Here is a 50463-nt window from a genome sequence, read left to right on the forward strand (position 1 = left end):
ACACCGGCAAGCACTTCGGGGTCCGGCCTGTGCAGGAGGATCTGCAGCGCACCATCGCCTTGTTCCCTTCCCTTGACACCGAAGGCGCGACACGGGTTTTGTACCGATTGCCCGGGCCATTGGCCGAGTGCGGAGCACAGTTGTCACGCTGGGAAAATGAGCTCGGCGTTCTGAATCTCGAACTCAGCCAATGGATCAACCAGGCCGCCGTGACTACCGCCGAATCGGGAGAACGTCTGCCGCTCGAGACGCAGACCCGCGAACTGGATGCCAGGCGAGACTTTGCGCAACAGATCGAACAATTCTGGCGCAGCCCGCCCACGTACCCGCGCCTTGAAGAACTCAGGGCAACGGCGGCCTTCAGTGGCGATATGCCGATACTCAGCACCGGTCTGGAGCGCGTTACCCGGTTGAACCTCGTTGGCAACGCCAATATCACCGCCGCCCTGCGCTTCGTGGAGTGCTTGCCCAACCTTGCCAAGCTGAAAATGAGCGGCTTCGAACTGGAACCGCTGGCGCTTGGCGAAGCAAAACTGCCTCGGCTGACCGATCTGGAGCTGAAGAATTGTGGCGTGGTCATGACCCCGGAAAACCAGGCTGCGCTGCTGTCACTCACCGCCCTGGATACGCTGGACCTGAGCAACAATCCGCTGGGAACGTTCCCCGACCTGAACCTGTTGCCGGAATTGTTCCATCTCGACCTGTCCAACTGCGGGTTGACCGTCGTTCCCGAAGGACTGAGCAGCCATCCGGGGTTACGAATCGCAGCCCTCTCGGGCAACCGCATCACGCAATTGCCGGAGGCGCTGTTCGACCTCCCCGCCGAGCGCAGTGACGGCATTGACCTTGCCGACAATCCGCTATCGGCAGCAACGCGCGATCAGATCAAAAACTACTTCCGCATCCATCGAAACGACTTTGACGTCCTGGCGCCTGAGCAGGATGTCAGCCTCGCCCGGCAGCTGTTTCCCGGTTTGAACAAGCAGGAGGCCAGCGAGATGATCTACGACTTGCCCGGCAATCTGGGCGACAGCCGCAAACAGCTCCTTGGCTGGAAAGCGGAGCAGCAACAGATGCGCGATGACCTGACCCGCTGGGCCTCGGCAATTCCGTCCGCGCACCCGGTCACAGGCCAGGCCTTGAGCGTAAGCGAGCATCTGGCGCAACGATCCGCACGCTCGGACTTCAAGCAATTGCTGGAGGATTTCTGGAGCGAAAGATCGATGGGAAGCGGCAAGCGCAGCGCATTGTTTGCGGCAGACCTGAAGTTTCTCGGCGAAATGCCGCGCCTGAGTGTCAACTTCGATCACGTGACCAGCCTCAAGCTCACCGGCAACGTGACGACCGCCGGACTGGAGCCGTTCGCTGCCTTGTTCCCGAATCTTCAGACGCTGAAATTGAAAGCCTTCACGCTCTATGACATACCCTCATTCGTCGGCCGCCTGCAGTATCTCAAAGAGCTCAAACTGAATGACTGCGCGCTGACACTGTCACCTGCCGGGCAGCAACTACTCGGCACCCTGCCCGAGTTGCGGCTGCTCGATCTGAGCCACAACCCACTGTCAAACGCGCCCGATCTGACCACCCTGCCCAAGGTCACCAACTTTTTACTTGGCCATACCGATCTGACCAGCGTGCCGAAGGGCATCGCCGAGCATCCGCTGCTGCGAGAGCTCTCGCTTGCCAACAACCAGATTACCGAGCTGCCGGACGCTATCTTCAGCCTGAAGCCCGATAAGGCCGACGGCATCTATCTGAACGACAACCCTCTGTCGATAAATGCCCGCGAGCGCGTCAAGTTCTACTACGCGGCACACGGGCGCAACTTCCGGATCAAGCCGCCATCGGCTGACATTGCCATGGCGCAGAGACTGTTCCCGCGACTTGGGGAAAACGCTGCGATCAACATGATTTATCGCCTGCCCGGGACATTACAGACCGGCACGGCGCAACTGATCAGGTGGGAGAGCGAAATCGCCCGCATGATTGGCGATCTCAACGCATGGCGTGAGCGTCTGCCAGTCAACAATCCATCGACAGAACGGCCATGGACTGCGCAGGAAAAAGCCGCAGAACTGACCGAGAGACAAAAATTCAGCGAAAGCCTCGAACAACTGTGGCGCGGCAGGCGCACCGACAATTCAGCACTACGGTTCAACACCTTCAATGCCAATGCGGCATTTACCGGTGAGTTACCGCAATTGGCTGCCGACTTCAGTCACATCTCCCATCTCAGTCTGCAGGGCAATCCGGCACTGAAGGTTTCCGACGGCTTTCTCACCAGCTTCAGCGGATTGCAGGGCCTGGAATTGCAGGATTTTTCCCTGGGCCAGATGCCGCAAGCGCTGCAAAGCCTGCCGTCGCTGGAAACGTTGATGCTGAGCAAGTGCCAGATCACACTGGATCCTGAAGGACAAGCGGTCTTGTCCACGCTGACCCGCTTGAAATCTCTGGACTTGTATAGCAATCCGCTGCAGATCACGCCCGATGTGTCGGCACTGCAGAACCTGACGTTCATCGATCTGACCAGCACCGGAATCGATAGCGTCCCTGCCGGCCTGGAACAGCTGCCGCAGCTGGAAGTTGCGTTGCTGAGCGACAACAACATCATCGAAGTGCCGACGGAGCTGACGCGTTATTCCGGTCGCGGCGTTGAACTGGGCGCCAACCCGTTGTCGGTTGCTTCCAGAGAACGTGTCAAAGCCGCTTTCCAGGCCAAAGCCGACAATTTCGGTGTCTGGGTCCAACAGGACGACATCGATCTGGCGCAAAGCCTTTACCCGTCGCTGTCCGGCTTCGATGCCAACGATCTGGTCTACAAGCTGGCGGGTACGCTGGCCGATGGACGTCTTGAGCTGATGCGCCGCAAAACCGGCCTCACCAGCCTGCTCGAACGCCTGGATCGCTGGGCAAACGAGATCCCCAACGATCCTGGCACGCAGATGCCACTGGCGAACGACGCGGCAGCCAGGGAAACACGCAATCGCCAACATTTCAGGCGAGATCTGGAAACCGACCTGCGCCGGGCGCCCACGTACATCATGGACCCAAGAGTTACCTGCGACATTTCGTTCACCGGCGAGCTGCCGGCGCTGGCCGCAAGCTTCGACCATATCGAAGAGTTGCGACTGACAAGCGGAGCGTCCGCGCCGCCCAGGGTCGATCAATTGTTGGCGCTTTTTCCCAAACTCAAAAGCATCACCATCCGCAAATATCCGTTGCGCGAGGTTCCCCCCAGAATCTTCGGAATGGACAGATTGCACAGCCTGTATCTGCCTGGCTGTGAAATCACGCTGACTGCGCAGACCGCAGAAGCCTTCAGAATGCTGAGAAACCTGAGATCCGTGGACCTGAGCGACAATCCGCTCAACATGGCTCCGGATCTGAGTCATTTCCCGCAGATGACCGATGTGCGTCTGGGCAATTGCGCCTTGAGCAAGGTGCCTGACGGTCTGCTCGAACTGCCTCGATTGATGTACGCGGACTTGTCCGGGAACGCGATTACCGAGTTGCCGGTCGGGTTTCCTTTACAGCCCGGCGAGGTGCTGACCGAATATGCCTTCGGCGACAACCCGCTGACCGCAGAAAGCCAGCAGCGCCTGCAGCGTTATGAGGCGGCGTATCAACTGCGCCTGGCGGAGCGACAGGCGAGCAACGCCACCGTGTATCAGTCGTTTGAGGACTTCCATGATTTTTCCAGCAGCATCGACACCGATTGAACTCGGCCCGCGCTCAGCCACGCTCCGGCGGCACTGACGACAATTCGAACGGGCTGCTGCTGCGTCGCTGGTTGCGATCTTCCCGCGGCGTGGCACCGAAGAAATTGCGATAGGCGCTGGAGAAGTGCGGCCCCGAGGAGAAGCCACAGGACAGGCCGATCTGGATGATCGACTTGCTGGTCTGCATCAACATCTGCCGGGCCTTGTTCAGGCGCAGTTCCAGGTAGTACTGGCTCGGCACGCGGTTGAGGTATTGCTTGAAGATGCGCTCCAACTGCCGACGGGATACGCACACATGCTGGGCGATTTCGTCGGTAGTCAGCGGCTCTTCGATGTTGGCTTCCATCAGCAACACCGCCTGGGTGAGCTTCGGATGGCTGGAGCCGAGGCGATTCTGCAACGGAATGCGCTGACGCTCACCGCCCTCGCGGATGCGCTCGACCACCAGTTCTTCCGACACCGCACCGGCCAGTTCCGCACCGTGATCGCGGGCCAGCACCGCCAGCAACAGGTCGAGCACCGACATGCCACCGCAGGCGGTCAGGCGGTCGCGGTCCCAGTCGAACAGATGGCTAGTGGCGATGACTTTCGGGAAGCGCTCAGCGAAATCGTCCTGCCAGCGCCAGTGCACGGCGGCGCGATAACCGTCGAGCAAACCGAGCTGGGCCAGCGGATAGACACCGGCCGACAGACCACCGATCACGCAACCGGCACGCACCAGTTGCTTGAGCGCACTGCTCAGCGCCGGCGCCAGGGTGGTCGGCGGCTCGTCAGCGAGCAGGAACAGTTTCTGGAAATTCTCAAGCTTGCCGGCCCAGGGTTCGCCGGGCAATTGCCAGGCCCCTTCGCTCTGCGGCTCGGCCTGCAAGAACGACAGTTCGTAAACCACGTCCGGGTGCACCCGCTGCGCAACACGCAAGGCCTCCTCCGCCAGCGCCAGCGTCAACGCTTTAGTGCTGGGCCAAATCAGGAAACCAATTCGATGGGCAGTCATGGGCGGGCAATCCGAAACGAACAACGGTGATGAAGGCATGGGCCAATGCTAGCCCGGAAATGAACACAAATCCTGAAACCGGTGAAGATCAGAATGTGGGAGCGAGCCTGCTCGCGAAGGCGGTGTACCAGTCAACATAATTGCTGGCTGTTCTACCGCTTTCGCGAGCAGGCTCGCTCCCACAGGGGATCTGAGCCAGCCAGAAGATCGCGAAGCATGACCTAATCTGGTGCACAACGGCAGCCCTGATTTATTTCAGGCTGCCCGACAGGAACTGCTGCAAGCGTTCCGACTGCGGGTTGACCAGCACTTCGCGCGAGTTGCCGCTTTCTTCGACGACGCCTTTGTGCAGGAACACCAACTGGTTCGACACTTCACGGGCGAAGCCCATTTCGTGGGTCACCACGACCATGGTGCGGCCTTCCTGCGCCAGCGCCTGCATGACTTTCAGCACGTCGCCGACCAGTTCAGGATCGAGGGCCGAGGTCGGTTCGTCGAACAGCATCACTTCCGGTTCCATCGCCAGCGCCCGGGCGATCGCCACGCGCTGCTGCTCGCCGCCGGACATGTGCCCCGGGAACGCGTCTTTGCGATGGGCCACGCCAACCTTGTTCAGGTAGTACTCGGCTTTCTCCCGGGCTTCGTACTTGGGTACGCCGAGCACGTGCACCGGTGCTTCCATGATGTTTTCAATCGCGGTCATGTGCGACCACAGGTTGAAATGCTGGAACACCATCGACAGGCGCGAACGCATGCGTTGCAGCTGCTTCGGATCAGCGGCTTTCAGCGCGCCGTCCTTGTTCGCCACCAGTTTCAGCTCTTCGTTGTTGAGCAGGATCTTGCCGGCGTGCGGCTGCTCGAGCAGGTTGATGCAACGCAGGAAAGTACTTTTGCCGGAGCCACTGGAGCCGATGATGCTGATCACATCGCCGGCGGCGGCTTTCAGGGACACGCCCTTGAGCACTTCGTGACTGCCATAGCGTTTATGCAGGTCTTGGACTTCAAGTTTGTACATGCGGTCGGTTCTCACAAAAACAGTCAGTCAGTCGTTGAGCAAGCGCCCGTGACGCAGCGCTTCGCGCCCCGCCACCTTGGCCAGCCAGAAACCGGGTTGGGCATAGCGCAGCCGTTCAATGGCAAACAGCACCCCGGACGTACCAGCACATACCGTGCTGACCCGATCGGACACAGGGTCGATCACTTGAAAAATCTCATCGCCCGCCTCGACCCATTCGCCGGGCCTGCGGGAAAAACTCACCACACCGGGGTGTGGCGCAAACAGCAATTCGGTGCCTTCGAACGGCATGCCTTCGCACGGTTCGAAGGCCGGGTCCGGCCACTCGCCGGTGATCAGGCCTTGCTCGGCAAGGAACGCCAGAATGCCTTCGGCATAAGCCTCGGCTTCGACGCGGCCAGTGTCGGCCTGCCCGCCCAGCTCGATGGTCGTCGCCAGACACGCCAGCGGAATCTGCGCCTCGGGAAACTGCCGCGACAGGCGCAGCCACGGCAACGAGCAGGCTTCATCGAACGAGCTGCCGCCGGAATCTTCCGCGAGCAAACCAACCTTGACGTTCAGGTGCGCCGACAGCGAACGCCACTGCGGCCAGTGCTGCGGCAGCGCGTACATGTGCAGCGCGGCTTCGGCATCGCAGTGCAGATCCAGCACCACATCGGCGGTGCAGGCGTGACTGAGCAGCACACGCTGCATGCCCTGCAACTGGCTGCTCGCTTCAGGCAATCCGGCCAAGTGGTCGGCCATTGCCTGGCGGATCAGGCGCACGTTGGCATGGGGATCATCACCGAGCTTGTCGCCCAGTGCCGCCGCGACCGGCGCGCTGAGCTCGACGAAATCACGGTTGAAATTCTTGCCGCTGCCCGCCTCGAAACGACCCTGGAAATTGCCTTGCAGCAATTGCCCGAGACCGATCGGATTGGCCACCGGCACCAGCTCGATCACGCCGTTGAGCAAGCCTTGGGCTTCGAGTTCGCCGAGGCGCTTTTTCAGCTCCCAGGCGGTGCGCATGCCCGGCAGTTCATCGGCGTGCAGGCTGGCCTGGATGTAGGCCTTGCGCTCGCCGCTGCCGAAACGGAAAACCGAAACCTTGCGCTCGCTGCCCAGGTGGCTCCACGGCAATACGTGGTCGATGCGTTGCATATCAGTGCTTCCGTGGCGCGAGGTAGCTCAACCAGCGACGCTCAGCCAGTTTGAACAGCTTGACCAGAATGAAGGTCAGGCACAGGTAGAACACGCCAGCGGTGATGTACGCCTCGAACGGCAGGTAGAACTGCGCGTTGACGGTACGTGCCGCGCCAGTGATGTCGATCAAGGTCACGATCGACGCCAGACTGGTGGTCTGCAGCATCATGATCACTTCGTTGCTGTACTGCGGCAGCGCGCGGCGCAGGGCCGACGGCAGCAGAATGCGCTTGTACAGTTTGAAGCGCGACATGCCCATGGCCTTGGCCGCTTCGATCTCACCGTTCGGCGTGGCCTTGAGGCTGCCGGCAATGATTTCTGCGGTGTAGGCGCTGGTGTTCACGGCAAAAGCCAGACAGGCACAGAACGTTGCGCTGGACAGCCACGGCCACAGGAAGCTTTCGCGTACCGCTTCGAACTGGGCCAGACCGTAGTAGATCAGGAACAGCTGCACCAGCATCGGCGTGCCGCGAATCACGTAGGTGTACAGCCACGCGGCCCCGTTGACGAACGGGTTTTTCGAGACGCGCATCAGCCCCAGCGGCAACGCCGCGAGCAAACCGAAGAACAGCGACAGCGCGAGCAGTTTGAGGGTGGTCAGCAGGCCGCTGAAGTACAGCGGCAGTGCCTCCCAGATGACGTTGTAGTCGAAGATCATAGATCAGCCGCCCTTACGCCTACCGAGTAGCGCTTCTCAAGGTGACGCAATGCCAGCAACGAAACACTGGTGATCACCAGGTACATCGCCGCCACTGCGAGGAAGAAGGTGAAAGGCTCGCGCGTGGCATCCGCCGCCTGCTTGGCCTTGAACATCATGTCTTGCAGACCGACCACGGAAATCAGCGCGGTGGCCTTGGTCAGTACCAGCCAGTTGTTGGTGAAGCCGGGAATCGCCAGACGAATCATCTGCGGCACCATCACCCGGAAGAACACCTGAAAACTGCTCATGCCGTAGGCCATGCCTGCTTCGGCCTGGCCCTTGGGGATCGCCATGAACGCGCCACGGAAGGTTTCCGAGAGGTACGCACCGAAGATGAAACCGAGGGTGCCGATACCGGCGGCCAGCGGGTTCAGGTCAATGTAGTCGTCATAGCCGAGCATCGGCGCGACGCGGTTGAGCAAGTCCTGACCGCCGTAGAAGATCAGCAGGATCAGCACCAGATCGGGAATGCCGCGGATCACCGTCGAATACAGGTCGCCCAGCCACGCCAGCCAGCGCACCGGCGACAGGCGCAACGCGACACCGATCAGCCCGAGAACGATGGCCAGAGCCATGGACGACAAGGCGAGCTGAAGCGTCAGCCATGCGCCATCGAGGATGACAGCCCCGTAGCCTTTCAACATGATTCAGGTCCTCGAAAGTTGGGATGAAAAAATGGCGCAAACCGCAGAGATTCTGTTGCTTGCGCCATTTCGGACTTGTCGCAGAGACGTCTTACTTGCCGTAGATGTCGAAGGCGAAGTACTTGTCCTGGATTGCTTTGTATTTGCCGTTTTCGCGGATGGCCGCGATGGCAGTGTTGATCTTGTCTTTCAGGGCGTCGCCCTTGCGCACTGCGATACCTACGCCGTCGCCGAAGTATTTGACGTCGGTGAAGGCCGGGCCAACGAACGCGAAGCCTTTGCCGGCGTCGGTTTTCAGGAAACCATCGTCCAGCAGGGTGGCGTCAGCCACGGTACCGTCGAGGCGACCGGCAGCCACGTCGAGGTAGATTTCGTTCTGCGAGCCGTACGGCTTGATCTCGGCGCCCAATGGAGCCAGAACTTCGCGGGCGAAACGCTCGTGGATCGAACCACGCTGTACGCCGATGTTCTTGCCTTTCAGCTCAGCCAGACCTTCGCTGACCTGAGTGCCGGCCTTCATGACCAGACGCGCCGGAGTGTTGTAGTACTTGTTGGTGAAGTCGACCGACTTCTTGCGATCTTCGGTGATCGACATCGACGACAGGATGGCGTCGATCTTGCGTACTTTGAGAGCCGGGATCAGACCGTCGAACTCTTGCTCGACCCACACACACTTGACCTTCATCTCTTCGCACAGCGCGTTGCCGATGTCGTAGTCGAAACCGACGATGCTGCCGTCCGGTGCTTTCGAAGCGAATGGAGGGTAAGCCGCTTCGATGCCGATCTTCACAGGTTTTTCGTCAGCGACGGCATTCAGCGACAGCACGGACAGTGCCAGGGCGCCAAGCAGCACAAGTTTCTTCATCTTGGGACTCCATCGGTAAAGGGCAAAAACGGCAGAGTGAGCGACAGCCCAATATGCGAATGGGTGAATCGGAAATCGGTTGCGCATCGGCGGAAATTTCCCGTTGAAACCGCAGGCGATTTCAACGTCAGCCACGATGAGCGAGTGATCGGCATTCTAACGACAGGCCCGAAGCCGATATTTCTTCAATGCGACAACTAATTACAGATGCACCGAGAAAGCGGTTTGAGCTCATTGACAGCCCTGCAAATTCATGCAAGAGCGAAAGACAGTGAACCGATACATATTGCAAGTTGCGGGCCCATTATTCGCAAACCCTTCTAATCCGGCAAGCGCAGCGTAATGTCTTATTTTTCCGCGGGGCTTTGGAGGCTCTAAAACGGCGCACCGCGTTTCCCTTCGCCCCGGTTTGGCGCGGGCGGTTACACATTGGGTTGTGGCGGGTAACAGCGGGAAAGGTCTGACGGTGCAGATCGATAATTATTGGTTGAGTCGCTGATCGTTCCCACGCTCCGCGTGGGAACGCCTCCCTCGACGCTCTGCGTCGGCTTCTGGGACGCAGAGCGTCCCTTGCTGCATTCCCACGCAGAGCGTGGGAACGATCAAAAATGCGCCCGTTTCCTTGTGGGAGCGAGCCTGCTCGCGAAGAAGCCCTCCCAGCCACCACAAACCTCACAGCCATAAAAAAGCCCCGCCCGGCATCACCGGACAGGGCTCCTATGTTTCTAACGTTTAAGCAACATTCATGGTCTTGTGCGTATCAATCAAATGCTGCACCACACCCGGATCCGCCAGGGTCGAGATATCGCCTAAGCCATCGTATTCCGCCGTGGCGATCTTGCGCAGGATGCGGCGCATGATCTTGCCCGAACGGGTCTTCGGCAGCCCCGGCGCCCACTGGATCACGTCCGGCGAAGCAATCGGGCCGATCTCCTTGCGCACCCAGTTCTTCAGCTCCAGACGCAGTTGCTCGGTCGGCTCCTCGCCGTTCTTCAAGGTCACATAGACATAGATGCCCTGCCCCTTGATGTCATGCGGCACGCCCACCACCGCAGCTTCGGCCACCTTCGGATGGGCGACCATCGCGCTCTCGATCTCGGCGGTGCCCATGCGGTGGCCGGAGACGTTGAGCACGTCGTCCACGCGCCCGGTGATCCAGTAGTAACCGTCGGCATCGCGACGCGCGCCGTCACCGGTGAAGTACATGCCACGGAAGGTCTTGAAGTAGGTATCGACGAAACGATCGTGATCGCCGTACAACGTACGCGCCTGACCCGGCCACGAATCGAGAATCACCAGATTGCCCTCGGCCTCGCCCTCGATGATGTTGCCGAGGTTGTCGACCAGCGCCGGCACCACACCGAAGAACGGACGCGCCGCCGAACCCGGCTTCAGCGCGTGGGCGCCCGGCAGCGGGCTCATCATGTTGCCGCCGGTTTCGGTCTGCCACCAAGTATCGACGATCGGGCAACGCGACTTGCCGACATTCTTGTAGTACCAGTCCCAGGCTTCCGGGTTGATCGGCTCGCCGACCGAACCGAGCAGGCGCAGGCTGCTGCCATCGGCGCCTTCAACCGCCGCCTGACCCGAGGCCATCATCGCGCGGATCGCGGTCGGCGCGGTGTAGAGGATGTTGACCTTGTGCTTGTCGATGATCTTCGCCACCCGGGTGATATCCGGGTAGTTCGGCACACCTTCGAACAGCACGGTGGTCGCGCCGTTGGCCAGCGGGCCGTAGACGATGTAACTGTGGCCGGTGACCCAGCCGACGTCGGCGGTGCACCAGTAGATTTCGCCCGGACGGTAGTCGAACACGCGTTCGTGGGTCATTGCCGCATACAGCAAATAACCGCCGGTGGTGTGCTGCACGCCCTTCGGCTTGCCAGTGGAGCCGGAGGTATAAAGGATGAACAACGCTTCTTCGGCGCCCATCTCTTTCGGCGCGCAAACAGTGCCCGCGACCTTCATCAGGTCTTCGTACCAGATGTCGCGATGCTGGTTCCACTTGATGTCGCCACCGGTGCGCTTGCACACGATGACCTTCTGGATGCTGCTGGTTTCCGGGTTGGTCAGGGCGTCGTCGACGTTGGCCTTGAGGGAAATCTTCTTGCCGGCACGGATGCCTTCGTCAGCGGTGATCACCACTTTCGAGCGGCAGTCGATGATGCGACCGGCCAGGGCTTCCGGCGAGAAACCGCCGAACACCACCGAGTGAATCGCGCCGATCCGGGTGCAGGCCAGCATGGCGACCACGGCTTCGGGGATCATCGGCATGTAAATGGTCACCACGTCGCCACGGTGCACGTCCTGACCACGCAGGGCGTTGGCCAGTTTGCACACTTGCTCGTGCAGTTCGCGGTAGGTGATGTTGCGGCTTTCGGAAGGATCGTCGCCTTCCCAGATGATTGCGACTTGGTCGCCGCGCTCGGCCAGATGACGGTCGAGGCAGTTATAGGAAACGTTCAGGGTGCCGTCGGCAAACCACTTGATGTCGACATGGTGATCGTCGAACGACGTCTGTTTCACCGTGGTGAAAGGCTTGATCCAGTCCAGACGCTTGGCTTGCTCGCGCCAGAAGCCGTCAGGGTTGACGACCGACTGCTGGTACATGGCTTTGTAGGTCGCCTCGTCAGTCAGCGTGTTTGCCAGAACCTCGGGACGAACGGGATACAGAGAAGCCGCACTCATCTTTCCTACCTCGGTGTAATAGTTGTTTTTGTATGACCCCGTTGTAGCCGGGTGGGGGCCATAGAACCATTCGACGATGGTAGTAACAAGCCCCTACAAAATGTCCGCATTCCATGTGGGAGCTGGCTTGCCAGCGATGCAGTCAACGCGGTGCGTCAGGCAAATCCCATCCGGCCAGACACCAAGACCTGAATCGATTGTTACCAAATCTATCAAAAGTGTTTATCAAAACCGCCCCTGTTTACCGACACCCCACCGCCCTAAAATTCACCTCGCCAACAAGGCAACCGCGATTAACAACGTTACAGCCCCCACGAAGGCCGTTAATCCAGCTCTCCAAGTAACGCATCAAATACTCAAGCTCCACACGCAACCCTAAAAAGGTTGCGTGACCCCACTCGACCTCAAAAAGGTGAATTAGAAATGAAAGCTTTATTGGTTCTGGCCCTCAGCAGTCTGTGCGCAACCGCCATAGCAGACGAGGTCCCGACTGATGTCGCACAGCAACAACCGGTCATCGAGGAATACACTTACTCCACACATCTGGACATCGCCAAAGTTGTATCGATGAGCGAAATTCCAAATGTCTGCGAAGTTGTACCGGCAAAAATGGAATACGACGACTCCAAAGGCCAACGCCACATCCTGCGCTACAGCATCATGGGCAACGGCTGCACGAACTGAATCAGACTGCACCGAATCGGATCGCTCAGCGCTACATTGAGGGTCTATTCCAGCCCGGCTTCGGTCGGGCTCAGTTGTGTCTGGAGCCGCGAAAAAGGCTTGCAAAACACTAGATATAGTGAAAAACCCGCTTTTCTGGCTATTTTTTAAACAAAAAAACACCTGCCAAAAAATTAACGAAAAAAAATCTGCTCGGGTCGATTCCGCGCAAAGCCCTGTAATCCCTCGGTCGGACCGAAATCCACCCCCTCCTCGGCCTCGCCATGAGCCGATTCGCCGCACCACGCCGGTAAAAATTTCCCTATAATGCCGCCCTATACGGGTCAGCAATATTCCCTTACAGGGAGCAAAAGCCATTCTGAAGCCCCGCAACAGTGCCAGACGCTGATTGCGCCCATCAGAGGCTCTCGGGACCCGTCAAAATTTCTGTTTATTTGCCTGCGTGCAGCGCTGCAAAAAACGACATCCAACGCGGCTTGTTTGGCCGTGTGAAAAACCAACCCTTCAGGTTTCACACGGGCACAAGCCCTCACGCAGGAGACGACACGTCATGCTGAGCTGGGACGAATTCGATAAAGAAGACAGTGAAGTCGCAACCGTGAAAGGCGCCAACGCCGGCCACGCAAGCGAAGCCAACATGGACCGCCTCGACAACGCCGGCGGCGCCGCAGCGCTGGAAGCCCGCGCCGTCACCGCCGACGACTCGGCCGCCGTCGCCCGCGCCAAGGCTGCACTGAACTCCCTCGACGTCGCCGAAGGCCTCGCCGAACTCGAAGGCGCCTCCGCTCGTGTCGCCGTTGACGAAAAGCGCATGATCAACTGCCGCGCCGACCTCAACCAACTCGTGCCATTCAAGTACGACTGGGCCTGGCAGAAGTATCTGGACGGTTGCGCAAACCACTGGATGCCGCAAGAAGTCAACATGACCGCCGACATCGCCCTCTGGAAAAACCCGGAAGGCCTGACCGACGACGAGCGCCGCATCGTCATGCGCAACCTCGGCTTCTTCTCCACCGCCGACTCCCTGGTTGCCAACAACCTGGTCCTGGCCGTGTACCGCCTGATCACCAACCCGGAATGCCGCCAGTACATCCTGCGCCAGGCTTTCGAAGAAGCGATCCACACCCACGCCTACCAGTACTGCATCGAATCGCTGGCCATGGATGAAGGCGAAATCTTCAACATGTACCACGAGATCCCATCGGTCGCGAAAAAAGCAGCCTGGGGCCTGAAGTACACCCGTTCGATCTCCGATCCAAAGTTCGAAACCGGCACCCCGGAAACCGACAAAGAGTTGCTGCGCAACCTGATCGCCTACTACTGCGTTCTGGAAGGCATCTTCTTCTACTGCGGCTTCACCCAGATCCTCTCCATGGGCCGCCGTAACAAAATGACCGGCGTCGCCGAGCAGTTCCAATACATCCTGCGCGACGAATCCATGCACCTGAACTTCGGCATCGACGTGATCAACCAGATCAAAATCGAAAACCCACACTTGTGGGATGCTGAGATGAAGGAAGAAGCGACCCAGATGATCCTGCAGGGTACGCAGCTGGAGATCGAATACGCGCGTGACACCATGCCTCGCGGGGTGTTGGGTATGAACGCGGCGATGATGGAGGACTACCTGAAGTTCATTGCTAACCGTCGTTTGTCGCAGATTGGTTTGAAGGAAGAGTATCCAGGGACTACTAATCCGTTCCCTTGGATGAGCGAGATTATGGACTTGAAGAAAGAGAAGAATTTCTTTGAGACTCGCGTGATCGAATACCAAACTGGTGGTGCGTTGAGCTGGGACTAATAGTCTCGCTCGGCACGATTTGAAGATTGCGGTTTGAGTCGGCGAGTCGAGAAAGCAAAAAGCCCCGATCTGATCGGGGCTTTTTTATGGGTGCAAAGCGGTAATTAGGTTAACGATGCATTGGTAGGATTTGGCAGGATCAGTCGCTTTTCCTCGTAGGAAATTTCCTAGACAGCAGTGATGGCCACTCAGTATCGTCCGAGGGTTTTCAACCCTCGGCGATTTTATGGACACGGAAAAAAGTAATAGCGATTGGAGTGAGGTCGAGATTCAGGCGGCAGTTGATGCCTATCTGAAGATGCTTGTACGCGAGCAGAGCGGCCAGAAATTCGTCAAGACTGAGGAGAATCGCATCCTGCGCGAAGGCCCGTTAGCCGGTCGGACTAAAGGCTCTGTCGAGTTCCGGATGCAGAACATTTCTACCGTGTTGGTCGAAATGGATAGAAAGCGTATTGAAGGCTACAAACCTGCCAAGAATGTTGGCGCGAATGTAGCGCGCAGCATCCGTAAGGCACTTGATGCTTCTACCGTTCTGACACTTGAAGATTCCAATCCAACGGCGGACGAAGCATTGCTCGAGCAACGCGCGGCTAAATTTGAGCGAAAGCAATTTGACTACGTCCCCAAAGGAATAAAAACACCTATCCAAACGACGTCCACTAGAAAGGTTTACTTTCGCGATCCTGAATTGAGGGGCTGGGTTCGTCAGCAAGCCGATGGCAAGTGCGAAGGTTGTGGCAAAGCAGCGCCATTTGAAAAGGATGGGAAACCGTTTTTAGAAGTGCATCACGTCAAGCACCTGTCGCAAAAGGGTTCGGACCTTGACACGAATGTTGTGGCGTTATGTCCCAACTGTCACCAACGTTGCCACCATTCGGACGACAGAGCTGAATTCACTGCTTGGCTTTATGACAATGTTGGAAGACTGGAAAAGGAATAATTGCAGTTTGTCTGGCTAACCTCATTTGCTGGATTTGGGGCAGCTTCGCTGCCCATCGGGGATAAATCCCCTCACCACAATTCAATGTGTTGCTGCTGGGTGGATGTCTGGATTCAAGATTAGGTTGATCCCACCAGTCGCCAGCAGGCTACCTCCCACAAATCCCGCATCATCCTGAAAACAATCAGTGCAACCTACCCCGCCGCCCGCTATTAATACCCCTCCCTCACTCAAGGATCCGAGCCCCCACCATGAAATTCGATCTCGCCTACTGCCTCAGCCTCGACGACAAGTTGTCGATCTATGACGTTCGCGATCTCAATTTCGATGAGACGGTGGCGTTTGACTCGGCGAAGGAACACTTCCAGTGCCCCAACGATGCTTGTCGTTCAGCGTTTGAGGCTCCCAATGAGTTGGGTACGTTCAACGCCAAGAACGTGAATTACGTGCGCACGCCGCATTTCAAGAATCTGCCGACTACGCAGCATGTGGCGGGTTGTCCGTATGTGAGTTTGAGGGCGTCGGCGTCTGGCGTTGAGACGGCGGATGGCGAGGTGGATGACGGGCGGGAGGAGCATTTTCCGTCGGAGTTATTGCTGACCCGGCGTGAGTATGTACGCAAGCCTGTCACGCCAGCGGGGGCGGCGGATGTGTTGCGCGATGATCCGGTTCGGATGGTGGCAGACAGTGGTAAGGAGTCAGCGAGTCGTGAGTCGGCGCCGGACAAGACCAGTGTGTTTGCGCATCCGGTGGAGTGTTTTGTTTCCAACTTCGCCGACAAGGAGTTGCTCAAGCGCATGCCGTTGAAGATTGGCGAGCATACGGCGCCGTACAGTTCGTTCTTCAAGAAGATCGAGTATCTGACGGACAACAAGGGGCTGATTTACTGGGGGCGGATCAAGAAGATCGAGGACTTCCACAGCGCCAGTTTTCGTATCGATTTCGAGGACAAGGTCTGGTTCAAGAAGCCCGAAGACAGCAAGAAGAAGCCGTATCCGGTCAGCGTTTATCTGAACAAGAAGCTGATCGACAACTACCGCAAGCGCAAGGCGTTTCTGGAAGAGATCAAGCACGCGGTGGATAGCGACAAGGCGTTGTTCTGTTTCTTCTATGGGGTGACGCCGGAGTTGAAGCAGGTGCCCGGCAAGAAGAACCCCGAAAAACCTTTCGAGGTCTTCAATGCCAATATCGAGAACCTGGATCACTTCATTATCCGTGAAGCGCCGGGGTTGGAGTGATGGCTAGCCTTGGGGCAGTTGCAGTTTTACGGCGCCAGGGTGTTGTTTGACTAGGGAGTACGGCAGGATCGACCAGTCAGGTCTATCGCAAGAGCGTTGCACGCGAGCGAAGTACGCGCCGAGGTACAAGCCCTTCTCGGTGAAGTACCAAGGTGAAGTCCCCCAGATGCTTTCGTCCTGGAAGTTGCAGTCGTCATCTCCCGTCGGTGTCTTCATTTCATTGGGGTACAGGGTCGTGAATTGTTTGATCACCCAAGGCACCAACTCTTTACTTACGTACTGATAGCGCGCGTTACTTTCGTCCTTGCTCAGAGGTTCGTCGCCCAAGCTGTCGCGTTCGGCATGTAAAAGTGGTTTGCCCTCACCGACCCACAGCACATCTTCGAGGGACAGCGGGTGGCCGGTTTTAACGTCAATGTTGAGCGGTGAATCGCCGAAGTCTGGATGCGCGCCGCCGCAGTAATAGCTGGTCGAGATGTTCAGGCTGACCACGGCTGGCGAGATCATTTTCGGTTGCACCTGTTGTATAAATTCGACGTTTTCGCCGCCCTGCAGCTGGCAGCCGTGGTAACTGATGACTTCATTCCAGAGGCGTCCAAGCAACTGCTGGTTAACCCGTTGCTGATCATCTTTCGACAATCCGGACTCCACGCTGAACAGGGAAATCTTTGTCTCAGGCTCTGTCCACCATTGCAGGTCGTAGCCCATGAAGTTTTCTTTCTTCGCCGGTTTCAGTTTGAGTCCCTGCAGGCGCAAATACTCGTAAGGCTCGCTGTAAGGCAACGCGGCAATGAACGGCAAAGTTGATGAGGTGGGGGCGGTAAGTCTGGCCTCGATGAGTTTCACTGGCAGCTTCTTGCCCTGCGGACTTTTCCATTCGCCCTGCCAGCCGCTGCCGGTTTCTTCAAGTTCCAACGTTGACAGCGGCTTGTCGTCACCATAGCGATTATTGCCCTCGGTCAAGGTCAGCGTGCTGTTCTGCAACGCGCCACTGAGCGGCAAATCACGATGGTATTTTTCGTAGAAGTACCGACCGGTTACTTCGTCCTGCTGCGTGATATTGAGCTCTACGACGATCGGCATTTTGCCCAACGTGCCGGTGAACACGCGTCGGCCATCATAGGCGTGGACACTTGGAATCAGCGAGAACAGCACAGCAGCGCATGGCGCCAGGCGCATCAGTCCCTTGAGCATTGATCGTTCCTTGAAAGAGTCAGAGGTCGCGCCGGCATTTGAGGGCCGGCGCGGATAAATTCGCGGCGATTATGGCGGGGTTGTGGTCGGGAATCGAGGGGCTGCGCATGAAAGTAAACGCGACATCAAGGCAGTTGCAGTGCAACCCCGCCCGGATGTTGTTTGACGATTGTGTACGGCAGAACGCTCCAGTCGACGAATCCGCAGACCGCCGCGACGTGGGGAAATGATGGCTCGAGCTTGATGCCCAGTTCCGTGAAGTGCCAACCGGGAAATTGCCAGGGATAACTCTCGTCGTAGTTGCAGTCGTTTTCACCTTCGGGGGTAACGGTCATTTCACTGGAGTAGAGTTTCAGCAACTGCGCGACCAGCCAGGGTGCCAGTTCCTCACTGCGGTAGTTAGACCAGGAATCAGACGAGCCGGACGCCTCCCCGCCGAAGTCGCCCTCTCGTTGAAAATGCAATGGCTTGCCCTGCCCCACCCACAAAACATCATCTAGGGTCAGGAGTCTGCCTGTTTTAGTGTCGAAGTTGAGCGCATCCTGGCTTTGATCCGGATAGGCACCGCCGCAGAAATAATCTGATGAAATCAGAACGCTCATCACTGTTGACGACATCCACAGTGGTTGGCTCGACTGCGCGTAACTGCCTGAACATCCATAAGACGACAATACCTCGCTCCACAAACGCGCCATCAATTGTTGGTTGATGCGTCGACGCTCTTCAAGGGAATAACCCGAGACCACTTCAAACAGAGAAGTGCCTGTCTTCGGCTCGCTCCACCACTGCAGCGTGTAGCCCATGAAGGTGTCGATGTTGCCTTTTTTGAGTGTGACGCCCTGCAGCCGCAGGTATTCATAAGGGTACTTGTCGTGAAGTGTGGTGAAAAAGGGCAAGGCATCATCCGCTACATCGGGGATGACGGCTGGCTGTAACTTGATCTTCAGGCTTTTCCCAGCGGTGCTCGTCCACTCGCCATACCAACCATCAGTTGTCGGCCGCAGACGCAAGGTCGGGCGTGAGTCGTCTATCCGCGAGCCTTCTTCCAGCACAAGCGTTTCCCCGTCCAGAGCACCGTCGAGTGGTAGATCCTTGCGGTACTTCTTGTAAAAGTAACGTCCCTCTCCGGTACGAGGATTTATTTCGAGGACGATAGACGATTTACCCAACGTGCCGGTGAACAACTGCGCGCCGGTCTCGGCCCAAGTTGCCGTCGAGACAAAAGAACCCGTTAGAAGAAAAACAGCAAAAAGACGTAACAGTCCTCGGTACATCACTTCATCCTTGAATAAGCGAGCAACTGCCCGCGAAAGTAGCTGCGGATTATGGCGAGCTTGCGCGCTGGAATCGAGCGCCGTCGCGCTCAGCTCAAGCACATGCTGATCATCACCACCATAAGTAAACCGATGTACACGCGCGCATGCAGCCGATCCGGTATCCGCCCAATCCACCGCGCAGCCAATCTGATCCCCAGCAACGAACCAACCGTCAGCAGCGCAAACGCCAGCACATCGACATACCCGATATACCAGGCACCCAAATCAGACTCAGTGAAACCGGCCAGCGCCATGTACGTCAACGTCCCCGCCAACGCTACCGGGACGCTGAGCGGATTGGCCATGGACGTCGCTTGCGACATGCTCAGCCCGCAACGGCGCAGCAGCGGCACGGTCATGACGCTTCCTCCTACACCTAGGAAGGTCGCGATGGCGCCGATGCCTACACCGCCGGCGGATGTTTCCGTCGTGGTCAGTCGCCGTGGGAATGTGGTTTGGGACTGTGTGAGAAATCCTCGGCGCAGCAGGCAATCGACGATGGTCACGCCCAGGTAGGCGATGAAGGCGTAGCGGATCACTTGGCCGCTGACCCACATCGCAGCGATGGCGCCGACGATCGCGCCCCCGCCGATAAACCCGGCCAATGGCCAGAGGTAGTCCCGGAGCAGATTGCCCGCGCGCTGGTGTTTGCGTGTAGCGATCAGGGCGTTGACGATCATCACGCAGGTCGAGGTGGCCACGGCGATGTGCATGGCCGACTGGGCGATGGGGTCGTCGGCTGCGTGGCTGGCGGTGAGCATGCGATAGAGCAGCGGCACGATGACGAAGCCGCCGCCGAAACCGAAGAGCACGGCGCTGATGCCGGTGAGGCAACCGAACAATGTAAGCAGGAGATAGAACATAGTGGGCGTCCAGGATCGAGGGAGCCCAGGACATTAGAGCGCGATGCACTGGCCGGTTTCAGTAGTTGGGCCAATAATGTTCGCGTTTACGCCAATCGCTGGAACACGCCTGATGCACAATATTTCGATCAATCAGCTTGATGCCACGCCTCGCCCGGTCGTGGCCATCGGTACCGATTATTCCCACGGCCACCTACTCCCGTTTCATACGCATCGCCGTGGCCAATTGCTCTACGGCGCAACAGGCGTGATGCAAGTCAGCACCCGGAACGGCAATTGGGTGGTGCCGCCGCAGCGCGCGGTGTGGATTCCGCCGGGCGTGGCCCATGAGGTGTTGATGCTCGGGGTGAGCACGCGCAGCCTTTACATCGAACCGGGCAACGTGGAATTGGGGCCAGACTGCCAAGTGCTCAATGTGTCGCCGCTGCTGCGGCATTTGCTGATGGAAGCGGTGGACGTGCCACTGATGTACGACCAGGCCGGACGCGACGGCGTGCTGATCAACTTGCTGTTGCATGAACTGGCACGCAGCGCGCCCCTTGCCCTACACATTCCCATGCCCGCCGAAGGAAAGCTCCTCAGTCTGTGTCAGACCTTTCTGAACATGCCCAACACCCATCAATCCCCGCAGGATTGGACCGATCAGTTACACATAAGCTTGCGTACCTTTAACAGATTGTTTCGGCAGCAGACCGGGCTCAGCTTTCGTCAGTGGCGCCAACAGGCGTGCGTCGTGCAGGCGTTGGCACGGTTGGCGGCGGGGGAAGCGGTGACGCGGATTGCCCTGGACTTCGGCTACGAGAGCCCGGCGGCGTTTTCGACGATGTTTCGGCGTGTGCTGGGACAGGCACCGTCCGTCTGGTTGGAGCCGACGAAATAGGCAAATTCGAAAATTGCGTTTGATCCCGGCCGAAAACAACTGTACAAAAACACAGTACATTTTCAATCAGCACTTTTGAGCCCGGAGCACACCATGGCCTCTCTTGCGATGAACCACGTCCTCGAACGCATTGCCCTTTTCCAGTTCACCCCGACCCACTGCGTCCAGGCCCGCGCCATGCTGGGCTGGAGCGTTGAACAACTGTCGCGCGAGGCCGAGGTGGCGGTGGCGGATATCCAGCGTTTCGAAGCGCAGCAGGACGTGGCGGACGCCGCGAGACTGGCACTGGCTTATCGGTTTGAAGCGCAGGGGTTGGTGTTCTTCCCGGGGTTTGCACCGGGGCGCAGTGTCAGGGCGCAGGGTATGGCGGGGGAATCGGTGGGGCGTGGGGATTTTGCGATGGCCGAATAAGGAGCGCTAAGGATGGATATCGAAAGAAGCACGGGCAACGTCTACGCAGATTTGGGACTGCAGGGTGCAGATGAAATGCTGATCAAATCGGGATATGCGACAAAAATGGCCGCGTTGATCAAGACTGCCAACCTGAACGAATCTGAAGCGGCGCTAATTACTGGCATCACCTTGGAAACACTAAGTCAGATACTTCGTGGGAAATTCAGGGATTTGTCAGTCGCTACGATGGAGGATTACCACCGGCGAATGAAGGAAATAGGAATCTGATTCATCCGGTTCGCACCGAGGCGAACCGGATGAAATCGTCAGGCGTTCTGCACTAGTGCTTCCCCTTCCTCTTCAACCGCCATCCACCACGCACTCCCCCGTTGTGGATGCGCAATGTTGAACGCCTCCCCCATCCGCGGTGTAGTAATCGCAATACTGCGTTCCCATGCAAGCGCAAGGATGCGGTCGAACGGTTCGTGCCAGGCGTGCATGGCCAGGTCGAAGGTGCCGTTGTGGATCGGGAAGAGCCAGCGGCCCTTGAGGTCGATGTGGGCTTGCAGGGTTTCTTCCGGTTGCATGTGCACGTGGGGCCATTCGACGTTGTAGGCGCCGGTTTCCATCAGGGTCAGGTCGAACGGGCCGTATTGTTCGCCGATGCGTTTGAAGCCGTCGAAGTAACCGCTGTCGCCGCTGAAAAAGATTCGTGTGTCGGCGTCGATCATCACCCATGACGCCCACAGCGTGCTGTTGCCGTCGAACAGGCCACGGCCGGAGAAGTGCTGCGATGGGGTGGCGATGAAGCGGATACCGGCGATTTCGGTGCCCTGCCACCAGTCGTACTGGCGCACCTTGCTGGCGTCGATGCCCCATTTGATCAGGGTGTCGCCCACGCCGAGTGGAGTCAGGAAGTAAGTGGTTTTGGCGGCGAGTTTGAGTACCGCTTCGTAGTCGAGATGGTCGTAATGATTGTGCGAGAGGATCACCGCTTCGATCGGCGGCAGTTCGTCGATGCTGATCGGTGGTTGGTGGAAGCGTTTCGGGCCAGCCCATTGCACTGGCGAGGCGCGCTCGGCGAAGACCGGATCGGTGATCCAGAATTTGTCGCGCATCTTCAGTAGCAGCGTCGAGTGCCCCAAGCGGTAAACGCTGTGATTGGGCGCCGCGAGCAGATCTTCACGGGTCAGCGGGTGCACAGGAATGGCGGCGCTCGGACGGGTGTCGCGCGGTTTGTGGAAAATCATGTTCCACATGATCCGCAGCATTTTGCGTACCCCTTCGCGCTGCACCGGCGCATGATTGCGAAACAGCCCTTGATCCTGGCGCGAGGCTTCAGGCGTGGGTGTGTTGTCCGGGAGAGAGACTGGATTGGCCATGACTGAACGACTCCGAAAAACCGTGTGCTGCACGGTATTCCACGGGAAATGAAAATGGCCAAGCTGCACGCAAAGGCCAAACGCTCTGGTTTGTAAGGTGCGAGGATTAACGCAACATTACACTGAGCGGTGTAGTTTCTAGGTTGCATCAAAGCCGACGCCAAGTAAACTGCCGAGTGTAATTTCCCCCCTTCTCTACTGAAGTCCGCTCATGACCGCGCCACAACGCCTCACCGATCGCAAACGCGAAGCCATCATCCAAGCGGCGATCGCCGAATTCCGTGCCCACGGGTTCGAAATCACCAGCATGGACAAGATCGCCGCCACGGCGGGGGTGTCGAAGCGGACGGTGTACAACCACTTCCCGAGCAAGGAAGAGCTGTTCGCCGAGATCCTTAATCAGTTGTGGGCGCGGATCATTGCCGAGCCATCGGTGAGCTACGACCGCGAGCGACCGCTGCATGAGCAGCTGCGCCTGATGCTGCAACAAAAAGTGCAGATGATGGCTGACGAGAATTTTCTCACCCTCGCCCGGGTGGCGATTGCCGCAACCATTCATTCCCCCGAACGTGCGCAGAACATGATCGAGCGCATGGGCGAGCGCGAGGAAGGCCTGACTGTCTGGATACGCGCGGCGCAAGCCGACGGACGGCTCAAACCGGTGGATCCAGAATTTGCCGCGCATCAAGTACAAGGTTTGCTCAAGGCATTCGCGTTCTGGCCGCAGATCTCGCTGGGTCGCGCGGCCCTTGATCCAGACGCGCAGAATGCAGTTGCCGAGTCGGCGCTGGAGATGTTCCTGGCACTGTATCAGCGGTGAATCACTGGCGCGGCGAGCCGCGTACAACTAATTTCGCAAAAAGTTATACAAACTCGTGAAAAATTCCTTCCTTGTACAACTTTATTAAGTTTTGTATAAGTAGCCATCTGCCAGTAACGGAACGCTGGCATTGAGCAGTCACCACCGAATGCCGTCCGTGCATTTCGGTCTGCCGGCGCAGGAATAGGGACTGAATCCTTTTGATTTTCCCCACTTCCCGAGTATCGCAAGCATGTTCTTCAATCGCCAGAAAGCCGCCCTCGCTGAACTGCAACACACCGTTTTTGACCAGGCTGCAATGCTCGAAGCGATCAACCGTTCGATGGCGGTGATCGAGTTCGATCTTGATGGCGTGGTGTTGCGTGCCAATGACAATTTCCTCAAGACCATGGGTTACACGGCTGCCCAGGCGATCGGCCAGCCGCACCGGCATTTCTGCACACCAGAGTTCGGGCGCAGTGCCCAATACACCGAGCTGTGGTCACGCCTGAAAAACGGTCAGTTCCAGTCCGGCACCTTTGAACGGGTCGACAGCAAAGGCCAGCCGATCTGGCTCGAGGCCAGTTACAACCCGATCAAGGATGCGTCGGGACGGGTGATCAAAGTGGTCAAGTACGCGATGGATGTCACCGCCAAGGTGCAGCAGGAGAACGAGGCCAACGCCAAACTGCAGGCGATTGATCGCGCGATGGCGGTGATCGAGTTCGATCTCGACGGCAATATTCTTACCGCCAACCAGAATTTTCTCACGCGCATGGGTTACAGCCTCGCAGAGCTCAAGGGCCAGCATCACCGCTTGTTCTGCACCCCGGCGCTGGTCAACAGCGGCGCCTATCAGGATTTCTGGCGGCGCCTGAATCAGGGCGAGTTCTTCCACGGGCAGTTCGAGCGCGTGGATAAACGCGGTCAGATCGTCTGGCTGGAGGCCAACTACAACCCGGTCTACGACGCTTCGGGGCGTTTGTACAAAGTCGTGAAGTTCGCGTCTGACGTTACCGCCCGTGTCGAGCAACACGAACAGGACGCGCGCAGTGCCAGCACCGCTTACCACATCTCGGTAGCAACTCGAAAAGTCGCCGAGCAAGGTACGCAGGTGATTCAACAGGCTGCCAGCGAAATGCGCGAAATCGCCGAGGACATCAGCCAGTCCTCAACGCTGATCGCGCAACTGGGCGACCGCTCCGAGCAGATCACCGCCATCGTCAACACCATCCGCGCGATCGCCGATCAGACCAACCTACTCGCCCTCAACGCCGCCATCGAAGCCGCGCGCGCCGGTGAACAGGGCCGCGGCTTTGCCGTGGTGGCCGATGAAGTACGGCAGCTGGCGGCGCGCACCAGCGGCTCCACCGCCGAGATCTCCACCATGATCAGTCTGATCCAGAGCGAAACACGGCAGGCGATCAAGAGCATGCAAGGCACCCGCGACCGCGCCGCAGAAGGCGTGGAACTGGCCAATCAGGCCGGTACGGTGATTCTGCAGATTCGCGATGGCGCCAGTGAGGCGGTGGATGCGGTGAGCATGTTTGCCAATGAGCGGGTGCCGAATTGAGGCTTGTGCAGGATCGATAGAACGAGTCGACCTTCGTGGGCAGTCCGCGAAGGTCGGCCGCCACAACGCAGAGCTATAGTGACGACACGCCCCAAGCCCCGCCGAGTGCCCCATGAATAACGAAAAACCCGGAATGTCCAACGCCCCCATCGATCACCTGCGCTTCCACCGCCCCCACGCCCACCTGAATACGACCTTCGGCAACGATGCCTTCGCCCTGCGCGCCGAAGCCTTTGCGCGGTTCTTCGGCACGCCGCTGTTCCTTGGAGCGCAAACCTTGATCGTGGCGGTATGGATCGGCCTCAACGTATGGGGTGTGACTCAATTCGACGTCTACCCGTTCATCCTGCTGAACCTGGCCTTCAGCCTACAGGCGGCCTACGCCGCGCCATTGATCCTGCTTGCACAAACCCGTCAGGCCGCGCGCGACAAAGCGCACGCCGACGCCGATGCGCAGCACCGCGAAGCTCTGGCATTGGCCAATACCGAACGTCAGGCTGAGGCGGCGAAGAATTCCGCACAATTGCTGGCGTTGCTGGAACAAAACACCCGCCTTACCGAAATGACGAAAACCCTCACCGAGCGCATCGAAGGATTGACCAGCGAGTTGCACGCTCACGTGTGCCAGAACTAAGGTCGCCTTCGCGAGCAGGCTCGCTCCCACATTGGATCTGTGGCGTTCAGAAAATCCCTGTGGGAGCGAGCCTGCTCGCGAAGAGGCCCGCAACCACACTGCAATACCTCAACCGCGCACCAGTCTCCGCGCCGCAACAATCTCCGGCACTTCAACCTTGCTCATGTAAACCCGTAACGGTTCGGTGATGTTGATGCGGTCGTCGATGTGTTGATCGAGCAGCAACTGAATCAATTCGCGCTTGAGGGTCATGGTGGTGTCCGACGCCGTCGCCCAGACGAATTCACTGGCCGGGATGATGCCGTCGTCGGCCACGTCCATGCCGAACGAATCTTCGCTGAAGCGCACGATGTACTGGCCGGTCTTGCGGTTGAGGCCGACGAAGCCTTTGAGATCGTCGGCGGCCTGGCAGATGAGTTGGGAGGTGATGCGCATGGTAAACCTCACGAAAGATGATCGATGGTTTACACGCAGGGCAATGTAGCGGCGCGCCCTCTGCCGGGGCGTCAGCCGAGGGCAAGCGTACTGCAAACAGCGCCACAAAAGTGCAGGAAATTTCCGTTTTGCTCGGTTTATGTCGGTCTGGCGATAGCCCTGCGGCGCTTCAGTTGTTAAAAGGTACGTCTCGAAAAAAACCTGCGAAAGGAACTCGACCATGCCTGCCACTTTTACCCGAAGCGCTCTGGTGCTGAGTCTGTTGTTCGGCCTCGGTCAGGCGCATGCCGCCAGCCACCCGGAGCCCAAGGCAATCGCTGCCGCCCATGGCATTCCGCATCCGGCGGTGATCGCCCACCGTGGCGCGTCGTTCGATGCCCCGGAATCCACCGCTGCGGCCTACAAACTGGCCCGTGACCTCGGCGCCGATTACCTGGAAATGGATTTGCAGCGCAGCAAGGACGGCGTGCTCTTCGCCCTGCACGACGACAACCTGCAACGCACCACCGACGTCGCCAGTAAATTCCCCGAGCGCAAGGACAGCCCGGCCACCGCGTTCACCATGGCCGAACTGAAAACCCTTGATGCCGGCAGCTGGTTCAACAGCAAATATCCTGACCGCGCACGCCCCTCCTACGCCGGGCTGAAGATTCTTACCCTCGATGAAATCATCGACATCGCCCGCGCCAACCCGCAGCACAAGCCGGGCCTGTACATCGAAACCAAAGAGCCGCAGCTGTTTCCCGGCATCGAACATGACCTCAAGGAAAAACTCCAGGATCGCGGCTGGCTGAGTCCGGCCGGTTCGAAGCTGGCGAAAAGCGCGCTGGGCGTCGGTCAGGGCAAAGGCAAGGTGATCCTGCAGACCTTCGATAAAAACAGCCTGCAATTGCTGGAAAAGGAAATGCCGCAAGTGCCGAAGATTCTGCTGTTGTGGGTCGGCGAAGGCAGCATCGAGCCGAAATCCGCCGTGACGTTTGCCGCGTCCGGCGAGAAAGACAAAAACGTTTTCTATGGCAAGCAGGAACCGAAGTCGGAAGCGGAATTCAAGCAATGGGTCGACTACGCCAAGGCCCAGGGCGCGATCGGCACCGGCCCTTCGGCGAAGCTGACTCAGGGTGGTGATCAGAGTTACTCCGACCTGGTGCAACCGTGGATGAATAAGTACACCCACGACCAAGGCATGCTGGTGCATGTTTATACGGTCGACGAGGCGGTGGACTACGAGAAAGTCATGGCAGCGGGTGTCGACGGCATCTTTACCAACCGCGCCAGTGAACTGTTGAAGTTTTACAAGCGTCCGGCTGTTGGCAGTGTTGATGAGGTTCTGAAGAAGAACGGTTTCTAAGTTGTTATCGAGTCGCCTGCTTCGCGAGCAGGCTCGCTCCGACAAAGAGCAGTTTTATCGCGAAGCAGAGATTTAAGGGTGAGTTAAGTTGCGCTGGTTAATCTGAACCCACTTACACAGATCAACCACTTCAACGCACTGCCAAGGAATGAACCGATGAAAACTTTGACTGCCCTGTTTACCGCCGCTGCCCTGACCCTCACCGCTGGCCTGGCTCAGGCTGATGTTCGCATCGACCAGATCCCGCAACTGGTCAAGGACGGCAAGATCAAGTCGCTGGAATCGATGAACGCCGAAGCACTGAAACTGCACCCGGGCGCAACGATTACCGATACCGACCTGGATAACCACTTCAATGGTTACGAGTATGAAGTTGAACTTAAAACTGCTGACGGCAAAGAGTTCGACGTGGACTTTGATGCCACCACCGGTAAAGTGCTGAGCAACAAGCAAGACACTTGATAGACCGCTGTTAAAGAGCCGCACGATTTAACGATCGTGCGGCTTTTTTGTGGCTGCGGATTTGGGCGCAAACTTTGTGTGGTCTGTGAAATCGATCCCCCTCACCCCAGCCCTCTCCCCCAGGAGAGGGAGCCGATTTGCGGGCCGCTCAAACCCGAGTTCGACTCGGTATTGCAAGTTCGGTGCAATTCACACATTCCCTGCGGCCAGTCCCCTCTCCCTCCGGGAGAGGGTTAGGGTGAGGGGCTGACAAACCACCACCCAAAATCAAGCACTCAACCGCGCCGTCACCTCATTCAGCTGCCCCGATAATCCATGCAGGTTCTGACTGGCACTTTCGGTGCGCTGCACATTGTCGAGGTTGGTGCTGGCAATCGCAGTGATTTCAGTCAGGTTGCGCGAGATATCCTCGGCCACTGAAGTCTGCTCTTCTGCCGCCGTGGCGATCTGCCGGTTCATGTCGCGAATCGCCTCAACCGCCAAGGTGATGCGCTCCAGCATCGCGCCGGCCTGGGTCACTTGCTCGACACTTTCATCACTGCGCGCCTGGCCGCTCTCGATAGCCTGCGCGGCATCGACAGCGCCGGTCTGCACGTTCTGAATGATCTGGTTGATCTCGATGATCGACTCCGCCGTGCGCTGGGCGAGGTTGCGCACTTCATCGGCGACGACGGCAAAACCACGCCCGGCCTCACCCGCCCGCGCCGCTTCGATGGCCGCGTTGAGCGCCAGCAGGTTGGTCTGTTCGGCGATGCCACGAATCACTTCCAGCACCTTGCCGATACGACCGCTGTCGGTTTCCAGGCGACGGATCACCGTGGCGGTGTTGGCGATTTCGCCGCGCATCTGCGTGATCGAGTGAATGGTGGTCTGCATGACCTTTTCACCCTGCTGCGCCGACTGATCGGCATCGTCGGCAGCACGCGCGGCATCGGCGGCATGACGGGCGACTTCCTGGGCCGTGGCGGACATTTCATTCATCGCCGTGGCCACTTGATCAGTGCGGTTGAATTGCTCGCTGGTGCCGCCGGCCATCGTCGTGGCAATGGCATTCAACTCGCCGCTGGCGCTGTCCAGATCACCGGCGCTGCGTTGCAAGCGAGTGAAGGTGTCCGCCAGAAAATCGCGCAGAGTGTTCGCTGCGGCGGCGAGGTTGCCCAGTTCATCGCGACGCTCGCTGACAACACGTTCAGCCAACTGCCCACGGCTCAAGCGGGTGACGTAATCGATGAGGTTGCGGATCGGCTCGATCAGGTTGCGGCTGACCAGCCACAGGCTCAGCAGACCGATCAACAAGCCTGACGCGAGCATCACCAACAGCCCCAGCCACACGGTACGGTCAGCGCTCGCACTGATCAACGCCGATTGCGCGGTGCCCTGCTCGCGCAGCTCGGCGACCAGTGCGCTCATCTGCTCGCTGGTGGCGCGATCAACGCCTTTGACCGCCGCGTCGCCGGCGCTCGGATCACCACCGGCAGCGACGTAGGCATCGCGGCCCTTCTGGTAGGCCGTGCCCAACTGGCGATGCGCCTCGCGCAAACGTTCGATGCGGGATTTGAGAGTTGCCTCGATGCCTTTCTGGCCGGCCAGTTCGCCGAGAATATTCTGCACGTCGCGCTGACGCTCTTCGAACTGGCTCCAGTATTTCGCCAGATCCGCCGGTTGCTTGCCGCGCAGCAAAACGTTTTTCCATTCCTGCACCTGCACTTTGAATTGCAGGTTGGCTTCATCGATCAGTTGCGACGTGTGCAACGGGCCGGCGATCAACTGGCTATAGCTTTGCACACCGTTGGAGAGGAAATGAAAGCAGGCCAGCGCGATCAACAATATCGCCAGCAGACTGCCGCTCAGCAGGGCGAGAATTTGCGTTCTCAGGGATTTTTGCAGCATTGCAAGGTACTCGAAGCAGGGATGAGGCACGCCCGAGCGGACGTGAAAAATGGCCGGACTTCCCTGTCGACGTACCATGGCCAAGGGCCGATGGCGCGCAACCTAACTCACCTGAGATCGGCGCGCCAGAGCGCTTCTTGAGAATCTTCCGACAGTCGGTAACGCGTTGATTTGCAGTCACTTTGCTGTCACAAAACGGTCATGTTGGCTTGCGATGATGCCGCTCAGGTGAACCTGAAAATCCCCCACCAGACACCCTCCTCGCAGTGAGCCGCCATGAACCACAGCCTCGATATCAGCCATCGTGCCCCGGACCTGTTTGGCTTGCTCTACGGCTTTCGTTTTCTACCCGGTGAGCGCGGGCGCGAGATCGATTCGGCGACGGCTTTGCGCTGCTTGCAGGACGAAGGCGACAGCGAAGAGTTTCTCTGGCTGCACCTGAACCTGGCCCACGCCGCGTGCGAGCGCTGGATGAAAAGTCATCTGCAATTGCCCGAGGAGTTTTTCGAAGCGCTGCACGAAGGTTCGCGATCGACGCGCATCGAGCATGTCGATTCGGCGCTGCTGGCGGTGGTCAACGATGTGGTGTTCAACCTCAGCAGCATGGTTTCCTCCGACGTGTCGACGCTGTGGGTCTGCGTGCGCAGCAAACTGATCGTCAGCGCGCGCCTGCAACCGCTGCATTCGGTGGACAAGTTGCGCTCGTCGGTGAAGGCCGGCGAGTGCTTTCGCTCGCCCTCGGAACTGCTCGTGCATTTGCTGCGCGATCAGGGCGAAGTGCTGACGCAGATCGTGCGCAAGACAAGCTTGAGTGTCGATCAGGTCGAAGACGAACTGCTCTCCTCGCGCCTGTCGACCAACCGCGCCGAACTTGGTGCCAACCGTCGCGTGCTGGTGCGTCTGCAACGGCTGTTGGCGCTGGAGCCGGGTTCGTTGCTGCGCCTGCTCAATCGTCCGCCGCCGTGGTTGCAGAAGGAGGACGTCAAGGAACTGCGCAAATCCACCGAGGAGTTTGCGCTGATCATCAACGACCTCACCGCCCTCGGCGAGCGGATCAAACTGTTGCAGGAAGAAATCGCCGCCAACCTCAACGAACAGAGCAACCGTACGCTGTTCACCCTGACGGTTGTGACGGTGCTGGCCTTGCCGATCAACATCATTGCCGGTTTTTTCGGCATGAATGTGGGGGGTGTGCCGCTGTCCCAGGACCCGCACGGATTTTGGGTGCTGGTCGCGCTGGTGGCGACGTTCACCGTGATTGCCGGGCGCTGGGCGTTTCGCAAGCGTGGCGATTACTGAGCGCAAACGCAATGCCACCGTAGGGCAAATGTGGGAGCGAGCCTGCTCGCGAAGTCGGTGTGTCAGATAAATCAATGTTGAATGACATGGCGCTTTCGCGAGCAGGCTCGCTCCCACAGGGGCAATGTGCTCAATGTCAGAGCGTTGAACGAACGACCTCGCCGAGCCAATCCATAAACACCCGCACCCGCAGGGGCAAATGCCGTTGCCGCGCGTACAACAACGAAATCGCCATCGGCGGTGCGGTGTGTTGTGGCAGTACGGTCACCAGTTCGCCATTTTCCAAATGCGGCTGCATGCCGGTGCGCGGTACCTGCGTCAGGCCGAAGCCGCCCAGGCACGCCGCTTCATAGGCGTCGGTACTGTTGACCGTGACACTGCCGGCCATCGCCACCCGTCGCACTTCGCCACCCTCCTCATACACAAACCCTTCCGAACGCGAGCCCAGTACGCCGACGTAATGCACCAGCCGATGCTGCGCCAGATCCTCGATGGTCTGCGGCACGCCGTAACGTTGCAGGTAAGCCGGGCTGGCGCAATTGACCATCGGGAAGTCGCCGAGATGCCGGGCGACCACCGACTGATCCGGCTGCGCGCCGATGCGCAATACGCAGTCGAAACCCTCGCTGAGCAGATCGACGCGCCGGTCGGTACTGCTGATTTCCATCTGCAGATTCGGGTGGCGATCCATGAATTCCGGCAGGCGCGGCATGATCAAGCGTCGCGCGAGGATGTTCGGCATATCGACGCGGATGCGCCCGGTCAGCGAAGCCTCGTCCTGACGGAACAGCCCTTCGATTTCATCCATGTGCGAAAGCAAGTCCTTGCTGCGCTCATACAGCACCAGTCCATCCTGAGTGGCCTGCACCTTGCGCGTGGTGCGCTGCAACAGCCGCGTGCCGAGCAAGGCTTCGAGTGCCTGCACCTGTTCGGAAACCGTCGAGCGCGGCAGGCCGAGGCTTTCACCGGCGAGAGTGAAACTCGACAGTTCGCTGACCCGGACGAAGGTGCGCAGCAGTTCCAGTTTGTTCATGACAAGCCCCGGTGATTGTTCGGCTGAGCCGATCAGTGATTCCGCTTTTGCCGTGTTTATCACCTCAGGGCGGATAAATAAACTTCTTCCATCCCCATTCAACGCAATCGAGGAAGTCAGCATGAACCGCAAAATCGCACTGATCACTGGCGCCAGTCGTGGCTTGGGCCGCAGCGCCGCCCTGCACCTCGCCGCGCAAGGCATCGACATCATCGGCACCTACAACAGCCGCGCCGACGAGGCCCAGGCACTGGTCACTGAATTGCAGGCACTCGGCGCGAAAGCGGCGATGCTGCAACTGGACGTCGGCCGCAGCGAGAATTTCGCCGCATTCGCCGCGCAGGTTGAACAGGTATTGGGGCAAACCTTTGAACGTCAGCGCTTTGATTTCCTGATCAACAACGCCGGGGTCGGCGTGCATGCGCTGTTCAGCGAAACCACCCCCGAGCAATTCGATCTGCTGATGAATGTGCAGTTGAAAGGGCCGTTTTTCCTGACTCAGCAACTGCTGCCGCTGATCAATGACGGTGGGCGCATCGTCAATATTTCCAGCGGCCTGACCCGCTTCAGCCTGCCGGGTTACGGCGCGTACGCGGCAATGAAAGGTGCTATGGAAGTGCTGACGCGTTATCAGGCGAAAGAGCTTGGGGCGCGGCAGATTGGCGTGAACGTTCTGGCGCCGGGTGCGATTGAAACCGACTTCGGCGGCGGCACGGTGCGCGACAACAGCGCTGTCAACGCGATGGTTGCCAGCAACACTGCGCTGGGTCGTGTAGGGCTGCCGGATGATATTGGCGGTGCACTGGCGCTGCTGCTGTCGGAGGGTGGACAGTGGATCAACGGTCAGCGGGTCGAGGCATCTGGCGGCATGTTTCTCTGACCTCAACCAACAGACTGTTTGTGGCGAGGGGATTTATCCCCGCTGGGCTGCGGAGCGGCCCCAAAATCGGGTCTGCTACGCAGCCCAACGGGGATAAATCCCCTCGCCACACAGGTTTACCTCAGCTTTCATATGCGCGGCGGGTCATGAAGCGCTCGCGCAGGACGTCATAACCCCAGTGATAGACATAGGTGTACGGCAGGAAGAACAGCAGCACGCCGATGTCGAGCAACAGCGCCCGCCACAGGCTGACCGACAGCCACCAGGCAATCAGCGGCACGCCCATCACGATCAGCCCACCCTCGAACAACAGCGCATGCACTACACGGACCCAGGCGTTGTGCGGCAGATTCATCCGCGCCAGAGCACGGTCGAAAAAACGGTTGAACACCACGTTCCACGCCAGCGCCAACAGCGCGATCAACACGGTCACCGCGCCCATGTCGAGCAGCGGCTTTTGCATGATCCAGGCGAGCAGCGGCGTGCAGATCAGGATCGCGAGAAACTCGAAACCAACCGCCTGGAAAACACGTTCGGTAATGGACTTATGGGCAGTCATGGCCTGACTCCTTGTTTGACGATGGTTGCCATGATCCAACTGAATACCGATACTTCAAAACCAATAACCATCGATCAAGGCGATAGTTCATGGCTTCGCAGGAAGTGCTGTTGGCATTTGTGCAGGCAGCGACGCAGGGCTCATTTTCCGCAGCGGCGCGCAAACTGGGGCGCAGTCAGTCAACCATCAGCGCCGCGGTCGCCAGTCTCGAGATTGATCTGGATTTGCAGCTGTTCGACCGCAGCAGCCGCAAACCGACCCTCACCCCCGCCGGCCACGTCATGCTGCAGAAAGCCGAGGCGATTCTGGCCGCCACCAGTCGTCTGGAGATGAGCGCACGGCAGTTGGCCCAAGGTGTGGAACCGAAGCTGACCGTGGCGATTTCCGACACTTATCAGTCCTATCGTTTCGAGGCGGCGCTGGTGGATTTCGAGCAGCGTTATCCGGAGCTTGAGCTGGAATGCCTGATTGCCGAATGCGAAGACCTGATCGAACTGGTCCAGCGCGGCCGGGCGCATTTGGCCTTCGCGGAAATGCAAGACAACTACCCGCCGGATCTGGTGACCTCGACGGTGGCCGAGCGCACGGAGATTGCCCTGTTCGTCAGTCGTGAGCATGCGTTGGCAAAGCTTGAGCATGTCGATCAGCAGATGCTCGAGCAACATCGCGAGTTGCGGCTGGCGACCATCGTCAATCCGTATGACAGCCGCGGCAAAGGCCGGGTGTGGTCGGCGCCGAGTTATCTGATGCTGCTGGAAATGGCGGAAAAAGGCTTTGGCTGGGCACCGTTGCCGAGGTGGCTGGTGCAGCGTTATGCCAATGATTTGCTGATAGAGCTCGACGTGCGCGGCTGGCCGAAACCGGTGTTTGTCGACGCCTTGTGGTCGCGCTTGTATCCGCCGGGGCCGGCAGGGAGCTGGTTGCTCAGCAAGATGCTTGAATAAGCGCTTGAAATCAAAAGCCCCTCACCCCAGCCCTCTCCCGGAGGGAGAGGGGGCCGACCGAGGTGTCTGGCGTTATGCATCGACCTGAAAACCTTATCGATTATGGATTCAAGACAATTCGTTCAAGTCGGTGAATCCCTCCAATATCCCCCAATCAGTCCCCTCTCCCTTTGGGAGAGGGGGCCGACCGAGGTGTCTGGCGTTATGCATCGACCTGAAAAACCTTATCGATTATGGATTCAAGACAATTCGTTCAAGTCGGTGAATCCCTCCAATATCCCCCAATCAGTCCCCTCTCCCTTTGGGAGAGGGTTAGGGTGAGGGCAATCCACAGGCTGCCCACACTAGCCAGAGCGCCAAGGTCAGAGCATTTCGAGCGCCATGATACGTGCTCGAATAAACCGCCGCTCCGGCTCCTGCCGCGTCAGCTCCAGCGCCCGCTGATACGCCGCGCGCGCCTGCTCCACCCGGCCCAACTGCCGGCAAAACTCCGCCCGCGCCGAATGCGCCAAGTGGTAATCCTGCAACTCGCCACGCGCCAGAATCCCTTCAACCAACAACAACCCGGCCAACGCTCCATCCCGTTTGGCCACCGCCACCGCGCGGTTCAGCTCGATCACCGGCGACGGCACCGCGCGCAGCAATACGTCATACAGACCGACAATCTGCTGCCAGTCCGTTTCCGCCGCCGACGGCGCTTCCGCATGCACCGCTGCAATCGCCGCTTGCAGGCAATATGGCCCGAAGCGCCGCGTACTCAGCGCGCGCTCGACCAGCGCGCAGCCCTCGGCCATCAGCCCGGCGTGCCACAACGAGCGATCCTGATCGTCGAGCAACACCAGTTCACCGCTCGGCGAGGTTCGTGCCGGCCGGCGTGATTCATGCAGCAGCATCAGCGCCAGCAGACCCATGACTTCCGGCTCAGGCAGCAACTCCATCAACAAGCGCCCCAGCCGAATCGCTTCGCGCGTCAGATCTTCGCGGGTCAGCTCGGCACCGACCGAGGCCGAATAGCCTTCGTTGAACACCAGATAAATCACCCGCAATACGCTGTCGAGGCGCTCGGGCAATTCGTTCAGCGTGGGCACTTGATAGGGGATTTTCGCGTCGCGGATCTTGGCCTTGGCGCGCACGATGCGCTGGGCAATCGCCGCCGGCGCCGAGAGAAAAGCGCGGGCGATTTCCTCGGTGGTGAGGTCGCAGACTTCGCGCAAGGTCAGCGGAACTTGCGCATCTGCCGCCAGTGCCGGGTGGCAACAGGTGAAGATCAGCCGCAAGCGATCGTCTTCCACGTCTTCGCCACTCCAGTCGGCCTGTTCGAGCTCATCAAGTTGTGCCAGCAGCAGCGGTTGCGAAGCCTTGAACCGCGCGCGCCGGCGCAGCACATCGATGGCTTTGAAACGTCCGGTGGAGACCAGCCAGGTGCGCGGGTTGTCCGGCACGCCATCGCGCTGCCAGCGCTCGACCGCGACGAAGAACGCCTCGTGCAAGGCTTCTTCGGCGAGGTCGAAATCACCGAGCAGGCGGATCAGCGTGGCCAGAATCCGCCGTGAATCCTCGCGGTAGACCTGCTCGACCCGCGCCCTGACGTCAGACATTCAACTGCCGCACCGGACGTACCTCAACGCTGCCGACCCGCGCTGCCGGAATATTGCCGGCCACCTGAATCGCTTCGTTGAGATCCTTGGCATCGATCAGGTAAAAACCGGCCAGTTGCTCCTTGGTTTCAGCGAAAGGCCCGTCGGTGATCGACAACTTGCCATTACGCATCCGTACGGTGGTGGCGGTTTCTACCGACTCCAGCGCTTCGGCGGCGATCATCCGCCCGCTGCCCTGAATCGACTCTGCGTAGGCCCAGCATTCGGCGTCTTCCGGGCTGTCCGGCGAGGTGTGCAGCAGGCGTTCATCGCTGTAGACCAAGCATAGGTATTTCATGGCGATCTCCTGATTCGAACGGATCAACTATGGCTGAAGATCAGGGGGTTACATCGAACAGCGTCGCGCCGCTCATCGGATCGAACGGTGCCGACCAGTGTTCGTGGGCAATCTTCCACGCCCCGCCGACTTGCCGATAACAGGCGGTCACGCGCATCCAGCAACTCTGGGTTTCGCCCTTGTCGTTGGTGCCGCCGCAATTGGCCACCCAGTGGGCGAAAGCGATGTTGTCGGCGCTTTCGATGGCGATTTCGTGGAACTCGAAGATGTGCGGACCGGGGCACATTTCCATGCACTCGACCCAATGCGCGCGGTACGCCGCTTTGCCTTTGAATTGCAGGGCCTTGATCGCATCGAACGAGACGATGTCGTCGGCGTACAGGGCCATGACTTTTTCGACGTCCTTGGCCATTACTGCTTCGCGGTAGGTGTTGATAAGGGTCTGGATTTCGCTTTGTGCGCTCATGGTGTTCTCCGTGGTTTTTGTTGTGAAGACGCCCTTAGTCGTTTGCCCTTTGCGTAGATCGACAGGGCAAACAAAAAAATTTCGCCGACAACAATGTCGCTAGAATCCGAGCTTCAATCCTTGTAGGAAAAAGGAAATTCCCGTGTCAGCCCAACTCGTGCCTTACGACAGCCTCAGCCCTTTGCAGCGTGAGCAAGTCGAGTCGATTGAAATTCACCCCGAGCAGATCAAATTCTCCGGCGACATCCACGGTGCCTTGCACACCCTGCTGTCGAAGCCCGGCCCTGGCGTAAAGGGTTTTGCCCTGCTGGCGGACGACGTACCGGTAGCGTTTCTGCTGCTCAAGCGCCCACCGGTATTGCCCGACTGGGCCGACGAACACAGCGCCACGTTGCATGCTCTGCAGGTCGATCGGCGCGCGCAGGGCAAGGGTTACGGCAAGGCGTGCCTGCAAGAGCTGCCCGCTGTCGCCCGCGAGGCGTGGCCGGAGATCAAGGGGCTGGAATTATCGGTGGACGCTGATAACGAGGCGGCGATTGCGCTGTACGCCAGGCATGGCTACGTCGACAGCGGCGAAGCGTACAAGGGCCGGATTGGGTACGAGCGGCGGATGGGCCTGTTTTTTTAAATCGTAGAGGGATAAACGATGATCGATTCGATAGAAGCATTGGAAGCCATTTACGGCCGGCCCCACGAGCGCGCCGTGCGCAAGCAGATCGGCTTTCTCAACGAGGATTATCAGGCGATGGTGCGCCTGTCGCCGCTAGTGATCGTCAGCTCGGTGGGGACCGATGGCCTCGATAACTCGCCGCGCGGTGATGCGCCGGGGTTTGTTCGGATCATTGATCAAAACACGTTGGCCCTGCCGGATCGCCCGGGCAACAACCGCATCGATACCTTGCGCAATGTGCTGCACGATTCGCGGGTGTCGCTGCTGTTCATCATTCCCGGGATCGGCGAAACATTGCGGGTCAATGGCACGGCCCTGATCAGCGATGAACCGGCGTTGCTGGAGAGTTTCGCGGTGAATGGCAAACCGGCGAAAACTGTGTTGCTGGTGACGGTGGACGCGGCGTTTTTTCACTGCTCGAAAGCCTTTGTCCGCTCGGATGCGTGGAATCCAGAAACGCACCTGCCGCGCTCGGCCTTGCCATCTGCTGGCGCATTTCACAAGCGCCTGAATGACGGCCAGTTCGACGCCGACACCTACGATCGGGAAGCGCCGAAACGGGTGCGTGAAAGCCTTTACTAACCGCGCAACTACAGACACCTCAAAACCCTGTGGGAGCGAGCCTGCTCGCGAAGGCGTCGTGTCAGTCGACACTTGCTTCGCTGAAATACCGCTTTCGCGAGCAGGCTCGCTCCCACAGTTTTGATTGAAGTTCAGAGGGTCAGGATCATTTCGTGCCATGCCATGCCGCCGTGGTCGGACTCGGACGGTTTGATGTAGGCAAAGCCAAAGCCGGCATACAGCGCAATGTGCTGCTCTTTGCACATCAGATGAATTGTCGCTTTGTCCATGGCGCGCATGCGCTCGATGAATTCGCCGAGCAGGCGCTTGGCCAGGCCCTGCCCTTGGTAATCCGGGTGCACCACCACCGACATGATCACCACGTTCGGGCCTTTCGGGTCGTGGCCGATCAGTTCCTTGAAGGCTTCGTCGGACATCTGCACGTCGAACGCCGCGCCGGAATTGATGAAACCGGCGACCACGCCGTTCACCTCGGCGACGATGAAGCCGTCCGGCCAGGTGGCGATGCGCGTTGCGATCTTTTCGCGGGTGGCGGCTTCGTCGCCTTCATAGGCGACGGTTTCGATGGCGTAGCAGCGGTGCAGGTCGGCGGCGCTGACGTTGCGGATCACGGTGTTCATGGCAGCTCAAAAATCTGTGGAAACAAGGCCCGCCAGCATAAAGCACAACCACCGAGGCGGACATGCTCCGCCTCGATTAGTACGCCGCTCAGGCCTTGATCGGCAGCCAGATTTCCAGGGTGCCGGTATTGAGTTTCGGGTTGTAATCCTCGCTGTAGCGCTCGAATTCCGGGGCGTCCGCCGCTTCGTGGCCGGACTGCGGCAGCCAAGTGTTCCAGATGTACTGGAAGGTGTCAGGGAGTTGCGCCAGTGACCCCTTGTGCTCAAACACCGCATATTGCTGCGGCTGGATTTCAACCCAGCGGTACTTTTCCGGCAGGTCGTCGAGCTTGTCGATCTGCACCCCGGCGATGTATTCGAAACCGCCCTCGCCATCCGCATTGCAGCAAACGCCGTAGGTCACTTCATTGACTTGCGCGGGGATTTTTCCCAAGTGCGGGATCAGTTTTTCCCACAACGCGGGAATGTCTTCGGTGGTCTCCTGAGTGAATCGCCCGCCGAAACCGGCAATCAGCAGAAATTGCCCGTGTTCGAAGCGAGGCTCGGTTATCTCGACGCGTTGTTGTTCATCCATGACGCGACTCCTCAGAACGGAAAAGTGGATTCGGCTGGGAGTATAGAAAGCCCGACCCGTTTCGCACGTTTACAGCGAATGCAACTGCTCGACGGCGCCCGAGCCGACAAACTCGTTGTAGCCAGAAACGATCACGTACACCGCGAAATAACAGAAGATCGCCGCCGATGCCAGATAGGAGTAGCGCAGCAGCTTGTCGCCCAGCAGCTTGCCGCCATGGCTTGCTGCGAAGCACAGACCGGCCGACCACAGCAGCCCGGCGCAGAGAAAGCCGCCCAAAAACAGCGCCGAACTCAACGGACCACCGCCACCGGATCGGGCGATCAATGTGCCGCCGACCGCAGCAAACCAGAGAATCGCACTGGGCGATGACATGGCGAGGAAGATGCCGCGGAAGAATTCCTTGCGATGGGAGTTCTGCCCCACTTCCGCGGTTTCCGCCAGCAGCGCTTCGTGGTGGATCGCCGAATAAATCATCTTCGCCGCGAAGTAGATCAGCAGCGCCGAACCGCCGATCCACAGCACCCAGCGCACGGTTTCGTATTGCAGCAGGACGGTCATGCCGGCCAAGGCCAGCACCGCATAGATCAGGTCACCGACGCAGGTGCCCAGGCCCAGGGCGAAGCCCTGAAAGTAGCCGCGCTGCATGGCCAGGGTGATCATTGCGATGTTGGCTACGCCGATATCCAGGCACAGCGAAAGGCTCAGCAAGAAGCCGCTGGTGAATTCCATTGACCGATTTTCCTTGAAAAAAATGTTTACAAGCGCGCTGGACAGCATGCCATCACTGCCCTTATCTTCCGCCACAGGTCACCGCAGTGACCAGCGTCGCTCGGACGGTTCCGGGCGCTTACGTTATCCGAGGCAACAATGGCCGAACAAGGTTCGCCGCGCCGCTTTGCGCGCATAGATCGACTCCCCCCTTACGTTTTCAACATTACCGCCGAGCTGAAAATGGCCGCTCGCCGCCGTGGTGAAGACATCATCGACCTGAGCATGGGCAATCCCGACGGCGCCACGCCGCCGCACATTGTCGAAAAACTGGTGCAGGTCGCCCAACGTGAAGACACCCACGGTTACTCGACGTCCAAAGGCATTCCGCGCCTGCGCCGGGCGATTTCCAACTGGTACAAGCAGCGCTACGAAGTCGATATCGACCCGGAAAGCGAAGCCATTGTCACCATCGGTTCCAAGGAAGGCCTGGCGCATTTGATGCTGGCCACCCTGGACCAGGGCGACACCGTGCTGGTGCCGAACCCGAGCTATCCGATCCACATTTACGGCGCAGTGATTGCCGGCGCTCAGGTGCGTTCGGTGCCGCTGGTGCCGGGGGTGGATTTCTTCGATGAGCTGGAGCGCGCCATTCGCGGTTCGATCCCCAAGCCAAAAATGATGATCCTCGGCTTCCCGTCGAACCCGACTGCACAGTGTGTGGAACTGGATTTCTTCGAACGGGTGATCGCCCTCGCCAAGCAGTACGACGTATTGGTCATCCACGACCTGGCTTATGCCGACATCGTCTACGACGGCTGGAAAGCCCCGTCGATCATGCAAGTGCCGGGCGCCAAGGACATTGCGGTGGAGTTTTTCACCCTGTCCAAGAGCTACAACATGGCCGGCTGGCGCATCGGGTTCATGGTCGGCAACCCGGAACTGGTCAGCGCCCTGGCGCGGATCAAGAGCTACCACGACTACGGCACTTTCACCCCGCTGCAAGTGGCGGCGATTGCCGCGCTGGAAGGCGATCAGCAATGCGTGCGCGACATCGCCGAGCAGTATCGTCAGCGCCGCAACGTGCTGGTCAAAGGCCTGCATGAGCTGGGCTGGATGGTCGAGAATCCGAAAGCGTCGATGTACGTCTGGGCGAAGATTCCCCAGGCGTATGCGCATCTGGGCTCGCTGGAGTTCGCCAAGAAACTGCTGGCCGAGGCCAAGGTCTGCGTCTCGCCGGGGGTTGGCTTTGGTGAGTACGGCGATGATCACGTGCGCTTCGCGCTGATCGAAAACCAGGACCGCATTCGTCAGGCCGTGCGCGGGATTCGCGGGATGTTCCGCGCGGATGGCCTGGCCTCGAAATAAGTGGCACACCTCTGATCGTTCCCACGCTCTGCGTGGGAATGCCTCAAAGGACGCTCTGCGTCCGCTTAGGGACGCGGAGCGTCCCGGGCTACATTCCCACGCGGAGCGTGGGAACGATCAAGCAGGAAGTCCACGCCCACAAAAAAACCGCATCACTGCGGTTTTTTTGTGCCTGCAAACTGCCGCTTATACGAACAGCGACAGCAGCAGGATAAAGCCCAGGCCGACCACCGAGAGGATGGTTTCCATCGCGGTCCAGGTCTTGAAGGTTTCGGCCACGGTCATGTTGAAGTACTGCTTGACCAGCCAGAAACCGGCGTCGTTGACGTGGGACAGGATCAGCGAACCGGCGCCGGTGGCCAGCACCAGCAGCTCACGGTTGACGCCCGGAATCATGCCGACAACCGGCACCACAATGCCGGCGCCAGTGATGGTCGCCACAGTGGCCGAACCGGTCGCGATACGGATTACCGCCGCCACCAGCCACGCCAGCAGGATCGGCGAAATCTGCGCGCTGACCGCCATGTGGCCGATCACGTCACCCACGCCGCTGGTCACCAGCATCTGCTTGAAGCCACCGCCGGCACCGATGATCAGAATGATCGCAGCGGTAGGCGCCAGACTTGCGTCGAGCCACTTGAGCATCTGGTTGGAACCGATGCCCTGCTTGTAGCCAAAGGTGTACAGCGACAACAGCAACGCCAGCAGCAGTGCGGAGATCGGGTGGCCGATCATGTCCATCCAGATGCGGAAGAAGTTTCCGTCCGGCAGTGCCACGTCAGCGAAGGTTTTCAGCAGCATCAGGAACACCGGCAGCAGCACGGTGACCAGAGTAATGCTGAAGCTTGGCAGGTTGGCCGAATCGTTTTCACGGGCCAGTTGATCGACCAGTTCCTGATTCGGGTGACCCGGGATGTGCTTGGCGATGAAGGTACCGAAGATCGGACCGGCAATGATGGCGGTCGGCAGCGCGACGATCAGACCGTAGAGAATGGTCTTGCCGATGTCAGCGCCGAACACGCCGATGGCCAGCAGCGGACCCGGGTGCGGCGGTACCAGCCCGTGCACCGCAGAGAGGCCGGCGAGCAGCGGGATACCGATTTTGATGATCGATACGCCAGTGCGACGCGCAACGATGAACACCAGCGGAATCAGCAGCACGAAGCCGATTTCGAAGAACAGCGGGATGCCCACCAGGAACGCGGCGAACATCATTGCCCATTGGACTTTGTCCTTGCCGAAGGCGCGGATCAGGGTCTGGGCGATCTGATCGGCGCCGCCGGATTCGGCCATCATTTTGCCGAGCATGGTGCCCAGGGCGAGGATGATGCCGACGAAACCGAGCACGCCACCGAAGCCGTCCTGGAACGCCTTGATGATGGTGTTGATCGGCATGCCGGAAGTCAGGCCAAGAAATGCGGCGGCGATGGTCAGGGCTATGAACGGGTGAATCTTGAATTTGGTGATCAGGATAATCAGGCCGATTACCGTGACCACCGCATCGAGCAGCAGGAACGTCTCGTGGGACATGCCAAACATGGGGGGTGTCTCCTGGATTGTTGTTGTTATTAAAGCGGGTTGAACAGAAGTCGGGAGGACAGCGCTGTCTTTTTCAACATACTCATACCGCCTGTTTCAGACCGTTGGCCTGCCACCAGACGTGAGCCTGCAGGGCCAGCTCTTCGACGCTGTGAATCGAGGCATTGAGCGGCAGAGTCAGCGGCTCGCCCTTGGGCGATTCGAGGGTGGCGAACTGGCTTTCGATCAACGTCGCCGGCATGAAGTGGCCCGGGCGGTGCGATACACGCTCGGCGGCAACTTCCGGGGTCAGTTCAAGAAACACGAAACCGAGGCCCGGCAAGGCACTGCGCAGACGTTCGCGGTAACTGTGTTTAAGGGCGGAGCAGGTCAATACCGGGCGCTGGCCTTGGGCATCGACGCGACGCAGTTCATCGCACAGGCTGTCGAGCCAGCCAGCGCGGTCTTCGTCGTTCAGGGGGATCCCCGCGCTCATCTTTTCGATGTTCGCGGCCGGATGAAAAGTATCGCCTTCAATGGCAGTGGCGCCGCTCAATTGGCACAGGGCCTGGCTGACGCACGTCTTGCCGCAACCGGCAACGCCCATGATGACCAGGGCGGTGATGGGATGACTCATATAACACCTCAGCGCGCAGACAGCGCTACCTTTGCTAGCTATGACTCTAGTGCACAGGCAGAAGTTGCCGACGCCTTCTTGTCGTTTTTTTGGGTTGCAGCAGGTTTGTTCCCGGCGCCAAAGAGCACAGATCAGGCAGGACCGCGCTCACGCATTTGCAGCTGCATCAGGACAGCGCTACCTTAGTGCCTTGATTTTTGTTTGGCAAGCCGCCCGATGACCTCCCCCAAGAACGATAAAAATACCCGCACCACCGGCCGTCCGACCCTCAACGAAGTAGCCCGCCTGGCCGGCGTCAGCCCGATCACTGCCTCGCGCGCCTTGCGCGGGGTGAGCACGGTAGCCACCGAACTGGTGGAAAAAGTGCAGAAAGCTGCGCTTGAACTCAATTATGTAGTCAACCCCGCCGCCCGCGCACTGGCCTCGGCGCAGAGCCATTCGGTGGTGGTGCTGGTGCCGTCACTGTCCAACCTGCTGTTCATCGACACCCTGGAAGCCATTCATCGGGTGCTGACGCCCAAAGGCTTCGAAGTGCTGATCGGCAACTTCCACTATTCGCGCGATGAAGAAGAAAACCTGCTGCGCAATTACATGGCTTATCAGCCGCGCGGGTTTCTGCTGACCGGTTTTGATCGCACGGAAAGTTCGCGGCGGATGATCGAGGCCAGCAACATTCCCTGCGTGTACATGATGGAGCTCGACAGTGCTGCCGGAGTCAATTGCGTGGGTTTCTCGCAGTTGAGCGCCGGGGAAACTGCCGCCGAACACCTTCTATCTCGCGGGCGTAAACGTCTGGCCTACATTGGTGCGCAGCTGGACCAGCGCACGTTGTTGCGCGGTGAAGGTTTCCGCAAGGCGTTGCAGAAGGCGGGCCGCTATGACCCGGATCTGGAAGTGCTGACACCGCGTGCTTCGTCTGTGGGCTTGGGCGGCGAGTTGTTCCTGCAATTGCTGGCGGCGCATCCGGATGTTGATGCGATCTTCTTTGGCAACGATGACCTGGCCCAGGGTGCGCTGCTGGAAGCGTTGCGCAATGGCATCAAAATTCCCGAGCAAGTGGCGATCCTCGGTTTTAACGATTTGCCGATGTCCGAACACATGGTGCCGCGCCTGAGCAGCATCAACACCCCGCGCGAGGCGATCGGCCGGCGCGCGGCGGAGCAGATGCTGACGTTGATGGCGGGTAACAAAGTGGCGCGGCCGGTGGAGGATATGGGGTTTGAGCTGAAGGTGCGCGAGAGTACCTGACCCTCACGCGATCCCCTGTAGGAGCTGCCGAAGGCTGCGATCTTTTGATTTTGCTTTCAAGAACAAGATCAAAAGATCGCAGCCTTCGGCAGCTCCTACAGGGGTTTTGTGTTGTGCTCAATGGCTGAGCAGGTCAACCAGGGCCTGCGCACCCTTCTGCAAGGGCTGGCTCTTGAGCCACACCGCGTGCACAGGCAGCACCAGGCCATTTTCGATGTTGCGAAAATTCAGCCTTTTCAAACGTCCCGTGTCCAGCCACGGCTGTACCACCGACAGCGGAAAATTACCCCAGCCCAACCCCGCTTCGACCATTTCCATTGCCGTCTCAAGATTGTCCGTACGCCAGTAGGATTCGGCCACCAACGGCCGCGTTTCGCTGATCGGCAAGTCACGGCTGGCGACGATGATCTGCCGCACCTGCACCAGATCTTCAAGAAACACATCCCGCCCCTGCAACAACGGGCTGTCCGCCGCCAGCGTGGCGATCATGCGTTCGCTGCCGACGAACTGAAACCGCTCCAGCGCATTCACGCTCAAACCGGCAAACGCCAGGCACACGCTGACCCGGCCACTGTGCAACATCGCCAGCACATCATCCTGCGGCGCAGTCAGCACTTCGATGTCGAGCAACGGATGCCGCTCGGCAATCACCTTGATCGCTGCCAGCAAGCGCCGCCGATCAACGTCCGCAACCACGCCGATCGACAACCTGCTTTCCAGTCCCAAAGACAGCTCCACCGCGTGCACTTGCAGCTGCTTGAGCTGCTCGGCGATCAGTCGCGCGTGGGGCACCAACGACTGCGCCATCGCCGTGGGTTGCGGCTCGCGGTGGCTGCGGTCGAACAACGGGTAACCGAGTTCCGCTTCAAGATTGGCAATGCCCATGCTCACCGCGGAGGGCACCTTGCCCAACTGCCGCGCGGCAGCGGAGAACGAGCCGCGTTCGATCACCGCGAGAAATAATTCGATGCTGTCGCTGTTGAAATTCAAACGCCTCACCTATCAATAAAACTGAAAGCTTCCGACTTTTTCTGTCAGGTCTATTGAAGCTATCTTTGCTCGCCTTCGCCAGCCCCGCTGGCCAACATTCGGCAAGAAAGAGGCAAATCTGCATGCAAGGCGTGAAACGCAAACTGGTCTACGTGTCGCTCTACGAAGTGATCGGCATGACCTTCTCGGCACTTGGTCTGGCACTGTTATCGGGCACATCGCCGGGCAGCACCGGGCCGCTGGCGGTGATCATCACCAGCATCGCCGTGACCTGGAATTTCATTTACACCTCGTTGTTCGAGCGCTGGGAAAGTCGCCAGGTCTCGCGCACCCGTACGGTCAAACGGCGTATCGCCCACGCCGTCGGCTTTCAACTGACGCTGATCGTGTTCCTGATTCCGCTGATTGCGTGGTGGATGAACATCAGCCTGATGCAGGCGTTCCTGCTGGATCTGGCACTGATCATTTTCATCCCGTGCTACACCTTCGTGTTCAACTGGCTGTTCGACCGCATTTTCGGCCTGCCGAGCTCGGCGCTGCCGGATTCTACCGCTGCGACATAAATCGCTAATTCGTAAGTAGATATTGCGAGAAATCAGCGGTTCAACCTGTTAAACCGCCGACATTCACAATCCGCTAACACCGATAGCAGGCTAAGCTTTTCCATCAATAAAAAATGGATCAGCTTATGACTGCTCACGCTCCCGCCGCCGCGCCCAGTGATGGCATCGACCCGGTACGCGCCGCCGAGATTTCCGCCCGCATCGACCGTCTGCCCGCCGTCGCCACCATCTGGCGTCTGGTGGCGCTGCTGTCGATCGGTGGATTTTTCGAACTCTACGATCTGTTCCAGACCGCCTACATCAGTCCCGGGCTGATTCGCGACGGCCTGTTCGCCACTGGCAGTCAGGGGGTGTTCGGCTTCTCCGATCAGGCGGCGTTCGCCTCGGCGACGTTCCTCGGCCTATTCCTCGGCGCCAGCCTGCTCAGTCCGCTGGCGGATCGTTTCGGCCGCCGGGCGATCTTCACCTTCGCCCTGATCTGGTACACGGTGGCGACAGTGCTGATGGGGATTCAGACCTCGGCGCTGGGCATCATCGGCATGCGTTTTCTGGTCGGCATCGGCTTGGGTATCGAATTGGTGACGATCGATGCCTACCTCTCGGAACTGGTCCCTAAACGCATGCGCAGCTCGGCGTTTGCCTTTGCGTTTTTCGTGCAGTTCCTCTCGGTGCCGGCGGTGGCCTTGATGTCGTGGTGGCTGGTGCCGCAAGCGCCGTTCGGAGTGTCCGGCTGGCGTTGGGTAGTGTTGGCCAGCGCGGTGTTTGCGCTGTTTATCTGGTGGCTGCGCAAGCGTCTGCCGGAATCGCCGCGCTGGCTGGCGCAGCATGGTCGCTTTGATGAGGCCAACCGGATCCTCGACCATATCGAAGCGCGCTGCGCCAAGGATTACGGCAAAGCGCTGGATGCGCCGGAACCGGTGTCAGTCGATGTCGAAGGCAAGGGCCGTTTCGCCGATATCTGGCAGCCGCCGTACCGCCGTCGCGCGTTGATGCTGATCGTTTTTCATATCTTTCAGGCGATCGGTTTTTTCGGTTTCGGCAACTGGTTGCCGGCGCTGCTTTCGGGCCAGGGCGTGAGCGTCACCCACAGTCTGATGTACGCCTTCATCATCACCCTCGCCTACCCGCTCGGGCCGTTGCTGTTCGTGAAGTTCGCCAACCGCTTCGAAAACAAATGGCAGATCGTCGGCTCGGCCCTCGGCGCGATGACCTTCGGCACCCTGTTCGCCCTGCAGAGCAGCGCCTTCGGGCTGATCTTCTGCGGGGTAATGATCACCTTCTGCAACGCCTGGCTGAGCTTCAGTTATCACTCCTATCAGAGCGAACTGTTCCCGACCAACATCCGCGCCCGCGCGGTCGGGTTCTGCTATTCGTTCAGTCGCTTGTCGACGGTGTTCAGCAGTCTGCTGATCGGCATGTTCCTGGATAATTTCGGCACGCCGGGGGTACTGGCGTTTATCGTCAGCAGCATGCTGATCGTGATGCTGACCATCGGCTGGTTCGGCCCACGAACGCGTAATCTGGCGCTGGAGAATATTGCTCATCGTTGAAGGCCAACGCAGGACTCACCTGTGGGAGCGAGCCTGCTCGCGAAGGCGTCGTGTCAGTGGCTATAGGCTTGACTGACACAACGCTTTCGCGAGCAGGCTCGCTCCCACATTGGCTATTGGTGACGTTGAACAGCTCAGTTCAATTGCAGGGTTTCATTGAACTGGCTGATCGCATCCACCACATGCCGCGAGCCCTGCTGAATCTCGAGGATCACCTCGCCCGCCTCGTTCGCCAGTTCCACGCCCAGCCCGGTGCGGCTCAGGCTCGACTGCATGCTCGATACCGCGCTCAGCGACAGGTCGTGGTTCTTGCGCACCACGTCGACAATTTCCAGAGTGGCCTGACTGGTCCGCGCGGCGAGGCTGCGCACCTCATCGGCGACGACGGCAAAACCGCGTCCATGCTCACCGGCGCGCGCCGCTTCGATCGCTGCATTGAGTGCCAGCAGGTTGGTCTGATCGGCAATGCCGCGAATGGTCTGGACGATGGTGCCGATGATGTCCGACTGTTTGCTGACCGCATCGATGCTCACCGCCGCTTCGTTCAGATCGCGGGAAATGTCCTGAATGATCTGCACGGTCTGCTGCACGACTTGTGAGCCTTTTTGCGCGCAGGCGTCGTTTTGTACCGAGGTGCTGTGGGCCGATTCCGCAGCGTTCTGCAGGGTGGTCATCTGCTTGGTGATGTCACTGGCGAACTTGACCACTTTGTACAAGCGGCCCTTGGCGTCGAACAGCGGGTTATACGAGGCTTCCAGATAAACCATCTGCCCGGACTTGTTCTTGCGCTCGAAACGGTGCGAGTGATATTCGCCGCGATTGAGCGAAGCCCAGAAAGCTTTGTATTGCGCAGATTCGGCTTCGGCACGGTGACAGAACAGGCTGTGGTGCTGGCCGACAATTTCAGGGTGCGCGTACTGCATGGTCTGCAGGAAGTTGTCGTTAGCGCGGATGACATTGCCTTCGGGAGTGAACTCGATCACCGCCATGGAACGACCGATCGCCGCCAGCATGGCTTCTTCTTCATGTTCTTTGTTGATGCGTGCGGTGATGTCCGCCGCAACCTTGATCACACTTCTGACCTGTTTGTCGGGCCCGAACACCGGCATGTAACTGGCTTCAAGCCAGATCTCACGGCCACTTTTGTTCAAACGCAGGAACGTGCCGCTGAGCGGTTCACCACGGGCCAGGTCGCGCCACAACTTCGCGTAGTCCTCGCTGCGGTAGAAGCTTTCTTCACAGAAGATCCGATGGTGTTTGCCGCGCACTTCATCGGCGCTGTAGCCCATGGTCTTGCAGAAGTTCTCGTTGGCGTCGAGAACGATGCCGTCCGGAGTGAACTCGATCATCGCCATCGAGCGGCTGATTGCCTCTATTTTCGCGTTGGCCTCGGTCAGCGCACAGCTGAAACGCTCGATTTCCCGCAGGTCAGCCTTGTGATGTAGGTTGAACATGGTTGTATCACCTTCCGCGCGTTCTTTTGATTTGATGAAAGTTCAGGTCTTGCAAGATCCATCACTACGTTCCACAGAACAGGCACACGCCTTCCTCCACGGGAGGAAGTTGTCAGGTGATAAATGATGATCAATCGGAGGGTCCCTGCAGCGACGCTCTGATCAAGACATCCTTTTCTTGATAGCCCGCAAGCGGGCCAGCCCTAACGCGTAGAAGAACTTCCATTTAGATGACGCTCCTTGTTGGTTCAGTGTCGGTGCCTTGGATTGCGCACTCTGGCAGCATGAATCACGGACCAACCTGGTACCGCCGCCCTGTTGGCATGACGGTCGACATGGTTAGTTACCTGCAAAGCATAGCCATCCCGACGCCGGGCGCAAGGCCACTAGTCGGCCAGTATCTGGCATTTTTTGCACAAGAAACGGTTCAGCGCGGGAAACAGTGTGGTGAAAACGGACGTTTTCGCCAGCGAAGCGGAAGCCCGCGAAACGGGCTCCGGTAGGGATTGCTTAATGGCCGAAGATGTCGACCTTCTTGGCTTTCTTCTCGGCACGTTTTTCAATCGCGGTCTTGGCCGGTTTCTTCTTCGCGGCTTTCTTTGAATCCATACCTTTGGACATGATTGGTACTCCACTCACAGGGGTGTGAGTTCAGGTATACACCTATCCCGTGGCGCGCGTTCTTTTATAATCGGCGCTTTTCGCACAACAGCCGACCTCATGCCCGATATCCACTACAGCCAGCTCGACGAATCGTTGTGGCCGCTGATGAACAAGTTCTACCGCGGCCACCAGTCGTCGATGAAAGCCGTGCGCGAGGCACAGTTGTGGGTAGCGCGGCGCGGCGAGATCGTTGCGGCGCTGTGCCTGCGGCCGGTAGCGGGCGGGCATTGGCTGACGGGGGTGTTTGTTGATCCGGGGTGTCGCAAGCAGGGAATTGCTGCGCAACTGATCGCGGCGGCGGTTGCTAAGGTGGAGGAGCCGGTGTGGCTGTTTTGCCATCCTGATTTGCGCGGTTTTTATGAGCGACGCGGGTTCAGCTTCGATCCGCCGCTGCCGCAGGCGATGGCCGAGCGGTTGAGCCGGTATGCGCGGAGCAAGCCGATGATTGCGATGGAACTCAATCCCGCAGATTTACGCTGAACCCTTGTGGGGGGGGGGGGGGGGGGGGGGGGGGGGGGGGGGGGGGGGGGGGGGGGGGGGGGGGGGGGGGGGGGGGGGGG

General features: G+C 59.1%; 48 protein-coding genes and 1 pseudogene (1 of these 49 cut by a window edge). 23 read left to right on the forward strand and 26 right to left on the reverse strand.

All coding sequences use genetic code 11. The features are described from left to right. Window positions 1-3719, forward strand: the 3' portion of a protein-coding gene (locus OK411_RS21275) for a dermonecrotic toxin domain-containing protein (RefSeq protein ID WP_264365647.1). It extends 4045 nt beyond the left edge of the window; 3719 of the gene's 7764 nt are visible here — the last part of the coding sequence; its start codon lies beyond the left edge, outside the window; it ends in the stop codon at window positions 3717-3719. A 13-nt stretch (window positions 3720-3732) separates the two neighbouring features. On the opposite strand, the gene argR is transcribed toward OK411_RS21275, so the two are convergent. The 7 genes from argR to acs form a co-directional block, all read right to left on the reverse strand. Continuing rightward, window positions 3733-4713 carry a transcriptional regulator ArgR gene (gene argR / locus OK411_RS21280; protein ID WP_024014018.1) on the reverse strand — a complete coding sequence of 327 codons (981 nt, stop codon included), beginning with the start codon at window positions 4711-4713 and terminating at the stop codon, window positions 3733-3735. Between the two features lie 250 nt (window positions 4714-4963). After that, window positions 4964-5728, reverse strand: a complete 765-nt coding sequence (locus OK411_RS21285) for an ABC transporter ATP-binding protein (protein WP_264365648.1) — start codon at window positions 5726-5728, stop codon at window positions 4964-4966. A gap of 27 nt (window positions 5729-5755) precedes the next feature. After that, window positions 5756-6868: a succinylglutamate desuccinylase/aspartoacylase family protein gene (locus OK411_RS21290; protein ID WP_217852952.1), complete on the reverse strand. Its 1113-nt coding sequence runs from the start codon at window positions 6866-6868 to the stop codon at window positions 5756-5758. Between the two features lies 1 nt (window position 6869). Next, complete coding sequence (locus OK411_RS21295; protein ID WP_024014019.1) at window positions 6870-7568, reverse strand: ABC transporter permease; 699 nt, start codon at window positions 7566-7568, stop codon at window positions 6870-6872. After that, window positions 7565-8254: an ABC transporter permease gene (locus OK411_RS21300; RefSeq protein ID WP_016773583.1), complete on the reverse strand. Its 690-nt coding sequence runs from the start codon at window positions 8252-8254 to the stop codon at window positions 7565-7567. Before OK411_RS21300 ends, OK411_RS21295 begins: the two co-directional genes overlap by 4 nt. A gap of 91 nt (window positions 8255-8345) precedes the next feature. Next, complete coding sequence (locus OK411_RS21305) at window positions 8346-9119, reverse strand: ABC transporter substrate-binding protein (protein WP_024014020.1); 774 nt, start codon at window positions 9117-9119, stop codon at window positions 8346-8348. 732 nt (window positions 9120-9851) lie between these two features. After that, window positions 9852-11807: an acetate--CoA ligase gene (gene acs / locus OK411_RS21310; protein ID WP_016773581.1), complete on the reverse strand. Its 1956-nt coding sequence runs from the start codon at window positions 11805-11807 to the stop codon at window positions 9852-9854. A 423-nt stretch (window positions 11808-12230) separates the two neighbouring features. Here acs and OK411_RS21315 point away from each other — a divergent pair, with 423 nt between their 5' ends. The 4 genes from OK411_RS21315 to OK411_RS21330 all read left to right on the forward strand — a co-directional run bounded on the left by OK411_RS21315 (window position 12231) and on the right by OK411_RS21330 (window position 16470). After that, window positions 12231-12491 (forward strand): DUF2790 domain-containing protein, encoded by a 261-nt coding sequence (locus OK411_RS21315; protein ID WP_217878696.1) that lies wholly within the window; start codon window positions 12231-12233, stop codon window positions 12489-12491. Window positions 12492-13041: 550 nt separating this feature from the next. After that, entirely contained in the window at window positions 13042-14292 is a 1251-nt protein-coding gene (locus OK411_RS21320) for a ribonucleotide-diphosphate reductase subunit beta (protein WP_016773579.1), read from the forward strand. A 226-nt stretch (window positions 14293-14518) separates the two neighbouring features. Further along, complete coding sequence (locus OK411_RS21325; RefSeq protein ID WP_016773578.1) at window positions 14519-15232, forward strand: HNH endonuclease signature motif containing protein; 714 nt, start codon at window positions 14519-14521, stop codon at window positions 15230-15232. 251 nt (window positions 15233-15483) lie between these two features. After that, window positions 15484-16470 (forward strand): hypothetical protein, encoded by a 987-nt coding sequence (locus tag OK411_RS21330; protein ID WP_016773577.1) that lies wholly within the window; start codon window positions 15484-15486, stop codon window positions 16468-16470. Between the two features lie 3 nt (window positions 16471-16473). Here OK411_RS21330 and OK411_RS21335 read toward each other — a convergent pair whose 3' ends face one another. From OK411_RS21335 to OK411_RS21345, 3 genes are all read right to left on the reverse strand, one after another. Then, window positions 16474-17664: a hypothetical protein gene (locus OK411_RS21335; protein ID WP_264365649.1), complete on the reverse strand. Its 1191-nt coding sequence runs from the start codon at window positions 17662-17664 to the stop codon at window positions 16474-16476. A gap of 125 nt (window positions 17665-17789) precedes the next feature. Further along, a complete protein-coding gene (locus OK411_RS21340; protein ID WP_223630880.1) occupies window positions 17790-19040 on the reverse strand; it encodes a hypothetical protein in 1251 nt (416 codons plus the stop codon). After that, window positions 19028-19843 (reverse strand): sulfite exporter TauE/SafE family protein, encoded by an 816-nt coding sequence (locus OK411_RS21345; protein WP_264365650.1) that lies wholly within the window; start codon window positions 19841-19843, stop codon window positions 19028-19030. The genes OK411_RS21340 and OK411_RS21345 overlap by 13 nt, the downstream gene beginning before the upstream one ends. A gap of 112 nt (window positions 19844-19955) precedes the next feature. Here OK411_RS21345 and OK411_RS21350 point away from each other — a divergent pair, with 112 nt between their 5' ends. From OK411_RS21350 to OK411_RS21360, 3 genes are all read left to right on the forward strand, one after another. Beyond that, complete coding sequence (locus OK411_RS21350) at window positions 19956-20723, forward strand: AraC family transcriptional regulator (protein WP_264365651.1); 768 nt, start codon at window positions 19956-19958, stop codon at window positions 20721-20723. Between the two features lie 93 nt (window positions 20724-20816). Then, a complete protein-coding gene (locus OK411_RS21355; RefSeq protein WP_039758012.1) occupies window positions 20817-21134 on the forward strand; it encodes a hypothetical protein in 318 nt (105 codons plus the stop codon). A gap of 12 nt (window positions 21135-21146) precedes the next feature. Then, the gene (locus OK411_RS21360) at window positions 21147-21404 is read left to right on the forward strand and encodes a helix-turn-helix domain-containing protein (protein ID WP_264365652.1); all 258 of its coding nucleotides are present in this window, start codon (window positions 21147-21149) and stop codon (window positions 21402-21404) included. Between the two features lie 38 nt (window positions 21405-21442). On the opposite strand, the gene OK411_RS21365 is transcribed toward OK411_RS21360, so the two are convergent. Then, on the reverse strand, window positions 21443-22498 hold the full coding sequence (locus tag OK411_RS21365; RefSeq protein ID WP_264365653.1) for an MBL fold metallo-hydrolase: 1056 nt from the start codon (window positions 22496-22498) through the stop codon (window positions 21443-21445). Window positions 22499-22709: 211 nt separating this feature from the next. Between OK411_RS21365 and OK411_RS21370 the strand changes: the two genes are divergently transcribed. From OK411_RS21370 to OK411_RS21380, 3 genes are all read left to right on the forward strand, one after another. After that, window positions 22710-23318 (forward strand): TetR/AcrR family transcriptional regulator, encoded by a 609-nt coding sequence (locus tag OK411_RS21370; RefSeq protein ID WP_264365654.1) that lies wholly within the window; start codon window positions 22710-22712, stop codon window positions 23316-23318. A 232-nt stretch (window positions 23319-23550) separates the two neighbouring features. Continuing rightward, a complete protein-coding gene (locus OK411_RS21375) occupies window positions 23551-24870 on the forward strand; it encodes a methyl-accepting chemotaxis protein (protein WP_122704239.1) in 1320 nt (439 codons plus the stop codon). A 133-nt stretch (window positions 24871-25003) separates the two neighbouring features. Further along, complete coding sequence (locus OK411_RS21380) at window positions 25004-25504, forward strand: DUF1003 domain-containing protein (protein ID WP_264365655.1); 501 nt, start codon at window positions 25004-25006, stop codon at window positions 25502-25504. A gap of 108 nt (window positions 25505-25612) precedes the next feature. Here OK411_RS21380 and OK411_RS21385 read toward each other — a convergent pair whose 3' ends face one another. Then, entirely contained in the window at window positions 25613-25939 is a 327-nt protein-coding gene (locus tag OK411_RS21385) for a DUF2025 family protein (RefSeq protein ID WP_264365656.1), read from the reverse strand. Window positions 25940-26159: 220 nt separating this feature from the next. On the opposite strand from OK411_RS21385, the gene OK411_RS21390 reads away from it, so the two are divergent. Beyond that, window positions 26160-27287, forward strand: a complete 1128-nt coding sequence (locus OK411_RS21390) for a glycerophosphodiester phosphodiesterase (protein WP_122704241.1) — start codon at window positions 26160-26162, stop codon at window positions 27285-27287. 156 nt (window positions 27288-27443) lie between these two features. Then, complete coding sequence (locus tag OK411_RS21395) at window positions 27444-27749, forward strand: PepSY domain-containing protein (RefSeq protein WP_030142484.1); 306 nt, start codon at window positions 27444-27446, stop codon at window positions 27747-27749. Window positions 27750-28016: 267 nt separating this feature from the next. Here the strand turns inward: OK411_RS21395 and OK411_RS21400 are convergent, their stop codons facing one another. Further along, window positions 28017-29639: a methyl-accepting chemotaxis protein gene (locus OK411_RS21400; RefSeq protein WP_122602116.1), complete on the reverse strand. Its 1623-nt coding sequence runs from the start codon at window positions 29637-29639 to the stop codon at window positions 28017-28019. 276 nt (window positions 29640-29915) lie between these two features. Between OK411_RS21400 and OK411_RS21405 the strand changes: the two genes are divergently transcribed. Next, window positions 29916-30938 (forward strand): transporter, encoded by a 1023-nt coding sequence (locus tag OK411_RS21405; protein WP_217878702.1) that lies wholly within the window; start codon window positions 29916-29918, stop codon window positions 30936-30938. A 136-nt stretch (window positions 30939-31074) separates the two neighbouring features. Here the strand turns inward: OK411_RS21405 and OK411_RS21410 are convergent, their stop codons facing one another. Then, the gene (locus tag OK411_RS21410) at window positions 31075-31971 is read right to left on the reverse strand and encodes a LysR family transcriptional regulator (RefSeq protein ID WP_130928857.1); all 897 of its coding nucleotides are present in this window, start codon (window positions 31969-31971) and stop codon (window positions 31075-31077) included. A gap of 121 nt (window positions 31972-32092) precedes the next feature. Here OK411_RS21410 and OK411_RS21415 point away from each other — a divergent pair, with 121 nt between their 5' ends. Next, window positions 32093-32851: an SDR family NAD(P)-dependent oxidoreductase gene (locus OK411_RS21415; RefSeq protein WP_071173321.1), complete on the forward strand. Its 759-nt coding sequence runs from the start codon at window positions 32093-32095 to the stop codon at window positions 32849-32851. Between the two features lie 121 nt (window positions 32852-32972). Here the strand turns inward: OK411_RS21415 and OK411_RS21420 are convergent, their stop codons facing one another. Continuing rightward, on the reverse strand, window positions 32973-33410 hold the full coding sequence (locus OK411_RS21420) for a multidrug/biocide efflux PACE transporter (RefSeq protein ID WP_264365657.1): 438 nt from the start codon (window positions 33408-33410) through the stop codon (window positions 32973-32975). 89 nt (window positions 33411-33499) lie between these two features. On the opposite strand from OK411_RS21420, the gene OK411_RS21425 reads away from it, so the two are divergent. Then, window positions 33500-34354, forward strand: a complete 855-nt coding sequence (locus tag OK411_RS21425) for a LysR family transcriptional regulator (protein WP_264365658.1) — start codon at window positions 33500-33502, stop codon at window positions 34352-34354. 362 nt (window positions 34355-34716) lie between these two features. Here the strand turns inward: OK411_RS21425 and OK411_RS21430 are convergent, their stop codons facing one another. Genes OK411_RS21430 through OK411_RS21440 form a run of 3 tightly spaced genes read right to left on the reverse strand, consistent with a single transcriptional unit; the run spans window position 34717 to window position 36755 of the window. After that, the gene (locus OK411_RS21430; RefSeq protein ID WP_110602448.1) at window positions 34717-35952 is read right to left on the reverse strand and encodes an RNA polymerase sigma factor; all 1236 of its coding nucleotides are present in this window, start codon (window positions 35950-35952) and stop codon (window positions 34717-34719) included. Continuing rightward, the gene (locus OK411_RS21435) at window positions 35945-36289 is read right to left on the reverse strand and encodes a YciI family protein (protein ID WP_024014039.1); all 345 of its coding nucleotides are present in this window, start codon (window positions 36287-36289) and stop codon (window positions 35945-35947) included. The genes OK411_RS21430 and OK411_RS21435 overlap by 8 nt, the downstream gene beginning before the upstream one ends. A gap of 40 nt (window positions 36290-36329) precedes the next feature. After that, complete coding sequence (locus OK411_RS21440) at window positions 36330-36755, reverse strand: YybH family protein (protein ID WP_024014040.1); 426 nt, start codon at window positions 36753-36755, stop codon at window positions 36330-36332. A 142-nt stretch (window positions 36756-36897) separates the two neighbouring features. Here OK411_RS21440 and OK411_RS21445 point away from each other — a divergent pair, with 142 nt between their 5' ends. Next, window positions 36898-37383 carry a GNAT family N-acetyltransferase gene (locus OK411_RS21445; protein WP_264365659.1) on the forward strand — a complete coding sequence of 162 codons (486 nt, stop codon included), beginning with the start codon at window positions 36898-36900 and terminating at the stop codon, window positions 37381-37383. Window positions 37384-37401: 18 nt separating this feature from the next. Further along, window positions 37402-38007 carry a pyridoxamine 5'-phosphate oxidase family protein gene (locus OK411_RS21450; protein WP_110602454.1) on the forward strand — a complete coding sequence of 202 codons (606 nt, stop codon included), beginning with the start codon at window positions 37402-37404 and terminating at the stop codon, window positions 38005-38007. A 131-nt stretch (window positions 38008-38138) separates the two neighbouring features. On the opposite strand, the gene OK411_RS21455 is transcribed toward OK411_RS21450, so the two are convergent. From OK411_RS21455 to OK411_RS21465, 3 genes are all read right to left on the reverse strand, one after another. Continuing rightward, a complete protein-coding gene (locus tag OK411_RS21455) occupies window positions 38139-38627 on the reverse strand; it encodes a GNAT family N-acetyltransferase (protein ID WP_264365660.1) in 489 nt (162 codons plus the stop codon). 88 nt (window positions 38628-38715) lie between these two features. Then, window positions 38716-39201, reverse strand: coding sequence for a GyrI-like domain-containing protein (locus OK411_RS21460; protein WP_073472062.1), 486 nt, complete (start codon window positions 39199-39201; stop codon window positions 38716-38718). A gap of 69 nt (window positions 39202-39270) precedes the next feature. After that, complete coding sequence (locus OK411_RS21465; RefSeq protein ID WP_016773553.1) at window positions 39271-39933, reverse strand: LysE family translocator; 663 nt, start codon at window positions 39931-39933, stop codon at window positions 39271-39273. A gap of 138 nt (window positions 39934-40071) precedes the next feature. Here OK411_RS21465 and alaC point away from each other — a divergent pair, with 138 nt between their 5' ends. Beyond that, the gene (alaC, locus tag OK411_RS21470; RefSeq protein ID WP_125926445.1) at window positions 40072-41280 is read left to right on the forward strand and encodes an alanine transaminase; all 1209 of its coding nucleotides are present in this window, start codon (window positions 40072-40074) and stop codon (window positions 41278-41280) included. 186 nt (window positions 41281-41466) lie between these two features. Here alaC and OK411_RS21475 read toward each other — a convergent pair whose 3' ends face one another. Together OK411_RS21475 and OK411_RS21480 are read right to left on the reverse strand one after the other, a co-directional pair. Further along, window positions 41467-42819 (reverse strand): GntP family permease, encoded by a 1353-nt coding sequence (locus tag OK411_RS21475; RefSeq protein ID WP_016773551.1) that lies wholly within the window; start codon window positions 42817-42819, stop codon window positions 41467-41469. An 82-nt stretch (window positions 42820-42901) separates the two neighbouring features. Further along, window positions 42902-43435, reverse strand: a complete 534-nt coding sequence (locus OK411_RS21480) for a gluconokinase (protein WP_016773550.1) — start codon at window positions 43433-43435, stop codon at window positions 42902-42904. A gap of 216 nt (window positions 43436-43651) precedes the next feature. Here OK411_RS21480 and OK411_RS21485 point away from each other — a divergent pair, with 216 nt between their 5' ends. Next, window positions 43652-44683, forward strand: coding sequence for a LacI family DNA-binding transcriptional regulator (locus OK411_RS21485; protein ID WP_024014046.1), 1032 nt, complete (start codon window positions 43652-43654; stop codon window positions 44681-44683). A 117-nt stretch (window positions 44684-44800) separates the two neighbouring features. Here the strand turns inward: OK411_RS21485 and OK411_RS21490 are convergent, their stop codons facing one another. Further along, window positions 44801-45673, reverse strand: a complete 873-nt coding sequence (locus tag OK411_RS21490) for a LysR family transcriptional regulator (protein ID WP_122752180.1) — start codon at window positions 45671-45673, stop codon at window positions 44801-44803. Window positions 45674-45795: 122 nt separating this feature from the next. Here OK411_RS21490 and OK411_RS21495 point away from each other — a divergent pair, with 122 nt between their 5' ends. Then, window positions 45796-46236: a PACE efflux transporter gene (locus tag OK411_RS21495; protein ID WP_073472057.1), complete on the forward strand. Its 441-nt coding sequence runs from the start codon at window positions 45796-45798 to the stop codon at window positions 46234-46236. A gap of 125 nt (window positions 46237-46361) precedes the next feature. Beyond that, complete coding sequence (locus OK411_RS21500) at window positions 46362-47786, forward strand: MFS transporter (protein ID WP_264365661.1); 1425 nt, start codon at window positions 46362-46364, stop codon at window positions 47784-47786. Window positions 47787-47920: 134 nt separating this feature from the next. On the opposite strand, the gene OK411_RS27220 is transcribed toward OK411_RS21500, so the two are convergent. Then, window positions 47921-48460: a methyl-accepting chemotaxis protein gene (locus tag OK411_RS27220; protein ID WP_223259141.1), complete on the reverse strand. Its 540-nt coding sequence runs from the start codon at window positions 48458-48460 to the stop codon at window positions 47921-47923. A gap of 3 nt (window positions 48461-48463) precedes the next feature. Continuing rightward, window positions 48464-49240, reverse strand: a pseudogene (locus tag OK411_RS27225) (PAS domain-containing protein); the annotation flags it as partial. Window positions 49241-49960: 720 nt separating this feature from the next. On the opposite strand from OK411_RS27225, the gene OK411_RS21510 reads away from it, so the two are divergent. Beyond that, complete coding sequence (locus OK411_RS21510; RefSeq protein WP_264365662.1) at window positions 49961-50383, forward strand: GNAT family N-acetyltransferase; 423 nt, start codon at window positions 49961-49963, stop codon at window positions 50381-50383. The last annotated feature ends 80 nt before the right edge of the window (window positions 50384-50463 follow it).

Origin of the sequence: Pseudomonas sp. RG1, assembly GCF_025910115.1 — a bacterium.
In the GTDB taxonomy this organism is placed as follows: domain Bacteria; phylum Pseudomonadota; class Gammaproteobacteria; order Pseudomonadales; family Pseudomonadaceae; genus Aquipseudomonas; species Aquipseudomonas atacamensis.

What these genes read in the sequence shown, in the direction of transcription:
- argR (WP_024014018.1), bottom strand. Translation starts at nt 4,713, where the DNA reads ATGACTGCCCATCGAATTGGTTTCCTGATTTGGCCCAGCACTAAAGCG.
- OK411_RS21285 (WP_264365648.1), bottom strand. Translation starts at nt 5,728, where the DNA reads ATGTACAAACTTGAAGTCCAAGACCTGCATAAACGCTATGGCAGTCAC.
- OK411_RS21290 (WP_217852952.1), bottom strand. Translation starts at nt 6,868, where the DNA reads ATGCAACGCATCGACCACGTATTGCCGTGGAGCCACCTGGGCAGCGAG.
- OK411_RS21295 (WP_024014019.1), bottom strand. Translation starts at nt 7,568, where the DNA reads ATGATCTTCGACTACAACGTCATCTGGGAGGCACTGCCGCTGTACTTC.
- OK411_RS21300 (WP_016773583.1), bottom strand. Translation starts at nt 8,254, where the DNA reads ATGTTGAAAGGCTACGGGGCTGTCATCCTCGATGGCGCATGGCTGACG.
- OK411_RS21305 (WP_024014020.1), bottom strand. Translation starts at nt 9,119, where the DNA reads ATGAAGAAACTTGTGCTGCTTGGCGCCCTGGCACTGTCCGTGCTGTCG.
- acs (WP_016773581.1), bottom strand. Translation starts at nt 11,807, where the DNA reads ATGAGTGCGGCTTCTCTGTATCCCGTTCGTCCCGAGGTTCTGGCAAAC.
- OK411_RS21315 (WP_217878696.1), top strand. Translation starts at nt 12,231, where the DNA reads ATGAAAGCTTTATTGGTTCTGGCCCTCAGCAGTCTGTGCGCAACCGCC.
- OK411_RS21320 (WP_016773579.1), top strand. Translation starts at nt 13,042, where the DNA reads ATGCTGAGCTGGGACGAATTCGATAAAGAAGACAGTGAAGTCGCAACC.
- OK411_RS21325 (WP_016773578.1), top strand. Translation starts at nt 14,519, where the DNA reads ATGGACACGGAAAAAAGTAATAGCGATTGGAGTGAGGTCGAGATTCAG.
- OK411_RS21330 (WP_016773577.1), top strand. Translation starts at nt 15,484, where the DNA reads ATGAAATTCGATCTCGCCTACTGCCTCAGCCTCGACGACAAGTTGTCG.
- OK411_RS21335 (WP_264365649.1), bottom strand. Translation starts at nt 17,664, where the DNA reads ATGCTCAAGGGACTGATGCGCCTGGCGCCATGCGCTGCTGTGCTGTTC.
- OK411_RS21345 (WP_264365650.1), bottom strand. Translation starts at nt 19,843, where the DNA reads ATGTTCTATCTCCTGCTTACATTGTTCGGTTGCCTCACCGGCATCAGC.
- OK411_RS21350 (WP_264365651.1), top strand. Translation starts at nt 19,956, where the DNA reads ATGCACAATATTTCGATCAATCAGCTTGATGCCACGCCTCGCCCGGTC.
- OK411_RS21355 (WP_039758012.1), top strand. Translation starts at nt 20,817, where the DNA reads ATGGCCTCTCTTGCGATGAACCACGTCCTCGAACGCATTGCCCTTTTC.
- OK411_RS21360 (WP_264365652.1), top strand. Translation starts at nt 21,147, where the DNA reads ATGGATATCGAAAGAAGCACGGGCAACGTCTACGCAGATTTGGGACTG.
- OK411_RS21365 (WP_264365653.1), bottom strand. Translation starts at nt 22,498, where the DNA reads ATGGCCAATCCAGTCTCTCTCCCGGACAACACACCCACGCCTGAAGCC.
- OK411_RS21370 (WP_264365654.1), top strand. Translation starts at nt 22,710, where the DNA reads ATGACCGCGCCACAACGCCTCACCGATCGCAAACGCGAAGCCATCATC.
- OK411_RS21375 (WP_122704239.1), top strand. Translation starts at nt 23,551, where the DNA reads ATGTTCTTCAATCGCCAGAAAGCCGCCCTCGCTGAACTGCAACACACC.
- OK411_RS21380 (WP_264365655.1), top strand. Translation starts at nt 25,004, where the DNA reads ATGTCCAACGCCCCCATCGATCACCTGCGCTTCCACCGCCCCCACGCC.
- OK411_RS21385 (WP_264365656.1), bottom strand. Translation starts at nt 25,939, where the DNA reads ATGCGCATCACCTCCCAACTCATCTGCCAGGCCGCCGACGATCTCAAA.
- OK411_RS21390 (WP_122704241.1), top strand. Translation starts at nt 26,160, where the DNA reads ATGCCTGCCACTTTTACCCGAAGCGCTCTGGTGCTGAGTCTGTTGTTC.
- OK411_RS21395 (WP_030142484.1), top strand. Translation starts at nt 27,444, where the DNA reads ATGAAAACTTTGACTGCCCTGTTTACCGCCGCTGCCCTGACCCTCACC.
- OK411_RS21400 (WP_122602116.1), bottom strand. Translation starts at nt 29,639, where the DNA reads ATGCTGCAAAAATCCCTGAGAACGCAAATTCTCGCCCTGCTGAGCGGC.
- OK411_RS21405 (WP_217878702.1), top strand. Translation starts at nt 29,916, where the DNA reads ATGAACCACAGCCTCGATATCAGCCATCGTGCCCCGGACCTGTTTGGC.
- OK411_RS21410 (WP_130928857.1), bottom strand. Translation starts at nt 31,971, where the DNA reads ATGAACAAACTGGAACTGCTGCGCACCTTCGTCCGGGTCAGCGAACTG.
- OK411_RS21415 (WP_071173321.1), top strand. Translation starts at nt 32,093, where the DNA reads ATGAACCGCAAAATCGCACTGATCACTGGCGCCAGTCGTGGCTTGGGC.
- OK411_RS21420 (WP_264365657.1), bottom strand. Translation starts at nt 33,410, where the DNA reads ATGACTGCCCATAAGTCCATTACCGAACGTGTTTTCCAGGCGGTTGGT.
- OK411_RS21425 (WP_264365658.1), top strand. Translation starts at nt 33,500, where the DNA reads ATGGCTTCGCAGGAAGTGCTGTTGGCATTTGTGCAGGCAGCGACGCAG.
- OK411_RS21430 (WP_110602448.1), bottom strand. Translation starts at nt 35,952, where the DNA reads ATGTCTGACGTCAGGGCGCGGGTCGAGCAGGTCTACCGCGAGGATTCA.
- OK411_RS21435 (WP_024014039.1), bottom strand. Translation starts at nt 36,289, where the DNA reads ATGAAATACCTATGCTTGGTCTACAGCGATGAACGCCTGCTGCACACC.
- OK411_RS21440 (WP_024014040.1), bottom strand. Translation starts at nt 36,755, where the DNA reads ATGAGCGCACAAAGCGAAATCCAGACCCTTATCAACACCTACCGCGAA.
- OK411_RS21450 (WP_110602454.1), top strand. Translation starts at nt 37,402, where the DNA reads ATGATCGATTCGATAGAAGCATTGGAAGCCATTTACGGCCGGCCCCAC.
- OK411_RS21455 (WP_264365660.1), bottom strand. Translation starts at nt 38,627, where the DNA reads ATGAACACCGTGATCCGCAACGTCAGCGCCGCCGACCTGCACCGCTGC.
- OK411_RS21460 (WP_073472062.1), bottom strand. Translation starts at nt 39,201, where the DNA reads ATGGATGAACAACAACGCGTCGAGATAACCGAGCCTCGCTTCGAACAC.
- OK411_RS21465 (WP_016773553.1), bottom strand. Translation starts at nt 39,933, where the DNA reads ATGGAATTCACCAGCGGCTTCTTGCTGAGCCTTTCGCTGTGCCTGGAT.
- alaC (WP_125926445.1), top strand. Translation starts at nt 40,072, where the DNA reads ATGGCCGAACAAGGTTCGCCGCGCCGCTTTGCGCGCATAGATCGACTC.
- OK411_RS21475 (WP_016773551.1), bottom strand. Translation starts at nt 42,819, where the DNA reads ATGTTTGGCATGTCCCACGAGACGTTCCTGCTGCTCGATGCGGTGGTC.
- OK411_RS21480 (WP_016773550.1), bottom strand. Translation starts at nt 43,435, where the DNA reads ATGAGTCATCCCATCACCGCCCTGGTCATCATGGGCGTTGCCGGTTGC.
- OK411_RS21485 (WP_024014046.1), top strand. Translation starts at nt 43,652, where the DNA reads ATGACCTCCCCCAAGAACGATAAAAATACCCGCACCACCGGCCGTCCG.
- OK411_RS21495 (WP_073472057.1), top strand. Translation starts at nt 45,796, where the DNA reads ATGCAAGGCGTGAAACGCAAACTGGTCTACGTGTCGCTCTACGAAGTG.
- OK411_RS21500 (WP_264365661.1), top strand. Translation starts at nt 46,362, where the DNA reads ATGACTGCTCACGCTCCCGCCGCCGCGCCCAGTGATGGCATCGACCCG.
- OK411_RS27220 (WP_223259141.1), bottom strand. Translation starts at nt 48,460, where the DNA reads ATGACCACCCTGCAGAACGCTGCGGAATCGGCCCACAGCACCTCGGTA.
- OK411_RS21510 (WP_264365662.1), top strand. Translation starts at nt 49,961, where the DNA reads ATGCCCGATATCCACTACAGCCAGCTCGACGAATCGTTGTGGCCGCTG.